The organism is Solitalea longa (assembly GCF_002920915.1).
GTDB lineage: Bacteria > Bacteroidota > Bacteroidia > Sphingobacteriales > Sphingobacteriaceae > Solitalea > Solitalea longa.
The window spans coordinates 1-57,671 of the sequence record NZ_PQVF01000018.1 but is presented as its reverse complement, the minus strand read 5'-3'; the positions used below and the strand labels follow the sequence as shown (position 1 = coordinate 57,671).

Sequence of the window (57,671 nt, the reverse complement as noted above, 5' to 3'; positions counted from 1 at the left end):
CACACTTCGTTTTTGCCATCGCCATTAGGGGTAAACACATTGGAAACCTGAACCGCATCAGATGTTAAACTTACTTTTACCTCAGTTCGTTCGCTTTCACATGAACCTTTGCTAAAGGAAACAAAGTAAGTCTGGTCATGCTCAACTTTGCCTATTGTAAGAATACCGTTAGCACTTTGAGCAATTGGCGCTGAAGAAATAGGTGATTCATAAACTTTGTAAGTACCACCGTTTTCTGTATTTCTAACAACAAAAACAGCGGTTCCTGGGCTGCAAAGGGTAACGTTGTTGACAAGTGGGCTCGTTAATTGAATTGAACTTGGAGCAATATTTATTGTGTTTGAAAATGCTTCACAACCGGTATCGTCTTTAACTGTCAGCGTATAGTTTCCGGAGACAACATTTACAAGGTCAAGTTTATCTGAAATAGTTTCTCCTTTATCATTTTTCCAGGTATAAGCATAAGGAGGAGTTCCTCCTGAAACTTTAATGTTTTTGATAGAGCCATTACTAAAGTCGCAGAAGTCGGCAGTTACGCGTAATGAATTTTGAGAGATTAGAACAGGTGGGGTTGATTCAATTGAGAATGTTCCTAAATCAGTTTCACAGGTTTCGGGACTATAAACATAATAGTGATAAGTTCCTGAGGTTACATTCGTCAAATTTTGATCTTGAGATATCAAATTGCCTTGGGCATCTGTCCATTTAAATGCAGCAGGAATATCAGAAACAAAACCTTTTATGGTAATGGAGCCATTTGCACGGCCACACGTGGTTTTATGTTGTTCAAAAACGCTTACCTGGTAGGTTTTACCTTTTTCTTTAATGATTTCGAAAAAGGGAGTCTCATCAAAACATCCATAAGTGCTGTTGTAAACTTTTAATTTGTATCTGCCTTCAGGGGCTGCATCTAATTCTAATTGACTTGATACTACAGTTCCTGATTCTGTCAACCATTCATATCTGCTTACTCCCGAAGCTGAAATGTTTTTTATGGAGCCTGTTGCACTCTTACATGAGGTGTTGGTGATTTTAACCGATGAGTAATCGATTTTAATTTCTCCTTTGTTTTCGATGATGAAGACTTCGGATTTAACAGGTGTACACCCTCTTATATCCTGAATCGTTAATTGATATTTCCCGGACGGAGCATTTTCAAGGTAAATGCCATGACTTACAACTTCTCCCGCTTCATTTCTCCATTCACATGTAAGTAATCCTTGTTGCATGTTTTCAAAAATTAATCCCTTAATATATCCTTGTTTATATCCGCAAACAGTATTTTGGATTCGAACATGGTCAGAATTTATGGAAAGGCTGGGTACTTCATTAGGGACTATAAGTTTTTCTGTTTCAATTGAACAATTGTTTCTTGTAATTATAATACTGTATTCCCCAGGGTCAACATTGCTAAATCCGCCATATTTTTCGGTGGATTGAATAATGTCACCTTTTGAATTTTTTAAATAGAAATAGCAGATATTAGGATCATAATGAATAAAATCGAAGCCAAGAATTATTCTACCTTTTTGACCACAAGTTGGTGGAAGAATTTCGTTTTCTGACGAATAATATTGATTGGCAGGTGTGTTGCTTTTAATTTCATAAGTGTTCGATTGAACACATGGGTCACCTGTAACTATTGTGTATTTACCTTCATTTAAATTAGTAGCATTCAGATCAGTACTAATAAGTTCTCCTTTCGAATTATACCATTTAATAGGCATTGGCTTTGAAAGATGTAGGGTTTGGATAGCTACTGGAGATGGGTTGCAGTTATCGATTTCAGCAGAAAAACTAAAATCTTTTTCTAATAATGGGGGCGTATTAAATTCAGAAGTTGAGCTATTAAAGGTTGCAGACCCTGTTACTCCTAAGCTGATTATAATTCCATTATATACCCAATTTCCTTGATTGTCAGCTACAGTGGATGCAAAGTATGTTTCAGGCTGATATCGGCAGCATTTATCAGTATAATACAAATCTATTTTGGCATTAGGAGTGGCTGTTCCTTTTACTTCATTAGTTGTAATGGTCTCAATCTTAATAAAAGGAAGCTCATACGATAGATCATCATAAATAGGATAAAATCTTCCGTTGCAATAAATTTTATTGTTTAAGATTTTAGCATGGCCAAGGCCCAAAGTGCTAATATTAAGTGCTTTATATTTGGTAAATGCTATAATATTTCCATCTTCAATGTTGTCTCCTCCAATTTGAATGTTTGCGGAGTTGCAATAGCTTACGGTTATCCCATCGTATAAATTTCCTAAATCAATGCTTTGAGAAATGTCTGTTCCTACATAATTTCCTTTAATAATAATATCGCCATTTATGTTGAAAACACTTATTCCTATGGAGCCATTTGCTACTACGTTATTTTTTATTAGAACATTTACGGTTTTTGACGGTTGGAAAGAGTTGACGGAAATACATGCTGGGTATGCTTCTGTACTACTTTTGTTTTTACCAGAGTAATCGGTGCCAATGAAATTGCCGATTATTTGTATAGTTCCTTTAATTACGTCGCCATAAGAATATGGATTCGCAGTAACTTGAGAAGCAATTATATTTCTTTCTTGAGGTAACTCTCCCCCAATTAATACATCGAAAGAGTCACCAACAGAAATTCCATTAGTAAGGAACTCTTCTGCATAAGAATTTCCATTTTGAGTTAAATCAATAATATTACTCTGGATTTTAATATTTCTACATGAATCACTTAAACCTTGTGATTCGGTATTGCTGCCTCCGATTGATATACTTGTGGAAGCTTTACTCATTAAATTTCCTTTGAAGGGGCCTCCGATTATAATATTCTTTGAAAAATGCACATCAATGAAATTGGTGCCGCTTAATGCATTCGTGAATCTAGTGAAACTAACTTCCCTTGGAGAAGAAGTGTTGCCCGCATATTCAAAAAACAAACTGTAAAATGCAATGTTTTCACAATGGAATGCTCTAAAGACAAAGGTTTCTTCGTAAACTTTGGGCTCCCTAACAAGCTTTACTTTTGCATCAGATACTCCAAACTTACTTCCGGGTTGAGTACTTGCATCAATCGTTAAATTTGATGACAATCTCGGAAATTCCATTTCGACAATTATCGTCCTTCCTGTCTCACTCACATCCGGTAAATTAAAATGAATGTAATCCATCTCTTCGGTACCATTTGCGGTAGCCTTTTCAATGGCTTCGCGTAAGGTGCCAGGGCCTGCATCGGCGTTGGAGGTTACGATAAAGGTGTCAGCGTAAGCTGATAAACAAGAAAGGAGCGTAAGAATGGCTGCTAAGTAAAGTTTTTTCAAAGTAAAAGGTAAAATCAACAGGGCGTAAAAATAGCAATATGAATGCTATTTAGTTTTATAAAATTATAATCTGCATAATGTCTATTTGCCAGAATTAAATTACGCAGGCAAGAATAGCTTGTTTGGTTGATTTTGCCAAGTAGAAAGATTGTGGAATTTAATAATTAAGAGTCTATTCAGGATGTTTGCATAGTCGCAAAACCGTTGTTTATGGCTTGTTAATTAATTAATTTTGCGGCTCCAAATTTAACCTCATGAAGTTAGATATCAATTACAAAGAGGCTTTTGAAGGCCGCCATATTGCTCCGGGTTCGGAAGATACCCAGAAGATGTTAAAAGTGATAGGTGTTGATTCAGTTGATCAGTTGATCAACGAAACCGTTCCTGAAAAGATCCGCCTGAAAAAACCTCTTAATTTACCTCCTGCCAAAACCGAGTTTGAATACCTTGCCAGCTTAAAGCAAACTGCTTCTAAAAACAAAGTATTCAAATCGTACATCGGTCGTGGTTATTACGATAACTTCACTCCAAATGTAGTTTTGCGTAACATCCTTGAAAATCCGGGATGGTACACCCAATATACTCCTTACCAGGCTGAAATTGCCCAAGGTCGCTTGCAGGCATTGTTGAATTACCAGACAATGATCATCGATCTTACGGGTATGGAGATCGCAAATGCTTCTTTATTAGATGAAGGTACAGCAGCCGCTGAAGCTATGTTTATGCAATACTCATTGCGTAAAAACAATGGCGCTAATGTATTCTTCGTTTCTCAGGAAGTATTGCCTCAAACCATCGACATTTTAATGACTCGCTCTAAGCCGCTTGGCATCGAGTTATTAATCGGCGATCATCAAACTGTTGAATTATCAGAAAACATGTTTGGTGCTATTGTTCAGTACCCTGCTGCTAATGGTGAGGTTTATGACTATAAGGATTTCGCTAATAAATGTCATTCGAAAAACATCAAGATCACCGTTGCTGCTGATATTTTAAGTTTGGCCTTGTTAACTCCACCATCGGAGTTCGGTGCCGATATCGTTGTGGGTTCTTCTCAGCGTTTCGGTGTACCAATGGGTTACGGAGGTCCTCACGCTGCTTTCTTTGCAACTAAAGAAGAATATAAACGCTCAATGCCAGGCCGTATCATTGGTGTAACTATTGATGCGCAGGGCAACCAGGCATTGCGTATGGCGCTTCAAACTCGAGAGCAACACATCCGCAGAGATAAAGCTACTTCTAATATTTGTACCGCTCAGGCATTGTTAGCTATCATGGCTTCGATGTATGCAGTTTACCACGGTCCGGATGGTGTTAAGAAAATTGCTAACCGTACCCATGGAATGGCAGTTCTTCTTAAAAAGGCGCTTACTGCTTTAGGTTATAATGTTTTAACAAACGCATTTTTCGATACCATTAAGATCGATGCTGGAAGCAACGTAGGTTCTATTAATAAAGAAGCCGTTGATGCCGAATTGAACTTTTATTATAAAGGTTCAAAAGTGGGTATTGCCGTTGATGAAACTACTTCGATTGAAGACATTAAAGCCATTGTAAAGGTATTTGCCAAAGTAGTTGGTAAAAAACTTAGTGATGTTGACGTTGATGGATTGGCAACCAGCTTAAATTCGCCAATTGCCGAGAATCTACAGCGTAAATCAGCATTTTTCACTCACCCTGTGTTCAATACACACCGCTCTGAGCATGAAATGTTGCGTTACATTAAAAGTTTGGAGAACAAAGATCTTTCATTGAACCATTCAATGATCTCTTTAGGTTCTTGTACCATGAAATTGAATGCAACTGCTGAAATGATTCCGGTTACCTGGGCTGAGTTTGGCAAATTGCATCCATTTGCTCCTGCTGATCAGGTGGGGGGGTATGCCCAAATGATCTCTGAATTAGAGCAATGGTTATGTGAAATTACCGGTTTTGCCGGTGCAAGCTTGCAGCCTAACTCAGGTGCACAAGGTGAATACGCAGGTTTAATGGTAATTCGTGCTTATCACGAAAGCCGCGGAAATGGTCATCGCAATGTGATCCTGATTCCTTCTTCTGCCCACGGAACCAACCCAGCTTCTGCAGCTATCGCAGGATTCAAAATTGTAATTACCAAATGTGATGACAATGGTAACATCGATGTTGAAGACTTACGTGCTAAAGCAATTGAAAATAAAGATAATCTGGCCGGATTAATGGTTACTTACCCATCTACACACGGTGTATTTGAAGAGGCGATCATTGAAATTTGTCAGATCATTCATGATAATGGCGGACAAGTGTATATGGATGGTGCTAATATGAATGCTCAGGTTGGTTTAACCAGTCCTGCTAACATTGGTGCCGACGTTTGTCACTTAAATCTTCACAAAACTTTCTGTATTCCTCATGGTGGAGGAGGTCCTGGTATGGGTCCAATTTGTGTTGCTAAACACCTGGCTCCATTCTTACCTGGTCACGCAGTAGTTCAAACCGGTGGTGACAATGCAATTCATGCAGTTTCTTCAGCTCCATGGGGTAGTGCAAGTATTTTGGTTATTTCTCACGCTTACATCGCAATGATGGGTGGTGAAGGCTTAACCAATGCTACCAAATACGCTATCTTAAATGCTAACTATATCAAATCGCGTTTAGAAAACGATTATAAAGTACTTTATTCAGGTGCTAACGGTCGTTGTGCTCACGAGATGATTTTGGATTGCCGTTCATTCAAAAACTTTGGTATTGAAGTTACTGATATCGCTAAACGTTTGATGGACTATGGGTTCCATGCACCAACAGTATCGTTCCCGGTTCCTGGAACGGTAATGATCGAACCAACTGAATCAGAGCCTAAATCAGAATTAGATCGCTTCTGCGAAGCAATGATTTCTATAAAAAATGAGATCAATGAAGTGGAAGAAGGCAAGGCTGATAAAAATGACAATGTGTTGAAAAACGCTCCTCACACTGCAGCGGTAATCACTGCCAATGAGTGGGAACATTCATACAGCCGTCAGAAAGCAGCTTTCCCATTACACTGGGTTGCAGCTAATAAATTCTGGCCTTCAGTTGCACGTGTAAACGACACGTATGGCGACCGTACCTTGGTTTGTTCATGCCCTCCAATTGAAAGTTACATGGAGGAATCGGTAGAAGCCAATTAATTTTAGCTTATTTCTTTTAAATATAGAAGCCCAACCATTTAATGGTTGGGCTTTATTTTTCTGTTAATTTTTTTAATTATAACAGGCCAAGTTTTTTATTACGCCAGTACATAAACATGCCCCATGAAGCGGCTCCCTCGTAAGTTAATGTGCCATCGGGGTCGATCTTTATAAAATAGGCACCGGTCCAGGTAAATGGAGAAACTTCTGGGAATGTCTGGAAAATCATTTCGTTGCCGGCATGATGGGTAACCACTAAAGTGAGGGTGTTGTCAACAGGTTGTTCTCCAAGCACATTTCTAATTCCTCCAAAAATACTACCGCCCGAAACATTGTAACTTCCATGGTTAAGCCGATTGTCAATTTGAATTGTGGGCCCGGCGTCAATTAATTCAGCGGTCGTACGAGCTCTGCAAAACTCACTGCTGAACACCCTGTTGATATTATATTGCAAATCTTTGAATACTTTACCCAGTTCTGTGGATCTGGATTTTCCTTGTTGGTTCAGTTGGCGAGCTTCGGTTGGGTCACAAGATTTCCACCAGTTTGCTGGGCCGGTGGTTTTGCTGAAATCCACACCGTCGTCGGCATCTGCATGGCGTAAAATAATGGCATAAGTGGTATTGGTTACCGGGAGTTTTTGTAAAGTTTCCCAACCTAGAAGATAGGCGTTATAAGGATCAGAAGCATGATTTCCATGAAAAGCGGCATACGGAGGGTCGAATGAATCGTCGGTAGCCCCTAAAGCATATAGCCGGATGGGTGTTAGTGAACGATCTTTCCAGGTTACATCAATTGCTATTACCTCTGATGAAGTGATCCTATGGATTAAGCCATCGGAGGTCATCTGTATTTTTGGATCGCTGGATGAGAATTCGGCAGGCACACTGGTTTCGATTTGAAAATCGGCCTTGTTTACAAATAATAAATCATTTTTGAATTCTAAGGAAGTTACCCTGGGTTGCTCCGGATCCGAATCGTTTTTTTTACACCCCAATAAAAGAATTATCAGTAGGTAGAAAATGGTTTGGGAGTAGTTTTTCATTTCCTTAAAAATTTAAAATTGTTGAGAAAATAAGGCTGGTTAAAACAAAACTTACCTTGAATGGAAACCATTATTGCAATAACTAAGCCTTCGGACGTGCTGCTATGGTTGGTTTTTTGACTAGGGTTTTATTGAAGTTTAAGGCCTAATTTTGCCCACTCTGAGTAAGTTGGGGAAAATAATTGAACGCTTTTCTTCAACAGGCCAAGCTTTCTCTAATTGGTTGATTATTAAGTCGACAGGGTTCTTTTTGTTGTGGTCTTTATAATGCTGTACCGCCGACCATGTAGTTAAATATCCAATAAATTGTTCCCGATTCCAGGAATAAAAACTAAAGAATGTTGGTGTTTTAATTTCAACAAAAGGGAATGGAATAGTATGGTACTTTTCGTCAATATAACTTCGTTCTTTATCCCAGTAGGAGCCAATTATATCAGTATAAAAATAACGAATTATTGCATCTGTTTCAGGATCAATGCTTAACAATCCATAACCGATAACCGCCAAAATGCCATTGGGTTTTAGCGTTCTGTTTACTTCAGCATAAAACTTTTCAAAATTAAACCAATGAATAGCTTGAGCTACAGTGATTAAATTAAACTGGTTTTCACTAAAGGGTGTTTCTTCTGCCGCTGATAAGAGGTAATGAATATTTTCTTTTTGAATAGCATTATCGAGCTGTTGTTGGCTGATATCAGTAGCATAAACAGTTTTAAAATGAGTAGCCAATGCTGCAGCAACTTGGCCATTTCCGCTTCCGCAATCCCAGGCATATTCTTTTTCAGCAACCAGGTTTATTACAAAATCAATTAATTCATTTGAATAACCGGGTCTGAACTGAGCGTACAAGTGTGCTTGTTTAGAAAAGTTGTCCTTCAAAATATAACTGTTTGTTTAATTGATAGATCTATAAATATAGTTGAATATCAGGTAATTATACTTAGTCGGATGTGAGATCCAAGGGTTAGATTTACTATCGTTTTCTTATTTCTTTACTCATCTAAATTTTTGAAAAATGAAACATGCTTTAAAAGTTATAATCTTAGCCGGAATGGCGATGGTTATGGGAACAATGAATTTCTGTACGAAATCAGAAACCCCCTCTCTTCAAAATGCTCAGGTTGTTTCAACTTCCGATGATCAAACTAAGGTAGAAGAAGGTATAAAGGAACGATGTGGTTCAAGTGATATGCAGTTAATATCTAAGGCTATAGGATGTGCTGACTACCTTTGCGACTACTTAATTTATGAAGACTACGGGAAATGTGAGATCTATAATACCAGTTCCAATATCTATTTCTACTTTACAATATTTCCGGAAACAGGCTATAAAATAAAAAAAGCAAGTGTGCGTGTTAGTAATGATATTGACGTACATACAACAACTCCTGTAACTGCCAGCAATTCCGGTTGCTATGCTACAACTTTACTTGTTACAATTCCGTTGAGTAGTCATCCGTTTGCAGGTAGGGCATTTTATGAATATAAGGTTGATTTAGTAAGAGTTGGAGGAACGGGTCCGGTTTGCAGTGTTGTGGGTACTAATTATGCTGGAAATCGAAGTTCAAATGTGGATAGAACACCTTGGAGGATTTATTCGATTCAGAGCTGCGGCATCACAAAGCAATAGATTAAATCAAATGATTTTCTTTGGCAAAAAATATTAAACCAGCAGCGTTTTTAATATCTAATTTTCTGAAAATATTGCGCCGGTGAGTTGTTATAGTAAATTCACTCAAAAAAAGCTTTTGGGCAATTTGCCTGGATGTGAGTCCTTGAGAAATGCAAACAATGATTTCAATTTCGCGTTCTGAAAGTTTGTACCGATCATTGTCAAATGAAGAAAACGGTTTAGATGAATGGGTTGTCGAATTATCGTTTTGCAACAAAGGAAAAAACTTTTCACCGGCTTTTATCTTTTTTATGGCAGTTATAAAGTCATTGATATCAAATGACTTCGGCAAATAGCCATCAATTCCCATTGCCTGAAACTGTTTTACAAACTCAATGTTATCGTATTGGCTGATAACCAGGATCTTCGAATGATTTTTTTTCGATTTTAATATTTCTGAAGCTTTAAGGCCATCAAGCTGAGGCATTCTTATATCCATTATAATCAGATGGACGGATGTTTGTTCCAGCAAAATAAACAGTTCATTGCCGTTGGCCACTTTGCCCATCACACTTCCTAGGTTATTCTCTCGAATAATCAACTCAATACTGTCGCTGATCAGTTTATGATCATCAGCAATAATTATTTTATATTCTTCCTGGTTCATTTTGCCGGAATTTCAATAATTATAGTCGTCCCATTTTCATTGCTGTCTATTTCGAATATACCGTTCAAATAATCTACTCGCGATTGGATACTATTAATTCCCAGTCCTTTTTGCTGGTTTGCATTGTTGTTAAAGCCTCTGCCATTGTCTTCCATAATTATCTGTAAGCTATTGTCGAACAAAAGACATTGCATCGTGGCTTTTGTTGCTTCCGAATGCTTAACCGTATTTTGTAAGAGCTCATTTATTATCCGATAGACTATTAATTTAACTTTATCTGGTAGTGCTTCTATATTGCCTTCATGAATAAAAGTAATGTATATGCCGGTGTTATTTACATTGTATAAGTTGAGCCGATTCTTAATACTTGATATCAGGCCTGTAAGTGCAAGGTTTTCCGGTAAAAGGTTATGGCTGATGTTTCTTAAATCGATATTCACCTTTTTGATACCGTCTAACAACTGCTGGCGATATTCAGCTTCTTCATTATTTGCTGCAGGCGTTTTGGCGAAATAATTTTGAGTCATTAGTCTAAGTCCATTTAGTGTATTTCCCACATCGTCATGTAAGTCATTAGCTATCCGGGTCCTTTCATTTTCCTGCATTTCTAATAAGGCTGCCGAATGTTCTTCTTTTAATTTAATACTTTCTAATGTCTTTTCCTGCAACTCATCTTTTTCTTTTTTGTACTTATAAACGAAGAAAAAAGTTAAAATGGTTATTTCCAGCGCCAATCCGTTTATAATATTACCCGGGCGGATGTTTAATAACCGTCCTAGTTTGAAAGAACCAGCTATATAGCTTACAAATCCTGCCAATAATAAAGCTGATGAGATGAAATAGAGCAGTGCGTAATACTGTTTTTTTACAACTCCATATAGCAAAACGTAAATCAGCAAGAAGAAACCGAATGCGGTATAGTAATAAGTTATGGTTCCGGCTATTTTGTAAACCTTTGGAGAGTAATTAAATGTTAAAGAGCTTAGCAGCACAATAACCGAAAGAAGTAATAAAATAAGATTATAACGGCTTAACCAGTAATATAATCGCGGGTTTTCATTTTGTTGATCAGTAAATAAAATAAATACTCTGCTACAGAAATAGAGTGCCATACCTACAAAAAACACTTCGTGTACATAGCTCCAATGCCTGAAAAAACGACCGCCAAATTCCATTGAATCAAAATGAAAATCATCGAGAATGAAGCCTAAAATGATCAGAATATAACAGGCCAGAAAAAAATGAAGCTTGTTTTTTAAAACCGCCCACAGCAATAAGTTAGCAATCAAGGCAAGCAGAAAGTATCCGATATATTTACCAATAAGATAACTGTATCCGATTTCAAAAAAGAGCAACTCGTTGGTAGAAGAAATATCAATGGGTGTGTAAATACTACTAGCCGTAGTTCCTTTTATTCTAATCAATAAAATTTTAGTTTCATGAGGTTTAAGCAGCAGTTGAAAAGATACACCACGTACCGGGAAATTTCTTTCCAGCAACGGTTTATGCATTGAATTGCTGTCGATCAGTTTTGCCGAGTTGTTTTTTAATTCATATAAATTGAAAAGTAAACCATTGTTATAGAACGTATACGCTATGGACTTTTCATCTGCCGAACTGTTTTTTAACGCAATGGCTAACCAATAACTACATGCACTAATGCCCATATTAAACGCTTGCTTAGGAATGGGACTTTTAAACTGACCGGAATTTAAAAAAGCGGCAACTTCATTTTGACTATAACCTTTGCAATCCTCAAGGTATTTATAATAATGGGTAAGATGAGCGGATCGTTTTATGGCAATATCGAGCGTGTCGAGCGGAAACTGTGCAAATGTTCTTATACTGAAGCCTAAAAGCAAGCATATAGTAAGTAAACGTGAGGCCATATGTGCAAATATATAGCATTTATTGTTTTGATAATCAGTAAAATACATCCGGAGTTTGTGTTTTGAAGCTCTGGAAATCGAACAATAAACTCAATTTTTAAGTAATCAGGATCAATAAAGCAGAAAACAGTTTTTTAATGGGAGAGGAGCCTTGCTAAATAACACCTGTTTCAGAAGCAAACAAATAGCTTTCAAGGAGGTGATGTGTATTTATTTGCCTGTTGGTCAATATATTATGAAATATTGTTTTAAGGAGTTAACTTAGTTTATCCTCTTCATCAAGGCGTGACTCTACCTTCTTTTCGAAAAAATCTATCTATTAACTCTTAAATCTATTTAAACATGAGAAACTTATTAAAAATTACTGCCAGAGCGTCAGTTGTTCTGGCTATTTTCTTTTTCAATGGATGTTCTAAAAGCGATTCAGCTTTGTCTGAAGAGCAAGATGCAGTTGTTAATTATAATGATGATGAAGCAAAAGCAATTGAATGTTTACGACAAAAATGTGGGTCATCACAGTTTGCGCCAATTTCAATAGATCGGGGCTGTGGTGATGATCCCTTGTGTGATCATATACTTTGGGAACGTGTTGGTACTTGTGAGTTTTTTAATACGGCAACCCATGTTTATTTTTACATAAAATTAGATCCCGCATCTGGATATAGAATTAGCTTTGCACGGGTGAATGCAGCCCCTGATCCAGTTCTTCTTTCTGGATCTTCCGTGGGAAAATCAAGCTCCGGATGCTATACCACCTCCATGCTTTTTAGTTTTCCAATTAGCAGCTTTTCAGCTGGGAATGTTTTTTTTGAGAGTTATGTAAGTTTGGTCAAAGTGCAAAAAGTAGGCAATAGGTGTACTGTTCTTTCTTCTGATTATGCCCTTAATGAGCCTATACCAGTATATCCTACGGTTCCATGGGATCTATTTCTTTTGCAACCATGTACCTCAACTAATTAGTATAAATTGTTAAATGAAGCTGGCTTTCATAACTGGAAGCCAGCTTCATTTGTTTTTACTATAGTTCCTCTGCTGCTTTTTAAATGAGATAGTAAGATTTTAATTGTTTTTATACTGATTAAACTATTTCCTTATTGGTAACGTTTATTAACTTGCACAATCAAAAAAATCTTTAATAAACGGTATGAAAAAGATTCTGCTTTTATCGCTCTCTGTCATCGCATTCATTTCTTTTGCTTTTATTTCGGCTAAAAAAGATGAGGTAACCTATAAGGTTGATGCTACACAAACCAATATTGTTTGGTTTGGCAAAAAAATAACCGGAATGCATTCGGGTTCTTTACAACTTTCGGAAGGATATGTAACCATGAAAAATGGAAAACTCGCAGGTGGAACCTTTGAGTTCGACATGAAATCTATCACCGATAATGATCTAAAAGATCCTAATTATAACGCAAAACTGGTTAATGATTTAAAATCTGATAATTTTTTTGCTGTTGACAAGTTCCCCACTGCAAAATTTGTAATAACAAAGGCAAAAAGTTTGGGTAAAAACCAATATGCAGTTACAGGTAATCTAACCCTGAAAGGAATAACGAAGGAAATTCAGTTCCCTGCATTTGTATCTCCCTCTGATAATGGAGGTGCAGTTGCTATTATCACTAATAAGTTTAAGGTAAATAGAATTCAGTTTGATATTAAATATCGATCGGCAAGTATTTTTAGTGACATAGGCGATAAAGCAATTGACGACGATTTTGAATTGGAGATAACTCAGATGATAGCAAGACGTCAATAATTTGAAATTTACTTAAGTTTATATAGAGCAGCTTTAGGCTGCTTTTCTTTTTAGTATCAATAAAGTTTCATGCTTAATGAAACAATTTTTATACTTGAACTGTACTATTACTTCATCATCGAAGGAATTACAACAAAAAAACGTAACGCAAATAATACAATATGTTTGTTGAAACAAATGATGTTTAAACATATATTTGTATTATCAAATTAGAAATAATAATAACCCAATATGAAAAAGTTAACTTCAGTATTAGCAATAGTAGCAGCAACTGTTTTATTTGCATTTAAAGCCCCAGAGAAAAAAGCAGAAACTTATAATGTTGATGCATCAAAAAGCACAATTGTTTGGAACGGTAAAAAAGTAACTGGTGAGCATACCGGTAACATTAAATTTGCTAATGGTAATATTCAGTTCGATGGTAAATCAGTAACTGGTGGATCTTTCGTAGTTGATATGAATTCAATCACTTGTACCGATATTACTAATGCTGATTACAATGCTAAATTAGTTGGTCACTTAAAAGCAGATGATTTCTTTGGTACAGATAAATTCGCTACTGCGAAAATTGATATCCTAGGTTCTAAATCTTTAGGTGGTGATAAATATGAAATTAACGGTAACCTTACCATTAAAGGTATTACTAAACCTATCACATTCCAGGCTACTGTAAAACAAGTGAAAAGTAGTGTGGTAGCAGCAGCTGATGTAACTATTAACCGTACTGATTTTGATATTAAATTTGGTTCGGCTAGCTTCTTTAACTTAGGCGATAAAGCAATCAGCGATAACTTTAACTTAAAGATCTCTTTGGTTGCGGCTAAATAAGGTATTAATCAATTAAACAAAGCGCAAAAGCGTCCCGTTTCGGGACGCTTTTTTTGCTTATATCATAAAATATTTGTTCATCTAAATAATCAGCATAATCTTATTAACTTAAGGTTGTCTAATATTTTATCATATGAAAAGAATGTTTTTACTAGCCATGGTTGTATTGTTGGTTAACGGTATGGCCAAAGCACAGGATTTTGTGGGAAGTTTTAAGATGCTCATCAGTGGAGATGAAGTGATGCAACCTGTTGAAATGCTGTGTTATTATAAAGATCAGGCTTGGGCAATGACTATGGCCCCGGAGCAAATGAAAGGCGGAAAAGTGCGGATTATTTTTGATGCCAAAACAAAAGAGACATATACGCTTATGGATATGAATGGCAATAAAATGGGCTTTAAAGGGAAAGCAAAGGATCTGGAAGAAATGATGAAGGATAAGGCAGAGCCCAAAATAACCGAAACCAAAGAAACTAAAGCGATTGATGGTCATCCATGTAAGAAGGTAATCGTTGAAACAGAGGACTCATTGATTGATATGTGGGTAGCTCAGGATATGGCTTTTAACCTACAATCGATGTTTGCCAATATGGGAGGCCCGAAAGGAGGAGGGCCAACACGCAACTTTAGCAAGTATGCTAAATATTTCAAAGGACCTTCTTTAGAAACCTTAGTTACAGATAAGAAAAAAGGCACTAAAACTACCATGTTGATCAAAGACATAAAAAAAGGAGATGTGCCGGCTGATATATTTAGCACTGAGGGTTATCAACTAATGGATAGTGGAATGATGGGAGGCGCTGGAAAGAACTAACTGTTAATAGTTTATAGACTATAGTCCATAGTAATAGTCAGGTTTAAAAGTATTGACTATGGACTATGGTCTAATTATATCACTGAAAATGCTCCGTCTTCATATTTAACTTTGCCTGTAGCTTTGCTTTTTGCATGATAGAACAAACAGGTCCAATCATTTTCAGCGGCTAGTTTGCCATAATACTCGCGCAGTTCCATTGCTTTTCGTCCGTCAAAATCATATTTAGCAATGAACTTACGGAGTAATTGTTCTGGTTCCGGTAAAATATCTCCTCCAAAGAAAACTTTTTCACCTTCTGATTCGATCAGGTAAACCTGGTGAAACTCACAATGTCCTCCGGTTATCTCAAAACTTATTTCATCATTTATTTTTCCGGTTCCTTCAATCAAATGAAGGTTCGGCGTCCGCCATAAGTGTTCTAAAACAGGGGCTTTATATGATTTAGATTGCTTAACCAAACCGGTTTCCATCTCACCTCTTTGTACAAAATAATCGGCATGTGGAAAGCTCAGCTTCCAGTTGCCATCTTCTTCATACATCATGCCTCCAGAGTGATCGTAATGCAAATGGCTCATTAAAACCTTCGTAATATCATCGGGTTCGAATCCTGCCTTACGAATGTTATTGTACAATTGCAGTTCTCCATTGGCCTCCCGAACTCCTAATCCGGCATCTATTAATAACAATTCATTTTTGGTTTGTACCAGAAAAGGCTGAACGTAAATAAATAGTGATCCCGGACGATCCTTAGGATTATCAGTTTCTGGATTAAAAGGAATAAATTTTTTGCTGGAGTCAACAGAGAAGGAACCTTCGTAAAGGGGGAATATTTTCATGTATTAATGTTAATGAGAGAATGAATGACTGATAGAATGAGAGAATAAACGATGTCAAAAATAAACATTCTTTCATTCTCTCATTCCAACCTTCTGTCATTATTTAATCACTTCCAGCTCTTTACCCACTTTGGTAAATGCAGCAATTGCTTTGTCTAAGTGTTCAATATCATGGCCTGCCGAAATTTGAACGCGGATACGAGCCTTGCCTTGTGGAACTACCGGATAATAGAAACCAATTACATAAATACCTTCTTCCAGCATCTTTTCAGCAAATTTTTGAGCTAAAGGAGCATCATATAGCATTACCGGAACAATTGGATGTACACCTGGTTTGATATCAAATCCGGCAGCAGTCATCTTCTCACGGAAGTATTTAGTGTTGAATTCTAATTTATCACGCAGTTCTGTGGTTTCGCTCAACATATCTAAAACTGCAATTGAAGCTCCAACAATACTTGGTGCAACTGTATTAGAGAATAAATAAGGGCGAGAACGTTGACGCAACATGTCGATGATCTCTTTACGGCCCGATGTAAAACCTCCTGATGCGCCACCTAAAGCTTTTCCTAAGGTACCGGTGATAATATCGATACGGCCCATTACACCGCAATGCTCGTGTGTGCCACGACCGGTTTTGCCTAAAAAGCCTGATGAGTGACATTCATCAACCATGATTAAGGCTTTATATTTGTCAGCCAAATCAGCGATTTTATCTAATTGGGCAATTGTTCCATCCATTGAGAAAGAACCATCGGTAACAATTATACGGTGGCGTTTATCCTGTGAAGCCTTTAATTGTTCTTCAAGATCAACCATGTCATTGTGTTTATAACGGAAACGAGCGGCTTTACACAAGCGAACACCGTCAATGATCGAAGCATGGTTCAGCTCGTCTGAAATAATAGCATCTTGCTCATTAAATAAAGGCTCAAAAACACCTCCGTTTGCATCAAAAGCTGCTGCATATAAAATGGTGTCTTCAGTGCCTAAAAATTCAGAGATCTTTTTTTCCAGTTCTTTGTGGATGTCCTGTGTTCCGCAAATAAAACGCACACTTGACATGCCATAACCATGTGTATCAATTGCTTCTTTTGCGGCAGCAATAACTTTAGGGTGTGATGATAATCCGAGGTAATTATTAGCGCAGAAATTAATTACTTCTTTTCCTCCGGCAACAGCAATGTCGGCACCTTGTGGAGTGGTAATAATGCGCTCTCTTTTATATAATCCGGCTGCTTCAATGCCTTGTAGTTCAGCCTCTAATACTGGTTTAAGTGTTTCGTACATAAATCGTAAGCGTTTATTGTTTTGTGGTGGCGCAAAAGTAAGAAATAAACACTGCAAACGAGCGTTCTTTTATGATTACACGCCTACAGGAAAATTTGTATTTTGCGCGCATTCTAAAAAGATATGTTAAGATCTCTAGTCTCACTTTTGCTGATTGTTCTTTCTAAAACACTTTTAGCAGCTACCATTTCAGGAAAAGTTACAGATGTAAACGGAAAGCCGGTTTCGTTTGCCAATGTTTACCTCGAAAACACTACAATTGGCACAACGGCTAATGCAGAGGGTTTTTATTCCTTAAAAGTAGAAGCCGGATCCTATAAAATCTTATTTAAATCTATTGGTTTTAAGCAAATTGTCAGGCAGGTTACAATAAGCTCTGCATCAATTGAGCTTAATGTGCAGCTGGAACAAGAAGTTTTTTCTTTAAATGAAGTTAAAGTAAGTGCTAATGCTGAAGATCCTGCCTACGAAGTGATCAGAAATGCAATTAAGAAGCGTAAAGCTCATTTGAATGAGGTAAACGGCTATTCTTGCGATGTTTATATTAAGGGATTGCAACGCCTGAATGGTGCACCTAAAAAGTTTTTGGGGGTGGATGTGGATCAAATTGGCAAAGAAATGGGTCTGGATTCGAACCGAAGAGGAATTCTCTACCTGTCGGAGTCCGAATCTAAATTTAATTTCCAGTCTCCCGACAAGATCCGCGAAGAAATGATCTCTTCCAAAGTCAGCGGACGGAGTAACGGGTTCAGTTTTAATCAATCATCAGATCTGATGATTAATCTTTACGAAAACCTGGTGAATCTTGATCAATTGAGCCCACGCGGGTTGGTTTCGCCAATATCAGAGAATGCCTTGTTTTATTATCGTTATCGTTTAACGGGTACTACTACTGTAGGTGATCTATTGATAAATAAAATCGAATTGATTCCCCGCCGGAAGAATGATCCCGTTTTCAGGGGCTTTATTTATATTATTGAAAACTCGTGGCGATTGTATAGTGCGGATGTTTTGCTGACACAAGATGCGCAGATAAGGGTATTGGATAGCCTGACCATTAGTCAGCAGTATTACCCAGCCAACAATAAAGTGTGGATGCTGGCTTCGCAAAAGTTTAGTTTTAATGGAAGTTTTCTGGGCTTTAAGTTTGCCGGCGATTATATAGGGGTTTATAAGAACTATGATATTAATCCTAAGTTTCCAAAGAATTTCTTTACTGGAGAAGTATTAAAGGTGACTAAGGAATCGAATAAAAAGGATTCACTGTACTGGGCACAAGCCCGGCCGGTGCCTTTAACTTCCGAAGAAAAAACAGATTATATACGTAAAGACAGCATCGAAACCCTACGGAAGTCGCCCGTTTACCTTGATTCAATTGATCGCAAAAGCAATAAGCTTAAACCGTTATCCTTGGTTTTAGGCGGCTATACATACCGGCAACGGTATAAAAAACAAACCTGGCAGTTTTCGCCAATTCTTCTCGATAACCTTCAATTTAACACGGTTGAAGGGGTTAATCTTACGTTACGTGGTTCGTTCAGGAAGAATTATGAAAGTCGTCAAAACTATAGCATTATTCCTGAGATTCGTTATGGATTTAGCAATCAGCATTTCAATGGAAATGTTCAGGCTTATTATCACTTTGATCCGGTGAAGTCGGGTTCGGTTTCATTAAAGATAGGTACCGAAGTGGTTGATTTCAACAACCAGGGTTCTATGACCCCATTGTTCAATACCTATAATACCTTGGTTTATGCCTCAAACTACATGAAGCTATACGAACGTCAGTTTGTAACCGCTTCGTTTAGCCGCGAACTGGCCAACGGCGTTCAGTTTAATGCTATTGTGGATTATGCCAAGCGCTTACCTTTGGTCAATTCAAACTTTTATTCATTTAAGCCCGAGCCTGAGCACGAGTTTACGGCTAATAACCCTTACTATGGCTTGAACAATGATCCGGCTTTTGTTAAAAATCAGGCGCTGACAGTAACTCTGGGAACCATTATTACATTTGGTTCCGAATATGTCACTCGTCCCGACGGTAAATTCTATGTCGGCAGCAAGTGGCCTAAACTTGCTTTGAACTACCGCGGGGGGTTGCCGGTTTTAAATTCGGATGTTGATTATCATATGGTGAGCGCCCGATTGTATGATTCTGGAATACGACTTGGATTGTTAGGAAATGTGGCCTATAGTGTTGGAGCAGGTAAGTTTTTAAGTAGCACTTCTGCCTGGTTTATGGACTATATGCAATTTAAAGGTAACAGGGTGACTTTTTATGAAGGCAGCAGCAGTAGTGTGTTCCGGTTTTTGGATTACTATGGATATTCAACACAGGACTATTACCTGGAAGGACATGCTGAGCATAATTTCTCCGGATTTTTCATGAACAAAATACCATTGCTTCGAAAGCTTCGCCTGGAAGAAATAGTTGGAGCCAACTATCTTCAAACCGAAAAACTCAATAGCCATACTGAGCTATATCTTGGACTGCAACGGTTATTGTTCAGGGCGGAATTTGGCTTTTCGTGGATGGATGGCAAAAGCTATCAATCGGCATTTCGTTTATCAACCTCATTTTAACATTATTGCATGAAGGAATTACAAACAGTAGGACTGCTTACTATTTCAAATATATTTATGACGTTTGCATGGTATGGGCATTTGAAGTTTAAAGAGATGGAGTGGAGTAAAAACCTCGGTTTGGTAGCCATTATTCTCATTAGCTGGGGAATTGCCTTGTTTGAATACATGTTTCAGGTACCGGCAAATAAAATTGGGTTTAAAGAAAACGGAGGCCCTTTTAACCTTTTGCAGTTAAAAGTAATTCAGGAAGCAGTATCAATAACCGTGTTTTTGTTGTTTACCACCTTATTGTTTAAAACCGAAAAAATTGCCTGGAATCACTTTGTAGCCTTTGTTCTTATCATTTTGGCAGTGTTTTTTGCGTTTAAGAAATGGTAGAAGTTTAATCGATGTTTTTAATTCGATTAATTTAGGATTGGTAAATTAGAGTGGGGTTTGAAGACTATGCTGAGGAAATTAGTAATTAATATTTATCGGTTAATGGCGCAGGTAATCTCGGAGTTTCTGCAAGATAAGATCATGAAACTAAGTGCCTCACTTGCCTACTACACCATTTTTTCATTGCCACCCATGTTGCTGGTAATAATATCGCTGTGTGATCTGTTTTACGGGAAGCAAGCCATGGAAGGGATTGTTTTTGAACAATTACAGGGTGTTATTGGAGATAAACCGGCAATGCTTATCGAGTCAACATTAAAAGGTGTAACCGTTACTCAAAGTGCTTCAATTGCAACTATGATAGGCTTGGTAACATTGTTTTTTGGGGCTACCGGTGTTTTTAATGAAATTCAAGATTCGATCAACCAGATATGGGGATTAAAATTAAAGCCCAATAAAGGTCAAAGAGGTTGGTTGAAAGTGGTTATAAACCGATTGCTGTCGTTTTCAATGGTGGTTAGCTTAGGTTTCATTCTGATGGTCTCGCTTGTGCTGAATGGAATTATTGAAACGTTTATTCATCGGTTAACCCAACTGCTTCCATTAGAAGAAGTGTACATGATCTATGGTACAAATCTCTTCATCACCTTTATAATTACCACCGGTTTATTTGCCATCATTTTTAAAGTATTACCTGATGCCCGTATACATTGGAAAGACATTTGGATCGGAGCTCTGGTCACTGCCTTTTTATTTATGGTTGGTAAGTTTTTAATAGGAGTTTATCTGGCTAATAATACAATTTCTAATGCTTACGGAGCTGCCGGCTCGCTAATTTTAACATTACTATGGGTTTATTATTCGGCTGTAATCCTGTATTTCGGCGCCGAATTTACCCAGGTTTATGCCCAAATGTTTGGTAAAAGCCTTGAGCCAAATGATTATGCAATGTGGATAGAACAGCAGGAAGTGGTTTTAACTACTGAACAGAAAGAAGCTAAAGTTGTTAAAGCTGAGTAAAGGGTACCCGTGAAGCGCTTGCAAAAACAAATAGGCGGCAAATGCGAAATATAGCATGGCAAATAGTATGATAAGTACAGTGCCGAATTTCTTGAGCATAGCAACATTCGACTCACTTATCAGCCAACCTGTGATGGGCACAATTTGCAAAGCATGCATCCCAATAAAATGAGCCACCCTTAAATCACCATATTGTTTACTCCAGTTGAGATATGCTACACCTTTGGTCCCATCAGATCCACCAACAGTATGCGACAGTTGTTGAGCCATTATAAAGCCTTCGAACGAAAACACAACAAAAAGAAGCATCCCTAGTCGTATTCCCCATAAATAGGGTTTCGGTAAATCGGTTTTCTTAATAAAGAATAAAAAGCAAATGATCAAAACAAACAAGGTGTTAATGGTTATCGCCAAACCCATTGTTTGAAAGATCATCGCATCAGTTGTGGTGCTAATGTTAAAATGCGATTTTACTCCTCGTGCCGCCTGTCCGAAAACGGCCAATATTTCAACAAGAAAAACAATTATAGCAACCTTGGTATAGAGGTTAAGCGTTTTGCCTGGTGGTAAATAATGGTTATACCAGGCCATTGTGAACAAGAAGATGGCAATAGACAAGGCAAATTTGCTGGGTTTGATCCAAATGTTAATGCCCATCAGTTGGCGATGGTCAAAAAAGGTAAGGCCCAGTGCTAATACAAAAAGCAGTAGGTACAATAAGCCCCATTTAAAAAAGGTTCTATTGCGATGCTGTATTTCACCAAAAAGTTTAACAATTATCATTCTTTAACCTCTATAATTTGTGGAGCAGCTGTTTTTTGTTTTATGATCGCAGAGATATAGTATAGTAAAAACCCAATTGGTCCTAGTAGAAAGGTAAGCAATTGGCAAAGAACTAAAAGCTGTGAGTTTCCATTGTTTTTTAACGAATGCTCGGTTATCAACAAACCGATGATCAAATCGAACGCTAAATAATGGATCCAGCCGGCTAACAGTAGACTCCTGTTTTCAAATAACGTTGAAATGCTGTCTAACGAGGAGAAATCAGTTAATGGGTTAAAATGCCCAAAGTTGGCCATAATCAAACCTAAATAGGCCATTGCAAACAATACTACAATAAAATTGAAAACCAAAATAGAGGTTTGTTTCCATCTTGGAACTGTAATAAGCATACACCAGCCAACTAATGCAAGCGGACCTGTTATTGAAAATATAGAAGTTAAACTCATTTGATGGATTATTATTTAGGTTGATGGGTTGATTTTTTTTCTAAAAAGAGGCTTATAGCCGCCACCGGATTGTGATGTTTCTGCAGGATTATTTTGTGTTTCAGTTGTTGGGTTGGATACAGCCGGAGCACTTTTAGGTTCTTCCTTTAGAGGGAAATCGAGACGTAATTTATTGAACCAAAACTTTTTAGAATGGTCAAAGCTTTTTTCGCTCATCTGTTCATAATGATTTTTGAATTCATCATAAAGCGAGGGCATGCCTGCTTTTAATGCTAGCAGATCTATTTTCTTTTTTGCAAAAAACTCTTCAAAAGTCATTATCGATGAAAGGATAAAATGTTAGTGCCAAAATAACAAAAACATATTCTAATACTAAATAAGGATTATTAGAGAAGGGAGACAAAAAGAAAGGCCGGTTTTCAGGAGAAAACCGGCCGGTTATAAAGGTTATTGATAAGCTAATGAATGTTGAAGAAGCTGCCGTTGCAATTATTTCACTAATTCGGAGTGATTCTTCAGGTTGGTGATCATATCGGTGGTCATAGCTGCCAGGTCGAACTGATGGCTCCAGCCCCAATCTTTACGTGCATATGAATCATCAATGCTTTTCGGCCATGAATCGGCGATTAATTGGCGCGGATCATTTTCGCTGTAGCTGATCTTAAAGTCAGGAATATGCTTTTTGATCTCTTCTGCCAATTGAGTAGGAGTAAAGCTGGTTGCTGCCACGTTATAGCTTGAGCGGATCGCAACTTTATCACTTTCAGCTTCCATTAATGAGATGGTGGCTCTAATTGCATCATCCATATACATCATTGGCAGCTCAGTGTTTTCAGAAAGGAAACACTCATATGAACCATTCTTTAACGCTTCGTGGAAAATATGTACTGCGTAATCAGTAGTTCCGCCACCTGGTTGAGATTTCCAGCTGATCAGACCCGGATAACGCAAACTGCGAACGTCCAAACCGAATTTCTGGTGATAGTATTCACACCAGCGCTCACCGGCTAATTTACTTATGCCATAAACCGTATTAGGGTCCATAGCGCAATATTGAGGGGTGTTTGTTTTTGGTGAATTAGGGCCAAATACAGCAATTGAGCTTGGCCAATAAACTTTAGAGATCTTATATTCTAATGCATAGTCGAGAATATTGATCAAACCATCCATGTTAAGCTCCCAAGCGCGTTTAGGGCGTTGTTCTCCCGTTGCCGAAAGCAAAGCTGCTAAAAGGTAAACCTGCGTAGGCTTATACTTAGTTAAAATGCTTTGAAGATTATCCTTATCAAGCACATTTGAGATCTCGAAAGGACCCGCATTTTTAAAATCGTAATCAGGTTCTTTGATGTCGGTAGCCACTACATTTGAAGCTCCGTGAATGCTGCGTAAATTGGTAACTAACTCCGTGCCTATCTGTCCGTTAGATCCTATAACTACAATTGTCTCTTTCTTCATAAATGGTTATTGGTAATTGCAAATGTAGCTTTTCAGTTTAAACGTGAGAAGTAAATGAAAATCATTTTGTAAAGTGGTGTTTTGGCAAAATATCCTAAGGCAATAGCGCTTGAAGGTGGTTTTTTTGTATTGAAAAAATAAGATTTTCGAACAGGGGTTGCCATGAATACTCGTTCATTTTGAATTTCAAAGGAGGGAAAAACCCGTCTTTTCTTCTTATTTTATTAAAGCCGTTGATTTTTTTATTAGCGTTCAGTTTTTTTGAGTTTAACTTCTTCTTTTAAAGGGTATTAAGGGTGTTTGGTGAATGAACAGCTTGCAGCTGCTGCCGACGCCCATGCTAAAGATATGTACAGTCGTAATTATTTCGATCATATTTCACCAGACCAAACTTCTCCTGTACAAAGAGCCCCAAAAGCCGGATTTACAGGCAAGTATGTAGGTGAAAATATTGCCAAAGGATACAATACCACATCCGCCGTAATGCTGCCCTGGAGGAAAAGTGAAAGCCATTGCAAATTACTGATGGGTACTTTATACGCAAATGGGCGCCTACTCTTACAATGGCTATTGGGTTCAGGAGTTTGGCCGATAACCAATAATCGTTTTAAAGGTTAATTAAACTTTTGGGCTACCACCACTGATTTTTTGTACACCTTCACCTTCCCTGATGTATTATAGGTTTCAATTATGATCATATACGGTCCGGTTATGACGGGTTGAAGGTGTTGGTCCAAACCATCCCAGGTAATTGAACCTTCTGTTCCTAAAAGTTCATTATTACTTAACTTTCTTACTAAATCACCATAGCGGTTAAATATTGAAATGTTTGCCATTAACCCACTTTCATTAAAACGGTAGCTGATGCTAAGCAAATCATCCATTCCGTCATTGTCTGGTGAGATAATGGTTGAAGAAAGATTTATCTCGTCATTATTTTCGGTTGACATAGAGCTTTGTGAATTTTCATATCCTGGAGTGGCAAAGCCTGACATTGAGGCCGCGGAATGAAAATTTCCGGGTTGATTAGTTGCTGAGTTAACGTCAATTCGCTCCAAAGAAACGCCCTCCGGATTATTGATCAGTGCAAAATGCATTTTCTCCGTATAATCAAATCTGTCGATAATAGTGTTTCCGCTTCGTAAAACTACCGATCCTTTGTCATTGTTATAGGCCGGCATCGACTTTAATTCAATCAATGCATCTTCGTTTTTGCAGAAATATTGCTGTTTTAGTGTTGAAGTGTTTACCGTAAACGCCTTGATTTCTCCTGGATGGATGAATAAAGTTGAATTGGAAACAGGACTAAAAATTAAAGTATCTTTTGAGTTGATGGTCCCAAGCTCAAGTTCCCTTAGGTCTAGTATCTTTTCAGACCTGTTAATGATTTCAACGAAGTCAACTCCATCAGGTTTGGGATTGAATAATACTTCATTGATTAAAATATCGCCCGGTAAAATGATATGTGGCCGCAACAATTGTTTTTTTGTGGGGTCGATCGAATTTCCAAAACAATCTTTAATGTCCTGGAGAAAAAGGGAATAGGTTAATCCTGAGATTAAAGCTTTGTTCAAACTAATATTGATCTGATCAAAATAAGGTGCAACTAGTTCAATATGTTTTATCGCAACTCCTGGTTCAATTGCAATATTCGTCAATGCAAAACTTGCGCTATCCGCAAAGTCAGACAAACGTATGGCGATGCTCACGCTATCAATTAATTCAGCTGTTAAAGCCTTAAGTTTAGCATTTTGATTGGCAACTGAAGTTGAATTCGCTTTTCCGGGCGTTCCTCCATCGGCGGCCACACTGGCTTTCCATTGTTGTGCCGCGGTACAAAATTGCATCAACTGATTTCTTTCGAGGGTAAAGCCTCCCCATTTTTTTTCCGCATCCCGATACCATTCGTCATTGTATTCCACTTGATCTATAACTGTTCCCTCTGCATTTTTTAAGGTTAAAAGGTCGCCGGAGTTATTGAGCGAAGGCCAGGGTGATAGGCCTAAGGATTTTCCCCATTGGTTATAGTTTGCTGTATCGGCAACGGGGCAAATAATTAAATAGGTTTTAGGTTGAATAATTCCTGACTTGAAAGTAAATGTGGTTGTAGCGTCACTATAAGTCCAATTTTTTAAGTTGATCAGGCTATCACTCATATTATAAATTTCCACGAATTCAGAAGTTGGCAAGTCAACTTGTGGAGATGGATCCGGAAAAAGTTCAGTAAACAGCATGTCGCCGGCCTTTCCCGCATAAACGGGTTTAGGTTTGATTAATTCACTGATTTCAACATTATCGAAATAAAACTGATCGCTGCGGGTTGAGGTGTATTTGGACACAAAGCCAAAATAAAGGCCTGTTTTATGAGTCAGATCGGTTGCTGAACCTTCTGTGGTAAATACGACGTCATCATCAATTTTGGTCTTCAATTCAAAAAATCCCGATTCATTTCTGCTTATTTCAATTTCAGCCTCTACCATATTGTCATCTTTACGAGGCCTTGTGGGGCCATCGATAATTTTAATCACAGTAGTGCCTGTTTGCCTGAACAGGTCGTAAGAATCTGTCGAGCCATTTTCTCCAATTTGAATAAAATAGCCATTGAGAGGTTTGGTTAGATCGGACTGATCAGAAATTATATAAACCCTGGCTTGATTAGACCCGGAAGGATTGAAGCTGAGCTTGACCGAAAATGTCCATTTACTGTTAAGGGCAAGATTGCTTTCTGAGCTGAGGTAAACTGTGGCGGATGCAGAATTTCTTTTTGTTTGAAGATTTTTATCAGAATTTATGAACCATGCATCAAGGTTGCCATTCCATTGCGGATTTGATGATAAATCGTTGTCAGAAAAAGAATCTTTTAATTGGGAATAGCCATTCATGTATAAAAATGACAATAAAATGCATAAAATGTTTTTCATAATTGGTAATATTGCGGGCGATGTTGTATTGAAAATATCGAATTAAAAAACTTTAAACAATAGTTAAATGAAAGTCGCAGTAGTAGGTGCCACCGGCTTGGTAGGTACAAAAATGTTACAAGTGTTAGCGGAAAGAAATTTTCCTGTTTCTGAATTGGTTCCGGTTGCTTCTGAAAAGAGTGTAGGTAAGGAAATTGAATTCAAGGGCAAGAAGTTCAAGGTTGTTTCAATGGAAACCGCTATTGCGATGAAGCCTGAGATTGCAATTTTCTCAGCAGGAGGAGGCACTTCAACGGAGTTTGCTCCTAAGTTTGCCGAAGCAGGAACTACAGTTATTGATAACTCATCAGCTTGGCGTATGGATCCAACTAAAAAATTGGTGGTTCCTGAAGTTAATGCCAATGTGTTAACCCAAGAAGATAAAATTATTGCCAACCCTAACTGTTCAACCATTCAAATGGTGGTGGCGTTGAAACCTTTACACGATAAATATCAGATCAAACGTGTGGTGGTTTCTACTTATCAGTCAGTTACAGGTACCGGTGTTAAAGCCGTTACCCAGTTAATGGAAGAGCGCCAGGGTATTAAAGATGGGGTAAAAGCATATCCATACGAAATTGATTTGAACGTTATTCCTCAAATTGATGTGTTCCTTGAAAATGGTTATACTAAAGAGGAAATGAAAATGATCTTGGAAACGAACAAAATTATGGGTGATGACAGTATTAAAGTTACTGCCACTACTGTTCGTATTCCGGTAATGGGCGGCCACTCTGAGTCGGTGAACATTGAGTTCGCTAATGACTTTGATTTAGATGAAGTGAAGGACTTGTTAGCTTCAGCTCCTGGAATTATTTTGGTTGATGACATTGCTAACCTTCAGTATCCAATGCCTAAAGATGCTCATGATAAAGATGAAGTGTTTGTAGGCCGTTTACGCAGAGATGAGTCTCAGCCAAAAACCTTAAATATGTGGATCGTTTCTGATAACCTGCGTAAAGGTGCTGCGACAAATGCAGTTCAAATTGCGGAGTACTTATTAAAAAGTGAATTAGTGAAATCAGCTGCTGTTGTAGCTTAAGTTTCAAACTAAATACTAAAGGCGTTACGGCAAAAGCTGTAGCGCCTTTTTTTGTTAGCTAAGTTTACTATCTACTTGTATCCATAATAAAGGATAAATTTGCACCATCACCTTTGCCATCTAACTTTGTTAAAAATAACATGATCGACTTCTTTAGCATCAATCATACATGGTTTACCGTAATGGATTATCCCATGAGCCATATCGAATTTTGGGGAACTATTGCAGGAGCCATTGCCGTATGGCTTTCATCGCGAGCCCATGTATGGAGTTGGCCTTTGGGTTTAATTAATGTGATCCTGTTCTTTTTCATTTTCTTTCAGGTACAATTATATCCCGATATGTTTTTGCAGATCTTTTTTCTGGTAACTAACATCCTTGGCTGGTGGCATTGGACGCACCCAAAACCTGAGCAGGCAGATAAAAAGCATGAATTAAAGGTGAGTTTTACATCAACAAAATGGCTGTTGATCTTAACAGCTGTTGGTCTGGCTGGAACATTTGTGATAGGTCAGTTGGCTCAAAACCTGCATTATTGGTTGCCAACCATCTTTAGTAAGCCGAGCGCCTTCCCTTATCTTGATTCTTTTGTATTGTCGTTTAGTGTAATTGGAACATTTATGATGATTGAAAAGAAAATTGAAAGTTGGTTGCTTTGGATAGCTGTTGATATGCTGTGCACTTACATATACTTTATAAAAGGTGTGAAGTTTATCGCGGTTGAATACTTCGTGTTCTGCATTATTGCTGCTTATGGTTATTGGTACTGGGTTAAAGAATACAGGTCATATAACAACCGGCCCGAAGTAATTACTAATTAATTACATATGGAGCCAAGGCAAACTGACAGTGTAAAAAAGATCTGTATTTACGGTCCCGAAAGCACCGGCAAAACTACATTAGCAGCCCGACTGGCCGAAAAATTTCAAACGGTTTATGTTCATGAAGTGGCGCGGGATCTAATAAGCTCGAATGATTTTTCAGTGGATGATATTCTGAAGATCGGCTATGCACAAACAGCTGCGGTGCTCGAAAATGCTCAGTTGGCAAATCGCTTTTTGTTTTGTGATACCGATTTGATCACTACACAGATTTATTCAGATTATTACCTCGGGTTTATTCCGGAAGAACTTTATGAATTGGAAAAACTGGTGCATTACGAAGCCTATTTTCTAACCTCTGTTGAAGTGCCTTGGGTTGCAGACGGCTTGAGAGATTTAGGAAACAGCCGACAGGAAATGTTTGAACGGTTTAAGGCTGAACTGGTAAAAAGAAATATTCCCTATTTCCTGATTAGCGGAAGCGATTTTAATGCCCGCCAGCAACTAGTGATCGATAAGCTGAACGAACTTTTTGGAACTACTAAATAGTTGTTAGGTTTAAGTGGATCGCCTAAACCTAACAGCTAATTCTTATAAATAGTTCTCTTTAATAACTTTAATGTGGTGCTTGGTATGGCCTGCGATAATAAAACCCATAGCTAAGGCCGTGCAAGTTTGGCTACTGCCAATTCCTTTGCGCGTCAACTCATCATTATCCAACGAATTAAATAAACTTAAAGTAGCGCTTCTTACGGTTTTAAATTCATCAATTACACTTTGTAAGCTTCTCTTGCCTGAATTGGCAAATTCAATAAACTCATTTTCATCAAAGCTTGGTAAAGGAGTGGTGTCGTTTCTCGAAAAACGTAAAGCCCTGTAAGCAAAAATGCGCTCAGCGTCAGTAATGTGTAATAGCACCTCTTTCAGTGTCCATTTATCTTTGGCATAGGCAAATTCAGCCTTTTCTGCTGGCAACGAATCGAGGAATTTCAGAAACTCGTCTGTGTTATTCTTTAATGCCGATTGTACTTCGTTTTCTTCAACCAATGCAATATAATGGTCGAAATACTGGGGGTATGTTCCTGTTTCTGGTCTCATAACGGTTCATTGTTCAAGTTTCAAATATAGAACTTGATAAATGGATAACAATTAATTAGAATAGATTTTGATGAGATTTCAATGGATATTATTAGCTATTTTGCAGTTTGATGCATTAAAAAGGTTTTAAGTTGATTTCGCATGGTCTCAATCATTACAGCGGTTACCGTTTTCCTGGTACTTCGTTTTTGTGTTACGCTTTTTAATTTTATATCGAAGCCGGTTTTGTCAAAGAATGCGCGTAATTACACTGATTTTGTCTCTATTTTAATTCCAGCCCGTAATGAAGGCGACAATATTCTAAATGTACTTTCTTCAATAAAGGATCAGGATTATCAACATTATGAAGTGTTGATTTACGATGATAATTCTACTGATAATACAGCTGCGCTGGCTGAAACTTTTGCCCAAACTGATCCTCGTTTCAAGGTTTTATACGGCGACACATTGCCCAATAATTGGTTGGGTAAAAACTATGCCTGCCACCAATTGGCCACACAAGCCAAAGGCGATTTTTTTTTATTTATTGATGCCGATGTGGTATTGCATAATCGCTTAATTGATAATGCTATTCATCGTATTAAGGTCTTTAAACTCTCACTTATATCACTGTTCGTAAACCAAAAAATGTACACCTTGGGAGAGCGCCTTGTGGTACCGTTGGTTAATTATGTTTTGCTCACTTTATTGCCGCTAAGGCTAATTTCGTTAAGCAAATGGGTGGTTTTTTCAGCAGCCAGCGGACAGTTTATGCTTTTTGATGCAAAAAATTACAGACGAAACTGGTGGCATGAGCAGGTTCAACGTGTGCCGGTAGGCGAAGTGGAAATCATGAAACTGATGAAGACTTCCAGTTACAAAGCCGAAGCATTACTGGCCAACGGCTTTGCTGATAGTCGCGCATACGCCTCTTATTCACAGGGCGTTTTAGGCTTCAGCAATAAGTTGTTAGCCGGATTTAATTACAGCGTAATTGGCTTGTTGATCTTTCTTTTTTTGGCATTTTTCGGCTACAGTATTTTACTGTTGATGCCAAGGTACGAACTATTAGGGGTCATTATATTCATGATCATCGGTATGCGCTACATGGTATCGCTGCTTAGCCGTCAAAATGTGATGCTCAATTTCATATTACATCCATTACAAATTATTACCTTGGTTATTGTAAGTATTTTATCGATCCATCGATACCTCACAAAAACCGTGATCTGGAAGGGACGTAATATTTTACGTTAAGGGTTTGTGAATAGTTTATAACTTTGCAGCATTAGACAAGTAGTATGCTCAATTTAAAGGTTGATATAGATAAAGAATCGGGTTTTTGCTTTGGAGTGGTTTATGCCATTGATATGGCTGAAGAAATACTGGATGAGCAAGGGTATTTGTACTGCCTGGGTGATATTGTGCATAATGATGAAGAGGTTGCCAGGTTAAAGGCCAAAGGTTTGCGAATCATTAATCATGAAGCATTAGAAGATCTGCATGACGAAAAGGTGTTAATTCGTGCCCACGGTGAAGCTCCTGAGACCTATCGCTTAGCTGTTGAGAATAATATTCAACTCATAGATGCTTCTTGTCCGGTGGTGTTAAAGCTTCAAAACCGAATTAAAAACACCCACGATGCCAATGAGCCTATTTTGATTTATGGTAAGCACGGCCATGCTGAGGTAATTGGTTTACACGGCCAAACCGAAAATAAAGCCTTAGTATTTCAGGATATTGCCGAATTGGACGGTGTTGAGCTTCCAAAGAAATTTTCGCTTTACAGTCAAACCACCAAAAGCACCGCAAACTTCTACAAAATTAAAGAAGAGCTATTGTCAAGAGGTTATGAGGTGAAAGCCAATGATACAATTTGCCGCCAGGTTTCAAACCGGGATAAGGATTTGCCTGCTTTTGCTTCTAACTACGACAAAATAATATTTGTTTCTGGTAAAAAATCATCAAACGGCAAAGTTTTGTTTGAAGTTTGCAGAAAAACTAATGCAAATACCTATTTTATTTCGTCGGTTGAAGAGATTGATCCTGAAATATTTAAGGAAAACGATACCGTTGGAATCGCCGGAGCTACTTCAACGCCAATGTGGCTGATGGAGGATGTTAAAAAAGCATTGGAAATTTTGTAAAAATGAATGTAAGCTTAATTTTACCTCAGTAGCTGAATATTAGCCGGATACAATTTTGCTTTAGTATACAATAGTTCGCACTTTTGCGTGAACTATGAACTATTTTAAACATTTCTATTTTTTGCTCCTGTTTCTGATACTATCTTCAGGAGTTTTTGCCCAAAATGGGACCATTAAAGGAACCGTAAATGATGAATACACCAATGAGCCGCTAGCTGGTGTTACGGTTAGTATTCAAAAATTAAATAAAGCTGCAGTTACCGACAGCTTAGGTCGCTTTTCAATCTCAAATTTAGCTCCGGGGCTTTACAATCTTTCTTTTTCTTTCTTAGGATATAAACCTAAAACCGAGATGGAAGTGCAGGTTACAAATGCACGCGTTGCCTTGGTAAACATTGTACTCGAATCTGACGCCAAAAATTTAGTAGAAGTTGAAGTGCGATCTAACTCTTATAAACCCGAGGAAACACCACTTTCATTGCGTGCTATCGGTGTTGCCGAAATTAAACGAAATCCGGGAGGAAACCGTGATATTTCAAAAGTGTTGCAATCGTTGCCAGGAGTAGGTCAGCCGGTAAGCTTTAGAAATGATATTATTATAAGAGGTGGAGCACCTAATGAAAACCGATATTATTTAGATGATATTGAGATCCCTAACCTCAACCATTTTACCACCCAGGGCTCATCCGGTGGTCCGGTGGGGTTGATCAATGTTGATTTTATCAATCAGGTAGATTTCTATTCAGGAGCCTTTCCGGCAAGCAGAGGCAATGCCTTAAGTTCTGTATTTCAGTTTAAACAAAAAGACGGACGTTCTGACCGAAATGCTGGTTCATTTACTGTTGGAGCCACCGATTTAGCAATTTCTGCCGAAGGCCCAATTTCTAAGAACACAACTTATCTGGCCTCCATTCGTCGTTCTTATTTGCAGCTTTTATTTAAAGCGCTCGATCTTCCTTTTCTGCCTACCTATAACGATATGCAGTTTAAGATTAAAACGAAGATTGATGCAAAAAATGAGATTTCATTTATTGGTCTTGGGGCAATTGATCGCCTTAACCTAAATGAGAAAGCGAATAATTCTGAAAGCAAGCAATATCTATTGCAAAACATGGCCACCAATCATCAGGATAATTACACAATTGGAACGGCTTATAAGCACTTTAGAGCAAAAGGCTTTACAACCATAGCTTTAAGCAGAAACTATCTGAAAAATGTGGCTATTAAACATTTTGATAATAACGAGGATCTGCCCAAGAAAATCGATTATACATCAAAAGAAATGGAGAATAAGTTAAGGGTTGAAAACTCTGATAAATATGGGCTGTGGAAAGTTTCGTACGGAGCCAATGTTGAAACTGGCGGTTATTCAACTGATACTTATTACCTGACTCCTTATAGCGAAACGGTAAACTATACTTCTGAACTAAATATTCTAAAATATGGCTTTTATGGACAACTTAGTAAAGGGTTTTTTGATGAAAACCTGATGCTTTCAGTAGGCGTAAGGTCTGATGGAAGCGATTATTCCTCATTAATGAGTAATCCCCTTAAACAGCTTTCTCCACGCTTTTCAGCTTCTTATAATTTAACTTCGGGCTTGAGTATCAACTTTAACACCGGTTTGTATTACCAATTGCCCACCTATACCATGATGGGTTATCGTAATGCAGAAGGGGAGTTTTCGAATAAAAAAGAGATTAAATATATTTCCAATTTCCACACTGTTTTAGGGCTTGATTATAATACCAGTTCCAATCTTAAATTCTCTCTCGAAGGATTTTATAAGAAGTATTATGACTATCCTACAATTGAATATCAGGGCGATACACTTAATATTGCTAACCAAGGTGGAGATTTTGGTGTAGTTGGAAATGAGCAGGTGGTTAGGCTAAAAGGCGGCCGCTCATATGGTTTGGAGTTTATGGCTCAACAGCGCTTAAATAAAGGATTTTACGGAATTGTAGCCCTGACCTTAGTGCGAAGTGAGTTTAAAGATAAACATGATAACTATGTGCCATCGGCTTGGGACAGCCGTTATATTCTTTCATTAACCGCTGGAAAAATGTTTAAGCGTAATTGGGAACTGGGTGCGAAATTCAGATTTTCCGGAGGAGCGCCATACACACCTTTTGATGTGGCCTTTTCAGCAGAAAAATCAAACTGGTTTATTCACCCTTCCGGAACCTATGATTATGATCAGTTGAATACACTTCGCTTAGGTAATTTCTATCAACTAGACCTGAGGCTTGATAAGAAGTATCCGTTTAAAAAATGGAACCTCAATTTTTACATGGATATTCAGAATATTACCAACTTCGTGTACAATGGAGCTCCTTACCTTGATGTTGCTAAAGATGCTAACGGTTTGCCAATTACCGATCCAAATGATCCTACTCGCTGGCAAATGAAAACGATGAACAGTGAATCGGGAAGCATCGTTCCAACTTTCGGTGTGATTATTGAACTTTAAAAAGCTGAAATATTAATTACTTTTGGCCCTTGTAAAAGCAAGGGCCATTTTTTTTAGAGCTGATGAAAAGTAAAAAAGGGATACTGTTAATAAACCTGGGAACACCTGATAGTCCATCAACGGCTGACGTACGAAAATATTTAGATGAATTTTTATCTGATCCCAGAGTGATCGATTTAAATCCGCTAGGCCGGTTCTTTCTTGTTAAAGGAATTATTTTACCTACGCGTTCACCTAAATCGGCGGCAACTTATCAGAAAATATGGACCGAAAACGGTTCTCCTTTGATGCATTATACAGTAAGACAGAAAGAGCTGTTGGCAGAACGTTTGGGCGATGACTATATGGTGGAATACGCAATGCGTTATCAAAACCCCAATATTGAAAAGGTGCTTGAACGATTCAGAAAAGCAAAGATCTTTGACATTAAAGTGATCCCCTTGTTTCCTCAGTATGCTTCAGCTACCACAGGTTCAGTTCATGACATGGTAATGGCATTGGTTAAAAACTGGCAAATTATACCCAACATTCAATTTGTGAACAGTTTTCCTGATCATCCAATCATGATCGACGCCTTTGCTCAGTTAGGCAACAAATATGACCTTGCTGCTTATGATCATGTGTTGTTTAGTTTCCATGGCCTGCCAAAGCGCCAATTAATGAAAGCCGATCCGAGTGGCTGTCATTGCCAGCAGGTCGAAAACTGTTGTGCTAAAATTAATATCAATAATCAATATTGTTATAGTGCCCAATCGCATTTAACGGCACGTTCCATCGCTCAAAAATTAAATATCCCTCAAGAAAAATATTCAATCTGCTTTCAATCCCGACTTGGAAAAGATCCTTGGGTTGAGCCTTATACGAGTGAAGTAATTGCCCGGTTAGCCAAAGAAGGTAAAAAGAAATTGCTGGTATTTTGTCCGGCATTTGTGGCCGACTGTTTAGAAACCACCTTTGAAATAGGTGTAGAGTATGATGAAGAATTCAAACATTTAGGAGGCGAGAAAGTTCAACTGGTTGAAGGGTTGAATGAGCATCCAAGGTGGATTGATGCATTGGAAGATATTGCCCGAAATTAGCCGGATTTTTCATCCAATAAAAAAGTGCAAGCCTTTAAAATAAGGCTTACACTTCTGCTGTATCTTCGGTACTGGCGTTTATCTGTTTGTTCAGATCAATCAAGCGATTTTTCATCTCAGCGATAACCAGGGCGCCAAACTCTTTCATCTTTTTTATAAGAGATTCAATTTGCTGCTGATCACGATTATCAGCCATTAGCATTGCTTTTGCTTCTTCAAATCCACGTTTAAATGGAGAAAGATTCATCATTTCCATTAGTGGAGTGTGTTTATGGTTTGTTTCACGGATGCCAGACAAATCATTCCTTCGTAAAAACGTTTCATAATTACCTGTTAGTTCGTTAACTGAATCAATGGCAATTTCAAGGAATTCTCTTAAGAAGTCAGGATTGTCTTCAGTTATCTCTAAAATCTTCGAAAAGTCTACCACTTCTTTATTCATGGTTTCCGGTTGAATTTGGATATCTGTAAACGTATGACTGTGATTTAAGCATTTCACAATGGTTAAATACAAATCATGCGGATCAAAAGGTTTAGTAAGATACGCATTCATTCCAACATTATAAACCCTATCTCGCACTTCTACTAAGGCTGCTGCTGAAAGTGCAATGATTGGCAATGATTTATATTTTTCTCCATCAAAAGAACGAATCTTTTGGGTTGCCTGGTAACCATCCATCTCAGGCATTAAAAGGTCCATTAAAACAATATCAAAGTTTACAACCTGAACCATTTCTATTGCCTTACGGCCATTGTTAGCAAAATATACCTCGGCATTCCATTTCAATAAAAACTTCTCTATTACAATTCGATTGGTCGAGTTGTCTTCAACCACCAAAATTTTCATTCCTGCCAATGAAGGCTTACCAACCGACTCTGAGTTGCCGATATTGGAAATCGATTTTCCTTTATATTTTTTCTGACGAAGGGTGAAATGGAATGTGGAACCTTTGTCCTTTTCACTTTTAACATAGATCTCGCTGTTCATTAATTTTAGCAAACGCTTGGTGATGGCCAAACCTAAGCCGGTACCGCCAAACTTACGGGTAGTTTCTGAACTGGCCTGTGTAAAATGCTCAAAAATGATATCAAGTTTATCAGGTGCTATTCCAATACCCGTGTCTGAAATTTCAAAGTACAGGTCAGCACAATCGTCTTCACACTGCAATTGCTTTACTTTAATAGTTACGCCCCCTGCTTCAGTAAATTTTATAGCATTGCCGATAAGGTTACTTAAAATCTGGGACAGTCGCGAAGGGTCGCCAATCACCAATTTGTGGAAAGTGTCAACTATTTCCATTTCAAGGTTAATACCTTTCAAATCCGACTGGTAAAGGAAAGAGTTGTATATATGATCGAGCAGGTCTTCCAGGTTATATGGAATGTTCTCAAAATCGATAACGCTTGATTCTATTTTATTATAATCGAGGATATCATTGATGATAGCAAGGAGATTTTCGGAAGAGAAACGAAGTGTTTCCAGTTTTTCAAGCTGTGCATCTTGCGTGTTTTCTTCTAACAACAAGTGCGTCATGCCAATTACAGCATTCAAAGGTGTTCGTATCTCATGACTCATTGTTGAAAGAAACTGTGATTTTATTGCCGCAGCGTGTTCTGCTTTAACTTTAGCTTCGATAAGTTCTTTCTCGAACTTTTTAATGTGCGTAATGTTTTTACCAAACATTGCCGCTCCAATTACTTCATGATGTTCGTTATAAATGGGGTTGAAAGAGGTTTCATAAAAAACTTTTTTACTCTCTCCATCAAATTCGTTTTGTTGTGTAAAACGCTCTCCGTTAAAGGCTCGCTGATAAAGTGTTCCCCAGAACTCATAATCCTGTACGCTAAAGTCGGCACGCACAGAGCGATCCTGGCTCATGTCAACACCATAGATTTCTTTCAGTCGTTTTCTAAACGCATTATTGGCAGTAATCAGTTTGTGTGAGGTATTGATTGACCAGATAGGTTCATCAATATTCTCAATTAAAGCCATCAGGTTCGACTCATTCTGCTTAATGGTTTGAGCAATTCTTCGTTGTTCGGTAATGTCATTGGCAAAGCAAATGTAACCGATCAGCTCTCCGAAGTTATCGTGAATGGCACTAATGTTTAACGTAACTGGCAGTAATTGGCCGTTTTTATGCATGAAATTACACTCCAGTTCACAAGGCATATCCAGTTTTGCCTTAATAGTAAAGGCATCCTCCAACGGAACCTCAAAGCCGAGTTCTTTAGAAAAACGCTCCGCGAAATCAATCCGTTCCATCGGAAGGGTGAGTATATTATTGCAGGTTTTTTGGTCCAACATCTCCTCAGCCCGGTAACCTAAGATCCGTTCTGCCGATTTATTAAAGATTTTAACATTGTGCCGTTCGTCTGTTACAATTACAGCGTATCCGGTATTATCTAAAATGGCTTTTTGGAGTTGTGCCATTTCATCAATGCGTTGCTCGTTTATTTTTTGTTGTGTAGTCTCAATTCCGTAGATGGTTACACCTTCAACCTCATTGTTCGAAATAATGGGCGTAAAAGCATATTGGAAATATTGCTTTTGGCCATTAAATTCCATGGCTAATTCTTCCGAAAAATAAACTCCGCTGAGTGCCTTGTCATACAGATCTTTCCATTTGTGATAATAAATGCTTCGCGATAAATGGGTGAGTAAGTTATAACCTTTTAAAGGTGTGAAATGATGTGTTTTCTGGAAATGCTTAAGGTACTTAAGATTGGAAGTAATGAATCGATAATCTCTGTCAATAGACCATACCAGCGCATCTGTATTCTCAAGCAAAGCGGTAAGATCAGCCTCTTTTTGTTGTAATTTCGATTCTAACCGTTTTTTCTCAGTAATGTCTTGAATAATGCCCGACAGCTTATATACTCTTCCGTTTTTATATTCGGGCTGACCTGAAATACGTGTGGTTATTTTGTGGTTTTGGGCGGTATAAAACTCCAGTTCAATGTCAAACGGCAAACCGGTATTTATCGACTCTACTGATGCATTGATCAGCTGTTCGTTGCTTTCACCGGTATTTCTCTTAATCGGAAAATAACTGTCGATATCGGAAGTAGGCAGAAGTTCAAATATCTTATATGTTTCCTCCGACCAAAGGATCTTATTTTGTTCAAGATCGTATTCCCAGCTTCCCAGGTGAGCAATGCTTTGCGAAATACGCAAAAACTCCTCACTCTTTTTAAGGCCTGTTTCCTGGTCGTTTCGGATCGAATCAATTTGGTTTAGCCGGTTCGCCGCCATAATAATTGCCGCCACCGACAGGATAATTACCGAAATAGTAATGATAATGATACTGATACCATATGGCAGAAAATTGTAAAAGTTACTTGCAAAGCGTAGTAAAAGCAAAAAGATAGGAATAAGAACAGCATTGGGAACCAATCGACGGGCAATTTTGCCGCCTTGAAGTTCGGATGATAATATCCTTACAAATCCTTTATCGGGATGAACAAATAAATAACCAAATCCTAATAAAGTATACAATACAGACGTGTTTAACGCCATTGGAGCGAAAAAAAACAGTTTTAAAAAACTGTTAAACTGAAAAACAAATCCAAGTAAACGGGTGCTCCCAAGAATTATTATAATTGAAAGCAGTGTTTGAACAGCTGCCGAAAACTTTCGTGTGAACATTAATGGAACGGCACATAGGAAGAGCATCAGGCAGGTAAGCCCAGCAGGAGACATCAATTTTATTGCTGAACCGGATAATGTTGTGCTGGTGCTTAGCAAATAATCAGCAATATAAAGCTTGCTGTTATAATACATTACCAGCGTGTAAGATACAATTACCCCAACGGTAATCAGTCCTAGGCCTATTATAATATATTGCCATAGTGAATATGGCTGACTTGATGATAAAATTAATAGAATAACACCTAAAATAGTCAAAGAAACAGCTGTTGCAGGTTTCATGGCAGCGTAATCTGCAAATACAGATGTTAAAACTGGAATATTAGTATACCATCCAATTAAGGCTAATACTGATATGATGATAGAGGCTATTGCTGCCAGCCTTGCAAAATTGATAAACTGGACTTTTGAATTCGTAGAGTTTTGTTCCATCCGCCGCGCTTGCAAAAAAGTTAATTAAATTTCCCAGAAGTATTGTAAGATGGCTAATATATAGAAAAATAAAAGTTTTCAAAGACCTAAAGCTTTGAAAATAATGCCAGTGGCAATGATTTCTCTTTTACTAAGCTTGTTGATTTAATCTTCAGAATAAGGAATTCAAAGAGGCCGTGTGGCTATTCTGAAGGGAAGACTTTAATACATTGTCGTAGTGTTTGATTCGATTAATGCCGCTTATTTGGGGCAATAAATAATTTTGTTTCCAAATTAAACGTTGAATAGTATAAACAAAACCCATTCAGAAACCTGAATAGTAAGTTTAATTTAATCCCTAGTAAAGGCCTTAAAGCAAGGTATAAAAGATATTTAAGTATATTCGCAACCAATTTTAACCGCAGCAAAAACCTCAATTGAATGAAGATCGCAGTTATAGGAACCGGCTATGTAGGTTTAGTAACCGGAACCTGCCTCGCAGAGACCGGTAATAATGTAATTTGTGTGGATATTGATGCCGCCAAGGTGGCAAAAATGCAGCAAAGCATTGTTCCATTTTATGAGCCTGACCTTGAAAGTTTGTTTAAACGTAATATCAATAACGGGACATTATCATTTACAACAAATCTTACTGAAGCGGTTAATGAATCACTGATCATTATATTGGCACTTCCAACGCCGCCAAGTGAAGATGGCTCCGCAGATCTTTCTTATGTGTTAAATACTGCCGAATCTATTGGCAAGGTGATGAACGATTATAAAATCATCGTTAATAAAAGTACCGTTCCTGTTGGAACAGCCGATAAGGTTCGTGAGATGGTAGCCGCTCATTCGAAGCATGAATTTGATGTGGTATCAAACCCTGAGTTCTTGCGGGAAGGTGTTGCGGTAAACGATTTCATGAAGCCTAACCGCATCATTGTAGGAACGCGATCTGAAAAGGTGAAAAAAATATTTGCTGAACTCTATGACCCATACATGCGTCAAGGCGAGCGCTTGATTTTTATGGATGAGCGCAGTGCCGAATTAACAAAGTATGCTGCCAACGCATTTTTAGCTACTAAAATTTCGTTTATGAATGAAATGGCTGGCTTATGCGAGATCCTGGGAGCAAATGTTGAGCAAATTCGCCGAGGAATAGGCATGGATGATCGGATCGGTAAACAGTTTTTGTATGCAGGTATTGGATATGGTGGGAGTTGTTTCCCTAAAGATGTTCAGGCTTTGGCAAAAACAGCAACTGAAATTGGTGGCGATTTTCGCATTGTTGATGCTGTAATGAAAACGAATTATGCTCAACGCGAAAAGTTTTTAGATAAAATCATTAACTACTTTGGCGCTAATCTAAAAGGTAAAAAAATGGCCTTTTGGGGTTTGGCCTTTAAACCGGAAACGGATGATTTGCGTGAAGCTCCGGCATTATACCTTATTGAAGAATTGCTGAAAGAGGGTGTGGAGATCGTAGCATATGATCCTGTGGCAATGGAAAATACGCAAAAGCAGCTAGGTGATAAAATCGGCTATGCTAAAAATCAGTATGAATGCCTGGAAAATGCCGATGCATTGGTAATCGTTACTGAATGGAAAAATTTCCGTAATCCTGATTTTGAGCAGATGGCCGCAAAGCTGAGCAACAAAGCAATTTTTGACGGCCGCAATCTTTATAATTTAGATCGAATGCAGGAACTGGGCTTTTACTATAACAGCATTGGCCGACAAGTTATCCAACCAGAATATTCAGTTATTAAGTAAAAATACCTCCATGAATAAAGTTCTTGTTACCGGTGGTACCGGGTATATTGGTTCGCATACCGTAGTAGAGTTGATCAAAGCTGGCTACGAAACTGTAATTGTCGATAATTTAAGTAACTCCGAGTTGTTTATTGTCGATCGTATTGAACAAATAACGGGTGTACGACCAAAGTTTTATCAGATCGATCTTTGTGAAAAAGAGATGGTAGAAGAGCTTTTTAAGATTGAAAGCGGCATTAATGCTGTTATCCACTTTGCTGCTTTTAAAGCGGTGGGTGAATCAGTAAGAGAACCTTTAAAATATTTCAGAAATAACAACCTTTCACTTATTAATCTGCTTGAAGTAATGGATGAAAGGGGTGTTAAAAATATAGTCTTCTCTTCATCAGCTACCGTATATGGCCAACCCGAAATATTGCCGGCTACTGAAGTAACTCCTCTTCAAAAAGCGCTTTCTGCTTATGGTAGCACAAAACAGATGGGCGAAGAAATGCTGGAGAAAGTATCGGCTGCAACCGAGATCAAATCAATAGCATTGCGTTACTTTAATCCGGTTGGCGCTCATGAAAGTGCCTTGATTGGAGAACTTCCGGTTGGAATTCCTAACAACTTAATGCCTTTTGTAACTCAAACAGGTATTGGTAAAAGAGAAGTGTTAACAATTTTCGGAAACAATTATGCCACATCAGATGGGACTTGTATCCGGGATTATATTCATGTGGTGGATCTAGCAAAAGCCCATGTTAAAGCTTGCGAACGTTTGCTGCAAGCTAAAACGGAAGAAAATTACGAAGTGTATAATCTTGGAACTGGCAAAGGAACTACCGTTTTAGAAATTGTGAATGCCTTTGAACGGGTTACTGGTCAGAAACTGAATTATATAATTGGAGAAAGACGTGAAGGTGATGTGGAATCTTTGTACGCTGAAACGAAATTGGCTAATCTTAAACTCGGATGGAAAGCGGAATTGGGCCTGGATGATATGTTAAGCTCCGCATGGGCTTGGGAAGTAAAATTACACGAAGGAACAGTAAACGCTTAACAATCATTTGCACATCAACATAAACAATAAATGAATAAAATATTAATTACAGGTGGAGCAGGATTTATAGGTTCGCACGTGGTGCGTTTGTTTGTAAACAAGTACCCAAATATCAATATATATAACCTTGATAAGCTTACTTATGCGGGTAACTTAATGAACCTTACTGATATTGAGCAAAAGGAAAACTATCACTTCGTTAAGGGCGATATTGTTGATGCAGCTTTTGTCAATGAATTGTTTGAAAAGGAACAGTTTGACGCGGTAATCCATTTGGCTGCCGAATCACATGTCGATCGTTCAATAGAAAATCCTTTGGATTTTGTGATGACCAATATTATTGGAACAGTTAATTTGTTAAATGCGGCAAAAAAGATATGGAAGCCTGTTTTGGGTGCAACTATGACTGATAAGCGTTTCTATCATGTTTCAACCGATGAAGTGTATGGCTCCTTAGGAGAAACCGGCATGTTTACAGAAACAACTGCTTATGATCCGCATAGTCCATACTCAGCTTCAAAAGCCAGTTCTGATCATTTTGTTCGTGCTTATGGCGATACATATGGACTTCCGGTGGTTATCTCAAATTGTTCAAACAATTATGGGCCTTACCATTTTCCAGAGAAATTAATTCCACTTTGTATCAATAACATTAAAAACAATAAACCATTACCGATTTATGGTAAAGGCGAAAATGTACGTGATTGGTTATTTGTTGAAGACCATGCCCGTGCTATTGATGTGGTATTTCATTCGGCTAAAAACAACAGTACTTATAATATTGGCGGACATAATGAATGGAAAAACATTGACGTAATTCGTTTGCTTTGCAAAATTATGGACAAAAAGTTGGGTCATGCTGACGGGACTTCTGAACAGCTGATCACTTTTGTGAAAGACCGTGCCGGCCATGATTTACGTTATGCCATTGACTCTACAAAGCTTCAGAATGAGTTAGGTTGGAAGCCTTCCTTACAATTTGAAGAAGGATTGGAGAAAACGGTTGATTGGTATTTGACAAATGAAGAGTGGTTGGAGCGGGTAACTTCAGGAGCATATCAGGATTATTATAATAAGCAATACGCTCATTAAAAAATAAGAAACCCACAAAGATCCATTTCTCTGTGGGTTTTTTGTTTTTAAACTATGCTTAGTAAAGTGATTTAAGTTCGAATCACTTAGTTGAAATGTTTTAATTGAAATTATTCGTAGCGTAAAGCCTCCACCGGATCTAAACGGGAAGCTTTAACTGCAGGATAGATGCCTGAAATAAGTCCCACTGCTACGCAAAGAGAAATACCTGCAAAAATCCAGAGCCAAGGAATTATAAAGCCTCCACCGATCAGTACAGATAAGCCATTTCCTGCCAGAATTCCAAGTGCAATACCACCGGCTCCGCCAATCAAACAAATTACAATAGCCTCGTATAAAAACTGTGAGCGAATTACTTTTGGTGTGGCTCCTAATGATTTTCTGATTCCAATTTCCCTTGTTCGTTCGGTTACTGAAACAAGCATTATGTTCATCAAACCAACAGATGCTCCCACAAGGGTTACACTACCAATAATAATAGCAGCAATTGTTAGATAGCTAACAATATCCAAAAACGTATTTGCTAAGGCGTCACTTTTTGTAATCTCGAAATTGTTTTCCTGGGCAATATTCAGGTGTCGGATGTTTCGCATTTTGGCGGTCGACTCACCAATGGCTGCTTCCATTTGCTGAGGTGTTTGAACACTCACCGTTATAGTATAGCTTTTATTCTGGCTTCCGGAGGTCATTTTTGCTCTTAACACTGGAATCAAGCAAAAGCGATCGCCGGGGCCTACGGCTGCGGTTCCTTTTTCGGCTAAAACACCTACTACTTTGTATTTATCGTTCCCAATGCTTAGTATTTTATTTATAGGATCGGTGTTCTCGAACAGGTTCTTTTTGATTTCGGCCCCAATAATTACAACGTTCCATCCGTTTTGAATCTCAGCATTCGAGAAATTTCGGCCCTCTCCTAATTTATAACCTGAGGTTAACAAGTAATTTTCATCTCCTCCGGTTACATTAATATTTGGATTGGTTTTTTTACCTCCGTATTTAATAATGGCATTCCAGGAGCTAACTGATGAAACAGAAACCATGCCGCCGTGATTGTAACTCTGTTTGAAAACTTGAGCTTCATCATATTTAATAGCTGGGAAACGCTTGGGGGCAGCGCCGCCTCCGCCAATCCGAATACCCATTCCACGATTACGTATGGTAAATGAATTAGAACCCATGCTTGCAAAGGTGTTATTGGCGAAGCTTTTTACTCCGTCTATGGCTGTAAGAATACCAACCAAGGCCATAATGCCTATAGAGATAATTAATGCCGTTAGGGTTGTACGAAGCTTATTGGCTTTGATCGACTGTATGCCTACTTTCAGATTTTCGCGTTGGTCCATCTTGTAAATTTCTAAATTAGAAATGATAAATGCGAATTATATAGTTGATGTTAATCTACCGAAATTAAACAAGTAAGTGATAAAGCGAAGCTTCTCACGAGAATTTTACAGGAAAAGAATTGGAATTAATAGGAGGGAAAAGATTGAGCAGGAAATAAAATAGAAAGGAGTTCAAAAATGAACTCCTTGTAAAGATATCTTAAGCAGAAAAAGAAGTTCCGCAACCACAAGTGCTGGTGGCATTTGGGTTATTAAAGGTAAACCCTCTTGAGTTTAATCCGTCTTGCCAATCCACTTGCATACCAACAAGGTATAAATTGTGGGCCTTGTTCAGAAAAACACGGATATCCTCGACATAAAATATCTCGTCTCCTTCTTTTTTCTTATCGAAACCAAGCACGTAATTCATGCCTGCACAACCGCCTCCTTCAACGCCTACGCGTAAGCCAAACTCTTCGGTAAGTTCCTTTTGCTCTATTAACTTCTTTAATTCCTTAATTGCTCCCTCAGTAAAAGTTACAGGGGCAAAAGTATTAGTAGTTGACTGAACTGTAGCTTCCATATAAATACTCTAAATTTTTTTACAAATATACATTGTAATTGTCATTTTTGTTTTTCGAATTAAAAGATGATGTTACTAGAAATTACAACCAACCAAATGTTATCTATTGGAGTTCCAATAGTTGGATTATTGATCCTATCGATTTTTACACTTAAAGAGTACTTTGGAAAGAAAAATAAAGATATTGGTGATCATGTGATGGAAATGCGTAAAAATGCACAAAATCAAACCTTGCCTTTACGTTTAGCCGCTTACGAACGATTAACCTTATTGATTGAGCGTATTACTCCAGCTAGTTTGTTTATTCGTATCTCTACTCACGGCTTAACAGCTGCCGATATGCAAGCCATCTGTTTGAACGAAATCAGAAATGAATTTGAACATAACCTTACACAACAGGTTTATGTTAGTGAAAAAGCATGGCAAGCTGTTAAAAAAACAAAAGACGAAACCATTCTGCTTATCAACACAATTGCGTCGGCAATGCCGATGGGCGCATCTGCTTTTGACTTGAGCAGAGCCGTTTTAGAACACGTTAGTCATTCAAACAGCGATCCGTATTCTCAAACCAATTCTTTACTGAGATCGGAAGTAAGCAAGTTGTATTAATTGTGCATTAGTAAGAACATTTGAAGAAGCGGAATGAAATGTTGGTTGGCAGAATATCGGGGGATATGATTAAATTTTGTTAACCAATAATTGCGTTCATTCAGTTATAACACCACAATCACCGTTATGAAGAAAATTACAACCACTTCAGGTATCGAAATAAAAGAACTTTATTCTGAAGCTAAGCCAATTACCGAAAAGCCAGGTGAGTTTCCGTTTACTAGAGGGATTCAACCTGATATGTATCGCGGAAAACTTTGGACAATGAGACAATATGCTGGATTTTCAACAGCTGAAGAATCCAACAAACGTTATCATTACCTGTTGCAAAACGGTACAATGGGTCTTTCCGTAGCCTTTGATTTGCCTACGCAGATAGGCTATGATTCTGATCATGAACTAGCTGAAGGAGAAGTTGGCAAAGTAGGTGTAGCTATTGATTCATTAAAGGATATTGAGATACTGTTTAATGGTATTGAACTGCAAAAGATCACCACTTCAATGACCATTAATGCTACGGCTTCTATTTTGCTGGCAATGTATATTGCATTAGCTAAAAAGCAGGGAGCCGATTTAAAGCAGATATCAGGGACTATTCAGAATGACATATTAAAGGAATACGCGGCTAGAGGAACTTATATCTATCCTCCAAAGCCATCAATGCGCATTATTACCGATATTTTTGAATACTGTAGCAAAGAATTACCTAAATGGAATACCATTTCTATTTCAGGGTACCATATTCGAGAAGCCGGTTCTACGGCAGTTCAGGAGTTGGCATTTACCCTGGCCAATGGCAAAGCGTATTTGAAAGCTGCCCTTGATGCAGGTTTAGAGATCAATGTATTTGCAAAGCGTCTCTCATTTTTCTTCAATTGTCACAATAACTTTTTTGAAGAGGTTGCCAAATTCAGGGCGGCTCGTCGTATGTGGGCACGTATTACCAAAGAGCTTGGAGCAACTGATGCAAGAGCGCAGCAATTACGTTTTCACACGCAAACCGGTGGTTCAACATTAACAGCCCAGCAACCACAAAATAATATTGTAAGGGTGGCAGTTCAGGCAATGGCGGCAGTGGTTGGGGGAACACAGTCATTACATACCAACGGATTTGATGAAGCTTTATCATTGCCTACTGAAGAGGCAGCCCGTATAGCGCTTAGAACACAACAACTGATTGCCTTTGAAAGCGGGGTTCCTGAAACGGTGGATCCGCTTGCCGGTTCTTACTTTGTTGAGTCACTGACTGATGAAGTGGAAACCGCTGCCTGGAAATACATTGAAGCTATTGATGCAATGGGAGGAGCAGTAACGGCTATTGAAGAAGGATATATTCAGCAACAGATTGCTGATGCTGCTTATCAATATCAAAAAGATGTAGAAACCGGTGATCGTATTATTGTTGGTGTAAACAAATTCCAGGTAGAAGAAGCTCCATTGGGAGAGGTGTTTAGAGTGGATGATTCGATCAGAACGGTGCAAATGGATAAGCTTAAGCAATTAAAAGCCGAGCGTAACAATGAAGCTGTTGCACAGTCGCTGATGGCTTTAGAACAAGCGGCAAAAGATGGGTCAAATTTAATGCCATTCATTTTGCAATCCGTTGAGCATTACGCTACTTTGGGTGAAATTGCCAATGTGTTGAGAGGCGTTTTTGGGGAGTTTTAGGTATAATATTATGTTAACTTTAGAGAATGTAATTTAACTTTACATTAACTTCTAGCCATAATTAACAAATAAAAAATATCAACATTCAATTATGTGAATAAGGCCTGATTGAGGCTGAAAAACCGCGTTTTTAATATCAATAATGCGGTTTTTTGTTATTTTCAAAAAAACTTTTTTATCCACATTTTTTGTTCTATACTTGAAAAACGAACGGGGAAGCTTGCTCTCATTTCCCACTCATTCAAAATCAATATTTTATACTGTTTTACCTAATGAATATGGATAGAACTTGTCATTCTGTGTGGGAGAACTGTCTCAAAATTATCAAGGATAATGTCCCGACCCAAAGTTTTAAAACTTGGTTCGAGCCAATTAAGGCCTTGAAGTTAGATACCAATGTTCTCACTATACAAGTGCCTAGCGTTTTCTTCTATGAATGGTTAGAGGAGCACTATGTTTCCTTGCTTCGCAAAACCATTAAGCATCAGCTTGGGGCGGAAGGTCGTTTGGAGTATAATATAGTGATGGACAAATCTTCAGGTTCAAAAAATCCGTACACGGTTAACTATCCAACTAATAACAATGGAGAGTTAAAGAATCAGCCTGTACCTATGCCTGTAAACATTAACGAGTCGATAAAAAATCCATTCGTTATCCCGGGATTAAAAAAGCTGAATATCGATCCTCAGTTAAATGCCAAATACTCTTTTGATAATTTTGTAGAAGGAGAATGCAATCGTTTGGCACGATCAGCTGGCTTTGCGGTTGCGCAAAAACCAGGAGGAACTTCATTTAATCCATTGTTCATTTATGGGGGAGCCGGTTTAGGCAAAACCCACCTTGCACAAGCTATTGGATCATCAGTAAAAACAATGTATCCTGATAAGCTTGTTCTATATGTTCAAGCTGAAAAATTCGGACAACAATTTGTCGACTCGCTTAAGAATAATACCATTAACGACTTTGTTAACTTTTATCAGTTAATAGATGTTTTAGTGGTTGACGATGTGCAGTTTTTCTCCGGAAAAGAAAAAATGCAGGATATTTTCTTTACCATTTTTAATCATTTGCATACCAGCGGTAAGCAAATTATTATGACTTGTGATAAAGCTCCAAAGGACCTGGTAGGATTGGAAGAGCGTTTATTATCTCGTTTTAAATGGGGATTATCGGCCGATTTACAAGTGCCGGATATTGAAACACGTGTTTCTATTTTACAGATGAAGATGAAAGCCGATGGTATTCAACTTCCTCAGGATGTAATTGAATACGTAGCTCATAACATTGATAATAACATCCGTGAGCTGGAAGGTGCTTTAATTTCGTTGCTTGCACATTCAACTTTAAATAGAAAAGAAATTGATTTGCCTTTGGCTAAGCAAATGCTTAAAAACTTTATTAAGCATTCAACCAAAGAAATTTCAATGGAATCTATTCAGAAATTGGTTTGTGAGTATTTTGAGATTCCGTTGGAAATGGTAAAATCAAAAACCCGCAAGCGCGAGATTGTTCAGGCCCGTCAAATCTCTATGTATTTGGCTAAAAGCCACACTAAAGCATCACTTAAATCAATCGGACAGTTTTACGGGGGCCGTGATCACTCTACTGTGATCTATGCATGTCAAACTGTTGAAGACTTGATTGAAACCGATAAGAAATTTAAAAACTGGGTACAAGACATTCAAAAGAAGCTCAAAATGAGCTAATGCAAGAATATACTTAATGAGTTTTATATGTAAAGCCTTTCTGGATTATCAGAAAGGCTTTTGTTTTTTATTGGATCAAAAAAAAGTCTGTTAAATCTGTTTAATTTTAAACTGATCACTAATACTATTAACGATCACTTTTTATTAAATCTTGATCTAACAGACTAAATCACCAAGAATAAATAACAATGTTATTCCTGATTTTAAAACCTAACCTGTACCTCGGTTTGGCAGAAACATCCAGAATATTAACTTCTGTGGTACTGTTTATTACACCTGATTCCCATCAGGGAGAATAAAGTTAGTAAATTACTGATAATGAATCAATTATATTTTAAAATTTCTAAAACACTTTACCAGCTATCTCCAGCTCCACCGCCGCCAAAATCACCACCTCCAAAGCCTCCGAAATCACCACCTCCACCACTAAAATCACCCCAGTCACCGCCTCCACTGTTTCTGCCACTGTTGCCCATCATGCTCATTAATAACCAAAACGGTAAACTTGAGCCGGAGCCACGGTTACCAATTTGCTGGTAACTTCTTTTTCTAAATAGTGAAAAGATGATGATAAAACCCAAAACAACAAAAAACACCCAACTGCCCGATCCTTTGCCCTTTTTCTTAGAAACCACATCATCCTTATCAACCTTATATTCTCCTGAAGCAAACTTCATGATAGCATCGGTTCCGTCATCAATTCCCTTAAAATAATTGCCGGCTTTAAACTCGGGTTTAATAATGGTTGAGGTTATCCGTTTGGCGTAGGCGTCAGGCAGCGCACCCTCTAATCCGTAACCAACAGCAATGAATACCTTACGGTCACCTATTGAAACTAGCAGTACAACACCATTTCGCTTATCTTTTTGGCCTACACCCCATTCATGGCCCAATCTGGTAGCATAATCAGCAATTTCATAGCCGTTTAATGATGGAATGATAACCACTGCAATTTGATTGGATGTTGAATCATTATAAGCTACTAGTTTTCGTTCCAGCTGATCCTTCTGTTCGATCGTTAAAGTTTGCGTATAGTCGTTTACCAAACGCATAGGGTTGGGGACTTTCGGAATATCCTGGCCGAATAGTATTGTTGCAAGTAAAAGGAATAAAGAGCTTAGAAATAATTTAAGTTTATTCATTGCCAAAAAATATATCGTCAGAAAGTTCATTAATATTGTCAGTTACCGGAGGAAAGAATTTAGCCAGTGCTTTTCCGGCTTTTTCAATTCCCTGAACCAGCCCTTCAACCAGTAAGCCTTGTTTAAAAGAATTCAGCATCACTTCCTTGGTTTCATGCCAAAAACCAAAATCTATTTTCATATTAATGCCTACATCCCCAATAATGGCAAACTTACGGTCTTCGGTGGCTAGGTAAATAAGTACACCATTACGCTGGCTGGTTTTATGCATTTCCAATTGCTTAAAATAATAAGCCGCACGATCCAACACATCAATATTGCAATGTTTTTCAATGCAAACCCGTATCTCTCCCGAAGTTATTGATTCCGCTTTTTTGATAGCTTCTTTAACAGTTTTCCGGTTTTGTTCTTCTAGTAAAGGCATGTTGAAATAATTAAATTGAGCTAAAACACATTGCCCCTTTCAATTCGAAAGGGGCAATGTTTATTTTCTTAATTAAAACTGAACGGTTGGAGCTTTTTCACTGCCTGCCTGAGCCTGGAAGTAAGGTTTTTCGGCAAATCCAAACATGCCTGCAAATAAATTACTCGGAAAGCTTTTAACCTTTTTATTATAGCTTCCTGTTAATTCGTTGAACCTGTTGCGTTCTGTAGCAATTCGGTTTTCGGTGCCTTCAAGCTGTGCCTGTAATTCCAAAAAGTTTTGGTTCGCTTTTAAATCCGGATATTTTTCAACTACCACCATTAATCGGCTTAAAGCTGATCCTAAGCCATCCTGTGCTTGTTGGAACTTCTGAAAAGTTTCTGGTGTTAATTTGCTGGCATCAACGTTTACAGCTGTCGCTTTTGAACGAGCCTCAATTACTTGAGTCAGTGTTTCTTTTTCAAAATTGGCATAACCTTTTACCGTATTCACTAAGTTAGGAATCAGGTCGGCCCTACGTTGATAAACGTTCTGAACCTGTCCCCATTGTTGTTGAACATCCTGGTCAAGAGTAACCATTTTATTATATCCGTTGCATGCACTTACTCCAAAGATAAGTGCTAAGATGGCGATTACGCCAAGTACAATTTTATTCATAGAATTAGTATAATTTCCAATCAAATCTACAAAATTTATGCAAGGGCATTAATACGCTTTAATTCTTTTAATTTTGCTGCGATTTCAGAATAACTATCTGACAAAAATTATGATTAAAGACCTTGAACTGACAATTCTGCCTGATTCTATTAATGATCAGCAGAATATCCTAAAACAAATCTCTAACGAGCTTAAGCTTTCTATAAAACGCATTTTGGGGTTTACCATCGATAAACGCTCTATTGATGCCCGTTCAAAAATTACCGTTTACCGGATTAAGGTAAAGGTTTATATAGATGAAGCTGCACCTGCTGCTCAAACATTTCATTCTGAGTATAAAAATGTAAAGGATAAACCTGTTGTATTGGTAATTGGTGCTGGTCCGGCGGGCATATTTGCTGCCTTACGTTTAATAGAACTCGGATTGAAGCCAATTGTATTGGAAAGAGGGAAAGACGTTAAAACTCGTCGTCGCGATTTGGCTGCTATCAATAAAGAAGGAGTTGTTAATCCGGAAAGCAATTATTGTTATGGTGAAGGTGGTGCCGGGACTTATTCGGATGGTAAATTGTACACTCGTTCAACCAAGAGAGGTGATGTAAATAAAGTGCTCGAAACATTTGTAGCCTATGGAGCTACCGATGATATCTTAATAGACGCCCGCCCCCACATAGGCACCAACAAGCTGCCGCAAATTATTGTGGCTATGCGCGAAAGCATTCTGAATGCAGGTGGTGAAGTTCATTTTGATACTAAAGTAATTGATTTTGATGTTGAGTTTGGTGCAATAAAGCAAGTGAAAACCAATAATGGTAGTTTTAAAGCCGATCATGTTATTTTGGCCACAGGGCATTCGGCACGCGATATTTTCTATCTCCTTCATCAAAAAAATATCTTAATAGAAGCTAAGGCTTTCGCATTGGGTGTGCGTATTGAGCACCCTCAGACCTTAATTGATAAGGCGCAGTACCGTTGTGAGGTTCGTCATGATAATCTTCCTCCGGCCTATTATAGTTTAGTAGAACAAGTGAACGGTCGGGGCGCTTTTTCTTTTTGCATGTGTCCGGGTGGAATAATCGCCCCTTGTGCCACCGATCATAATGAAATTGTGGTAAACGGCTGGTCGCCTTCAAAAAGAAATAACCCGTATGCTAATTCCGGGACGGTTGTGCAGGTAAATCTTGAAGATATAAAAAATGGTTTTGACGATCCTTTAGCGGCGTTAAAGTTTCAACAACAGATAGAACAAACTGCTTTTAATGTAGCAGGAGGTAGTTTAAAGGCTCCCGCGCAACGCATGGTCGACTTTGTAAATAAAAAAGTTTCAACCAATCTGCCTGATTGTTCTTACCTGCCTGGAATTGTCAGCGCCGACCTTTATACAGTTTTGCCAGCTTTTGTTACCGAGAGTTTAAAACAAGCATTGCCTTTGTTCGATAAAAAGATGAGAGGTTATTTTACTAACGAAGCTGTTTTGGTAGGTGTTGAATCGAGGACCTCTTCACCAGTAAGAATTCCACGCGATAAAGAGACACTGCAGCATCCTCAGGTTAAAGGACTTTATCCATGCGCCGAAGGAGCCGGTTACGCTGGAGGAATTGTGTCGGCTGCAATTGATGGAATTAAATGTGCCGAAGCCGCTTTTACTGCCATCAATGGATAATTTCTTGGACTAAAAAAGAATTGCCTTAAACTTCTTTGATAATAAAGCGTTAATTTTATTGAAAAGGAGGCATATATGGAAAAGCAATTGAATTTTATTAAAGCATTGCGCGAAGTTGCTGATGATATAGCAACTAGTCCTAAATACCAATGGGGGCATATGGGAAAGTGTAATTGTGGTTTTTTAGCTCAAAAGCTAACAGGTCTTACTTCCGCCCAAATCCATCGAAATGCCATGGCTCGAAGAGGAGATTGGTCGGACCAACTGAATGATTACTGTCCAAATTCCGGTTATCCTATTGATCATATAATTTTCAATTTGCTTCAGGCAGGCTTAAAAGTCGAAGATCTTGCTCATCTCGAACGTTTATCTGATCAGAAAATTTTAAATAGAATTTCTGAAAATCATAAGCCGCTATATTTTAACCAAGCCGCAGATGTTTCTTTATATATGAAAGCTTGGGCCGATAAGTTGGAAGATGAGGTTCTTTCAACGGTTAAAGTCCAATCCTTAACTAATCTTTTGCTAACTAATAATTCGTCATCAAAACCCATCTACCTGCAACATTAGTATGTCTCAAAAACAACAGTTAATTAAAGAACTCGATGCGGCGATAAAGGGCGAGCCATGGCATGGGCCTTCGCTAAAGCAAATTTTGAAGGATATTTCTCCTATTGATGCAATCAAGCGGCCAATTGCTAATGCCCATTCAATAGCGGAGCTTGTTTTACATATTCTTGCATGGACGGAAGAGGTTTCGGAACGGTTGGAAGGTAAGTCTCCTTCAGATCCTAACAGAGGTGATTGGCCCGTTTTGGATAATACCAATGCTGAAAATTGGAGCAGGATTCTTTCTGAATTGATGAATGCACATCAGATTCTGATAAATAATATCATTGATTTCCCTGATGGTGATTTTGATAAAGTTGTTGGCAATGACAGGGATGCTCCTTTGGGAACGGGAATTTCCTTTGCCGAAATGCTGCATGGCCTTGCTCAGCATCATGCCTATCATGCAGGGCAAATAAGTTTACTCTCAAAATTCAATCAATAGCTTGTTCAATAACAATATATTTTATGTCGGAAAAGAAAACCCTCGTACTAGGCGCCTCAACAAATCCCGAACGATATGCATTTAAAGCCGTAAACAGATTAGTACAGCACCATCATCCGGTAGTGGCCGTCGGGTTAAAGGAAGGAGCGATAGCTGGTGTGGAGATTGAAAAACCTGGAACTATTCATTCTGACATTAATACTATTTCCCTTTATGTAGGCCCCGCTCATCAAGCGGTTTATTATGATTATATTCTGAAAACAAATCCCCAACGAGTGATCTTTAATCCAGGAACTGAAAATGCTGAACTACAGCAAATGCTCACTGAAAAAGGCATCGGCTATGAGCATGCCTGTACACTAGTTTTGCTTTCTATCGGCGATTATTAATTGGTTAAGAACGCTAATACGGTTAATTAAAAGATGATAACCAGCAAATAGGCCTCAACATAAGCCTTTAGGATAAGAAGTTGTACTAATACAACATTTCCTTATTTTTGGCCATGATGAAAAAGGAGCAATTTGAAATAGATTTGGTGTATTTGTGGGTAGATGGAAACGATCCTCAATGGCAGGCAAAAAAGGCTGCATTAACAAATCAACCCTATGATAATTCCGAAGCAAACAGTAAAGCCCGATACATTAATAACGATGAATTAAAGTATGCGCTGCGTTCGGCTGAAAAATATGTGCCTTGGATCCGACAGATCTTTATAGTTACTGATAATCAAAAACCAGATTGGCTAAATACTGATAATCCAAAGATTAAGGTAATTGACCACAAAGAAATTATACCTGCTGAAGCATTACCTTGCTTTAACTCCAGCGTAATTGAATATTTCATACATAAAATACCAGGTCTGTCTGAGCATTTCCTGTTTGCCAATGATGACATGTTTTTTAATGACTTCCTTCAGCCCGATTTCTTTTTTACTGAAGAGGGCTTGCCGATTGTACGTTTGAAAAGGAAATTCTTTGGAAAATGGCACAATCGTTTGGAACTGCTGTTTAAAGACTTGGGACAATACGCCAAAATGTTAATGGATTCTTCAATTTTGGTGGAGCAAAAGTTCGGGAAACATTATTCAAGCGTTCCTCATCATAATATTGATGCTTACCGTAAATCCGATTATAAGAATGCAGTGGAAGATGTATTTAATGAGCAGGTGAAAAAGTCACAGGTGAATCATATACGCACTTACGGTGATTTGCATCGTTCTGCTTTTACTTATTACTCACTTGCAATTAACCATGCTGTATTAAAACATGTAACGCGCAGCGAGTCGAGCAGAATATTAGTTAGCCGTCATGACTTTCAGAAATACCTGGATCAAAATAAACCAAAGCTCTTTTGCTTAAATGATGATCAGCGGGTTAAAGATGAAAGAAGGGAAAAGATTAAACCATTTCTGGAACATCTTTTCCCTTTAAAATCTGCTTTTGAAAAATAACTAAGCAGGTATTCTATAATTCAAAGCTCGATTTCTTCGGTAAAATGCTTTCAAAAGCTGAATTTACGCTCTCCATGGTTTCTTCAAAATTGGTAATGTGTTCATTATCGTTAATACACACCAATTTATAAGATTGCTCGCGGATAGCTTTAACTGCTTTCTTGGTTTTAAATAAGAGCGGGAACATTTTGGTATCCTGGTACGTATTGTAAGCATTAAAGTTCGACTTGCAAATTTGCCAGGTTCTAAAAAGCTCTTGCGTAAAATCTTCTGGGCTTCTGAACTTGTGAACCGACATTGCTGTTAATTCTTTTCCTACTTTTCCCCAAACCTCTTCATAAGTGCTTTTTAAATAAGGCTGAGCATTATGCGGCGTACGTAAAGTGATAAATTTGTTATAAAAAGACATTAAACGAGTTATCCTTGCCCTGCTGCCATATGATGGGTGAAACCACTTATCGTGATCTCTTTTCATTACCTCTTTTTTATTAAAGAACTTATTGATGATGGCAATATTGTTTTTAAGGCACTTGCTCCATAATGATAAACCTAGGTTAGTACGGAATGCCGCAATATCATTAGGTAAGCCATTTTTGAAGAATCGTTCTTTCGTTATATTATTAATAATGAAGAAATCATCGTTGAAATACACAAAGTGCTCAGCTATGTTCGGGATCTTGTGAAAGTAAATCTCAATTAAACTCGAATTGAAACAAGGTAAAAACTGCTTTGGAATATAATCCTCATGATTTACCATTTGAATTTTCGGATGATTAATATCTAACCACTCCGGGTGTTGGCCACATGTTACGAAATGAATCTTTCTCACCCACGGCGCAAACTCTTCTACTCCTCTGAACCAATATTTAAGAAAACCATAATCCCTAAATCGTGCTACCGATACTTCATTTTTTGTGTTATCAATTTTACCCGAGTAGGTCGCAAAATCCTTTTGCCATTTCGGATCATTCATATCTACCCAGGTAATTACAAAGTCTATATCCATAAAGTTGTATTCTTTTATAATGGTACTTAATTATAACAGGGCCAAATGTACAGGTATTGCAACGAATAAGCAATCAGCCTGCTGTTATAGCATTAGTGTATTACTATTATATAAAACCAATGCGCTTTATTTATATAGTATAGATAGGTAAGTAAGCGCTCGTTTCATTTCTGTTTACATCATGTGGTCCTACTTTCTCGTAGCAAGCTTTTCTTTTAACCAGTGCACTTTATTTATATAGTATATTATATAGATAAGTAAACGCCAGTTCTATTTCTGTCAACTTTTTACGGTCCTTCTTTCCGTTGCAAGCCTTTTACCCTTGCTGGGGGGCTTCGCACAAGGGCTTTCCACTGCAATCAGGTTTAATTTTGGGGCAAACGGAGCCATTTAGAGCCGTCACAAGGGGTGTGCTATAACTTTTTCTCTCACACGATCAGCTCTTTAGGGAATGTATTGGCTAAAAAGGGAAAAAGAGTTTGGTGGGGGGGATAAAGTTTCTACCTTTGCACTCCGCAATCGGAAGGAGGGCGGAAAGGTTTGAAAGGGTGGTTGACTGGCAGGAGAGGGGAAAGCGATAAGGGAAGCAGGTCAGAAAAAAGGGTTCAAAATTATTTTAAAATAAATTTGGCAGAGACGATAAAAAGTTTCACCTTTGCACTCCCGAAACGGGGAAGAAACTTCGGTCAACGGACAGAAGGAATGAATTGAAAAACGGGCATAGCGATGAAGAGGAAGCAGAAAGGCGGGAAAAAAAATAAAAAATAATTCTTGCGAAAATAAAAAAGAAGCTTACCTTTGCAGCCCCGCTGAGACGGAAGGTCGGAAGCGAAAAAAAATGAAAAGAAGGATAAAGGGAAGCTGATCGAAAGAAAGGCAAACAGGTTCGACTCCTGAAGTATCCACGAAGAACTAACAATGGTTAGTTCAAAGTTCTTTGAAGAGATGAGAATAGC

General features: G+C 38.1%; 48 protein-coding genes (1 of these 48 running past the window's edge). 28 read left to right on the top strand and 20 right to left on the bottom strand.

Annotated features, from left to right (window positions below):
* Nucleotides 1–3,308, bottom strand: partial view of a gliding motility-associated C-terminal domain-containing protein gene (locus C3K47_RS18495; protein ID WP_133159418.1) — the 5' portion only. It extends 208 nt beyond the left edge of the window; 3,308 of the gene's 3,516 nt are visible here — the first part of the coding sequence; its start codon is at nt 3,306–3,308; the stop codon falls past the left edge of the window.
* 254 nt (nt 3,309–3,562) lie between these two features.
* Here C3K47_RS18495 and gcvP point away from each other — a divergent pair, with 254 nt between their 5' ends.
* Nucleotides 3,563–6,454, top strand: a complete 2,892-nt coding sequence (gene gcvP, locus C3K47_RS18490) for an aminomethyl-transferring glycine dehydrogenase (protein WP_103790650.1) — start codon at nt 3,563–3,565, stop codon at nt 6,452–6,454.
* 76 nt (nt 6,455–6,530) lie between these two features.
* Here gcvP and C3K47_RS18485 read toward each other — a convergent pair whose 3' ends face one another.
* On the bottom strand, nt 6,531–7,499 hold the full coding sequence (locus C3K47_RS18485) for a SixA phosphatase family protein (RefSeq protein ID WP_103790649.1): 969 nt from the start codon (nt 7,497–7,499) through the stop codon (nt 6,531–6,533).
* 138 nt (nt 7,500–7,637) lie between these two features.
* A complete protein-coding gene (locus C3K47_RS18480; RefSeq protein WP_103790648.1) occupies nt 7,638–8,378 on the bottom strand; it encodes a class I SAM-dependent methyltransferase in 741 nt (246 codons plus the stop codon).
* Between the two features lie 172 nt (nt 8,379–8,550).
* Here C3K47_RS18480 and C3K47_RS18475 point away from each other — a divergent pair, with 172 nt between their 5' ends.
* A complete protein-coding gene (locus C3K47_RS18475; protein ID WP_133159417.1) occupies nt 8,551–9,129 on the top strand; it encodes a hypothetical protein in 579 nt (192 codons plus the stop codon).
* A gap of 1 nt (nt 9,130) precedes the next feature.
* On the opposite strand, the gene C3K47_RS18470 is transcribed toward C3K47_RS18475, so the two are convergent.
* The gene (locus tag C3K47_RS18470) at nt 9,131–9,778 is read right to left on the bottom strand and encodes a response regulator transcription factor (protein WP_103790646.1); all 648 of its coding nucleotides are present in this window, start codon (nt 9,776–9,778) and stop codon (nt 9,131–9,133) included.
* Nucleotides 9,775–11,667: a sensor histidine kinase gene (locus C3K47_RS18465; RefSeq protein WP_165784738.1), complete on the bottom strand. Its 1,893-nt coding sequence runs from the start codon at nt 11,665–11,667 to the stop codon at nt 9,775–9,777. Before C3K47_RS18465 ends, C3K47_RS18470 begins: the two co-directional genes overlap by 4 nt.
* Nucleotides 11,668–12,009: 342 nt before the next feature.
* On the opposite strand from C3K47_RS18465, the gene C3K47_RS18460 reads away from it, so the two are divergent.
* The 4 genes from C3K47_RS18460 (at nt 12,010) to C3K47_RS18445 (ending at nt 15,068) form a co-directional block, all read left to right on the top strand.
* Nucleotides 12,010–12,627, top strand: a complete 618-nt coding sequence (locus C3K47_RS18460; protein ID WP_103790644.1) for a hypothetical protein — start codon at nt 12,010–12,012, stop codon at nt 12,625–12,627.
* Between the two features lie 184 nt (nt 12,628–12,811).
* Nucleotides 12,812–13,426: a YceI family protein gene (locus C3K47_RS18455; protein WP_103790643.1), complete on the top strand. Its 615-nt coding sequence runs from the start codon at nt 12,812–12,814 to the stop codon at nt 13,424–13,426.
* A gap of 231 nt (nt 13,427–13,657) precedes the next feature.
* Entirely contained in the window at nt 13,658–14,254 is a 597-nt protein-coding gene (locus C3K47_RS18450) for a YceI family protein (RefSeq protein ID WP_103790642.1), read from the top strand.
* Nucleotides 14,255–14,387: 133 nt separating this feature from the next.
* Nucleotides 14,388–15,068, top strand: coding sequence for a DUF4412 domain-containing protein (locus tag C3K47_RS18445; protein ID WP_103790641.1), 681 nt, complete (start codon nt 14,388–14,390; stop codon nt 15,066–15,068).
* 74 nt (nt 15,069–15,142) lie between these two features.
* Here the strand turns inward: C3K47_RS18445 and C3K47_RS18440 are convergent, their stop codons facing one another.
* The gene (locus tag C3K47_RS18440; RefSeq protein ID WP_103790640.1) at nt 15,143–15,907 is read right to left on the bottom strand and encodes an MBL fold metallo-hydrolase; all 765 of its coding nucleotides are present in this window, start codon (nt 15,905–15,907) and stop codon (nt 15,143–15,145) included.
* A gap of 99 nt (nt 15,908–16,006) precedes the next feature.
* Nucleotides 16,007–17,197, bottom strand: coding sequence for a glycine C-acetyltransferase (gene kbl, locus C3K47_RS18435; RefSeq protein WP_103790639.1), 1,191 nt, complete (start codon nt 17,195–17,197; stop codon nt 16,007–16,009).
* Between the two features lie 123 nt (nt 17,198–17,320).
* Between kbl and C3K47_RS18430 the strand changes: the two genes are divergently transcribed.
* From C3K47_RS18430 to C3K47_RS18420, 3 genes are all read left to right on the top strand, one after another.
* The gene (locus tag C3K47_RS18430) at nt 17,321–19,780 is read left to right on the top strand and encodes a DUF5686 and carboxypeptidase regulatory-like domain-containing protein (RefSeq protein WP_103790638.1); all 2,460 of its coding nucleotides are present in this window, start codon (nt 17,321–17,323) and stop codon (nt 19,778–19,780) included.
* Between the two features lie 9 nt (nt 19,781–19,789).
* A complete protein-coding gene (locus C3K47_RS18425; protein ID WP_103790637.1) occupies nt 19,790–20,161 on the top strand; it encodes a DMT family protein in 372 nt (123 codons plus the stop codon).
* A gap of 66 nt (nt 20,162–20,227) precedes the next feature.
* Nucleotides 20,228–21,181, top strand: coding sequence for a YihY/virulence factor BrkB family protein (locus tag C3K47_RS18420; protein WP_103790636.1), 954 nt, complete (start codon nt 20,228–20,230; stop codon nt 21,179–21,181).
* On the opposite strand, the gene C3K47_RS18415 is transcribed toward C3K47_RS18420, so the two are convergent.
* The 4 genes from C3K47_RS18415 to C3K47_RS18400 all read right to left on the bottom strand — a co-directional run bounded on the left by C3K47_RS18415 (nt 21,137) and on the right by C3K47_RS18400 (nt 23,865).
* Nucleotides 21,137–21,964, bottom strand: coding sequence for a hypothetical protein (locus C3K47_RS18415; RefSeq protein ID WP_103790635.1), 828 nt, complete (start codon nt 21,962–21,964; stop codon nt 21,137–21,139). The two genes, C3K47_RS18420 and C3K47_RS18415, sit on opposite strands and share 45 nt — an antisense overlap.
* Entirely contained in the window at nt 21,961–22,410 is a 450-nt protein-coding gene (locus C3K47_RS18410; RefSeq protein ID WP_103790634.1) for an ABA4-like family protein, read from the bottom strand. The genes C3K47_RS18415 and C3K47_RS18410 overlap by 4 nt, the downstream gene beginning before the upstream one ends.
* Before the next feature lie 15 nt (nt 22,411–22,425).
* Nucleotides 22,426–22,728 (bottom strand): hypothetical protein, encoded by a 303-nt coding sequence (locus C3K47_RS18405; protein WP_103790633.1) that lies wholly within the window; start codon nt 22,726–22,728, stop codon nt 22,426–22,428.
* Nucleotides 22,729–22,899: 171 nt separating this feature from the next.
* A complete protein-coding gene (locus C3K47_RS18400; protein WP_103790632.1) occupies nt 22,900–23,865 on the bottom strand; it encodes an NAD-dependent epimerase/dehydratase family protein in 966 nt (321 codons plus the stop codon).
* A gap of 303 nt (nt 23,866–24,168) precedes the next feature.
* Between C3K47_RS18400 and C3K47_RS18395 the strand changes: the two genes are divergently transcribed.
* Nucleotides 24,169–24,483, top strand: a complete 315-nt coding sequence (locus tag C3K47_RS18395) for a CAP domain-containing protein (RefSeq protein ID WP_103790631.1) — start codon at nt 24,169–24,171, stop codon at nt 24,481–24,483.
* Here the strand turns inward: C3K47_RS18395 and C3K47_RS18390 are convergent.
* The gene (locus C3K47_RS18390) at nt 24,480–26,786 is read right to left on the bottom strand and encodes a lamin tail domain-containing protein (protein WP_103790630.1); all 2,307 of its coding nucleotides are present in this window, start codon (nt 26,784–26,786) and stop codon (nt 24,480–24,482) included. The two genes, C3K47_RS18395 and C3K47_RS18390, sit on opposite strands and share 4 nt — an antisense overlap.
* Nucleotides 26,787–26,853: 67 nt before the next feature.
* Here C3K47_RS18390 and C3K47_RS18385 point away from each other — a divergent pair, with 67 nt between their 5' ends.
* The 3 genes from C3K47_RS18385 (at nt 26,854) to C3K47_RS18375 (ending at nt 29,237) form a co-directional block, all read left to right on the top strand.
* The gene (locus C3K47_RS18385) at nt 26,854–27,867 is read left to right on the top strand and encodes an aspartate-semialdehyde dehydrogenase (protein WP_103790629.1); all 1,014 of its coding nucleotides are present in this window, start codon (nt 26,854–26,856) and stop codon (nt 27,865–27,867) included.
* 140 nt (nt 27,868–28,007) lie between these two features.
* Nucleotides 28,008–28,688, top strand: a complete 681-nt coding sequence (pnuC, locus tag C3K47_RS18380) for a nicotinamide riboside transporter PnuC (RefSeq protein ID WP_103790628.1) — start codon at nt 28,008–28,010, stop codon at nt 28,686–28,688.
* A gap of 6 nt (nt 28,689–28,694) precedes the next feature.
* Nucleotides 28,695–29,237, top strand: coding sequence for an AAA family ATPase (locus tag C3K47_RS18375; RefSeq protein ID WP_103790627.1), 543 nt, complete (start codon nt 28,695–28,697; stop codon nt 29,235–29,237).
* A gap of 42 nt (nt 29,238–29,279) precedes the next feature.
* Here C3K47_RS18375 and C3K47_RS18370 read toward each other — a convergent pair whose 3' ends face one another.
* Complete coding sequence (locus C3K47_RS18370) at nt 29,280–29,786, bottom strand: DinB family protein (RefSeq protein WP_103790626.1); 507 nt, start codon at nt 29,784–29,786, stop codon at nt 29,280–29,282.
* A gap of 141 nt (nt 29,787–29,927) precedes the next feature.
* Here C3K47_RS18370 and C3K47_RS18365 point away from each other — a divergent pair, with 141 nt between their 5' ends.
* The 4 genes from C3K47_RS18365 (at nt 29,928) to hemH (ending at nt 35,464) form a co-directional block, all read left to right on the top strand.
* Nucleotides 29,928–31,022, top strand: a complete 1,095-nt coding sequence (locus C3K47_RS18365) for a glycosyltransferase family 2 protein (RefSeq protein WP_103790625.1) — start codon at nt 29,928–29,930, stop codon at nt 31,020–31,022.
* Nucleotides 31,023–31,066: 44 nt separating this feature from the next.
* Nucleotides 31,067–31,912: a 4-hydroxy-3-methylbut-2-enyl diphosphate reductase gene (locus C3K47_RS18360; RefSeq protein WP_103790624.1), complete on the top strand. Its 846-nt coding sequence runs from the start codon at nt 31,067–31,069 to the stop codon at nt 31,910–31,912.
* 94 nt (nt 31,913–32,006) lie between these two features.
* Complete coding sequence (locus tag C3K47_RS18355; protein WP_103790623.1) at nt 32,007–34,385, top strand: TonB-dependent receptor; 2,379 nt, start codon at nt 32,007–32,009, stop codon at nt 34,383–34,385.
* A 62-nt stretch (nt 34,386–34,447) separates the two neighbouring features.
* Nucleotides 34,448–35,464 carry a ferrochelatase gene (gene hemH, locus C3K47_RS18350; protein WP_165784737.1) on the top strand — a complete coding sequence of 339 codons (1,017 nt, stop codon included), beginning with the start codon at nt 34,448–34,450 and terminating at the stop codon, nt 35,462–35,464.
* A 46-nt stretch (nt 35,465–35,510) separates the two neighbouring features.
* Here hemH and C3K47_RS18345 read toward each other — a convergent pair whose 3' ends face one another.
* The gene (locus tag C3K47_RS18345; protein ID WP_103790621.1) at nt 35,511–39,545 is read right to left on the bottom strand and encodes an ATP-binding protein; all 4,035 of its coding nucleotides are present in this window, start codon (nt 39,543–39,545) and stop codon (nt 35,511–35,513) included.
* Nucleotides 39,546–39,965: 420 nt separating this feature from the next.
* Here C3K47_RS18345 and C3K47_RS18340 point away from each other — a divergent pair, with 420 nt between their 5' ends.
* From C3K47_RS18340 to rfbB, 3 genes are read left to right on the top strand one after another with little or no spacing between them, the layout of a single operon-like run.
* Nucleotides 39,966–41,297, top strand: a complete 1,332-nt coding sequence (locus C3K47_RS18340) for a UDP-glucose dehydrogenase family protein (RefSeq protein WP_103790620.1) — start codon at nt 39,966–39,968, stop codon at nt 41,295–41,297.
* A gap of 10 nt (nt 41,298–41,307) precedes the next feature.
* Nucleotides 41,308–42,339: a UDP-glucose 4-epimerase GalE gene (gene galE / locus C3K47_RS18335; RefSeq protein WP_103790654.1), complete on the top strand. Its 1,032-nt coding sequence runs from the start codon at nt 41,308–41,310 to the stop codon at nt 42,337–42,339.
* 30 nt (nt 42,340–42,369) lie between these two features.
* Nucleotides 42,370–43,431, top strand: coding sequence for a dTDP-glucose 4,6-dehydratase (gene rfbB, locus C3K47_RS18330; protein ID WP_103790619.1), 1,062 nt, complete (start codon nt 42,370–42,372; stop codon nt 43,429–43,431).
* A gap of 110 nt (nt 43,432–43,541) precedes the next feature.
* Here rfbB and C3K47_RS18325 read toward each other — a convergent pair whose 3' ends face one another.
* A complete protein-coding gene (locus C3K47_RS18325; protein ID WP_103790618.1) occupies nt 43,542–44,774 on the bottom strand; it encodes an ABC transporter permease in 1,233 nt (410 codons plus the stop codon).
* Between the two features lie 199 nt (nt 44,775–44,973).
* Nucleotides 44,974–45,336 (bottom strand): HesB/IscA family protein, encoded by a 363-nt coding sequence (locus C3K47_RS18320; protein WP_103790617.1) that lies wholly within the window; start codon nt 45,334–45,336, stop codon nt 44,974–44,976.
* 66 nt (nt 45,337–45,402) lie between these two features.
* Between C3K47_RS18320 and C3K47_RS18315 the strand changes: the two genes are divergently transcribed.
* The 3 genes from C3K47_RS18315 (at nt 45,403) to dnaA (ending at nt 49,319) form a co-directional block, all read left to right on the top strand.
* Complete coding sequence (locus tag C3K47_RS18315; RefSeq protein ID WP_165784736.1) at nt 45,403–45,945, top strand: DUF7935 family protein; 543 nt, start codon at nt 45,403–45,405, stop codon at nt 45,943–45,945.
* Nucleotides 45,946–46,071: 126 nt separating this feature from the next.
* A complete protein-coding gene (locus tag C3K47_RS18310) occupies nt 46,072–47,613 on the top strand; it encodes an acyl-CoA mutase large subunit family protein (RefSeq protein WP_103790615.1) in 1,542 nt (513 codons plus the stop codon).
* A gap of 278 nt (nt 47,614–47,891) precedes the next feature.
* Nucleotides 47,892–49,319 carry a chromosomal replication initiator protein DnaA gene (gene dnaA / locus C3K47_RS18305; RefSeq protein WP_103790653.1) on the top strand — a complete coding sequence of 476 codons (1,428 nt, stop codon included), beginning with the start codon at nt 47,892–47,894 and terminating at the stop codon, nt 49,317–49,319.
* A gap of 353 nt (nt 49,320–49,672) precedes the next feature.
* Here the strand turns inward: dnaA and C3K47_RS18300 are convergent, their stop codons facing one another.
* The 3 genes from C3K47_RS18300 to C3K47_RS18290 all read right to left on the bottom strand — a co-directional run bounded on the left by C3K47_RS18300 (nt 49,673) and on the right by C3K47_RS18290 (nt 51,542).
* The gene (locus C3K47_RS18300; RefSeq protein ID WP_103790614.1) at nt 49,673–50,461 is read right to left on the bottom strand and encodes a TPM domain-containing protein; all 789 of its coding nucleotides are present in this window, start codon (nt 50,459–50,461) and stop codon (nt 49,673–49,675) included.
* On the bottom strand, nt 50,454–50,885 hold the full coding sequence (locus tag C3K47_RS18295; RefSeq protein WP_103790613.1) for a TPM domain-containing protein: 432 nt from the start codon (nt 50,883–50,885) through the stop codon (nt 50,454–50,456). The genes C3K47_RS18300 and C3K47_RS18295 overlap by 8 nt, the downstream gene beginning before the upstream one ends.
* A 72-nt stretch (nt 50,886–50,957) precedes the next feature.
* Nucleotides 50,958–51,542 (bottom strand): LemA family protein, encoded by a 585-nt coding sequence (locus tag C3K47_RS18290; RefSeq protein ID WP_103790612.1) that lies wholly within the window; start codon nt 51,540–51,542, stop codon nt 50,958–50,960.
* 109 nt (nt 51,543–51,651) lie between these two features.
* Here C3K47_RS18290 and C3K47_RS18285 point away from each other — a divergent pair, with 109 nt between their 5' ends.
* From C3K47_RS18285 to C3K47_RS18265, 5 genes are all read left to right on the top strand, one after another.
* Entirely contained in the window at nt 51,652–53,205 is a 1,554-nt protein-coding gene (locus C3K47_RS18285) for an NAD(P)/FAD-dependent oxidoreductase (RefSeq protein ID WP_103790611.1), read from the top strand.
* A gap of 75 nt (nt 53,206–53,280) precedes the next feature.
* Entirely contained in the window at nt 53,281–53,775 is a 495-nt protein-coding gene (locus tag C3K47_RS18280) for a hypothetical protein (protein ID WP_103790610.1), read from the top strand.
* A gap of 1 nt (nt 53,776) precedes the next feature.
* The gene (locus C3K47_RS18275) at nt 53,777–54,259 is read left to right on the top strand and encodes a DinB family protein (protein ID WP_103790609.1); all 483 of its coding nucleotides are present in this window, start codon (nt 53,777–53,779) and stop codon (nt 54,257–54,259) included.
* 23 nt (nt 54,260–54,282) lie between these two features.
* On the top strand, nt 54,283–54,648 hold the full coding sequence (locus C3K47_RS18270; RefSeq protein ID WP_103790608.1) for a CoA-binding protein: 366 nt from the start codon (nt 54,283–54,285) through the stop codon (nt 54,646–54,648).
* Between the two features lie 113 nt (nt 54,649–54,761).
* Nucleotides 54,762–55,709 (top strand): Stealth CR1 domain-containing protein, encoded by a 948-nt coding sequence (locus tag C3K47_RS18265; RefSeq protein ID WP_103790607.1) that lies wholly within the window; start codon nt 54,762–54,764, stop codon nt 55,707–55,709.
* A gap of 13 nt (nt 55,710–55,722) precedes the next feature.
* On the opposite strand, the gene C3K47_RS18260 is transcribed toward C3K47_RS18265, so the two are convergent.
* A complete protein-coding gene (locus C3K47_RS18260) occupies nt 55,723–56,715 on the bottom strand; it encodes a stealth family protein (protein ID WP_103790606.1) in 993 nt (330 codons plus the stop codon).
* Nucleotides 56,716–57,671 lie beyond the last annotated feature (956 nt).

Excerpts from the sequence above, each read along its gene's own strand:
- gcvP (WP_103790650.1), top strand. The coding sequence starts at position 3,563 with ATGAAGTTAGATATCAATTACAAAGAGGCTTTTGAAGGCCGCCATATT.
- C3K47_RS18485 (WP_103790649.1), bottom strand. The coding sequence starts at position 7,499 with ATGAAAAACTACTCCCAAACCATTTTCTACCTACTGATAATTCTTTTA.
- C3K47_RS18475 (WP_133159417.1), top strand. The coding sequence starts at position 8,551 with ATGGCGATGGTTATGGGAACAATGAATTTCTGTACGAAATCAGAAACC.
- C3K47_RS18470 (WP_103790646.1), bottom strand. The coding sequence starts at position 9,778 with ATGAACCAGGAAGAATATAAAATAATTATTGCTGATGATCATAAACTG.
- C3K47_RS18465 (WP_165784738.1), bottom strand. The coding sequence starts at position 11,667 with ATGGCCTCACGTTTACTTACTATATGCTTGCTTTTAGGCTTCAGTATA.
- C3K47_RS18460 (WP_103790644.1), top strand. The coding sequence starts at position 12,010 with ATGAGAAACTTATTAAAAATTACTGCCAGAGCGTCAGTTGTTCTGGCT.
- C3K47_RS18455 (WP_103790643.1), top strand. The coding sequence starts at position 12,812 with ATGAAAAAGATTCTGCTTTTATCGCTCTCTGTCATCGCATTCATTTCT.
- C3K47_RS18450 (WP_103790642.1), top strand. The coding sequence starts at position 13,658 with ATGAAAAAGTTAACTTCAGTATTAGCAATAGTAGCAGCAACTGTTTTA.
- C3K47_RS18445 (WP_103790641.1), top strand. The coding sequence starts at position 14,388 with ATGAAAAGAATGTTTTTACTAGCCATGGTTGTATTGTTGGTTAACGGT.
- C3K47_RS18440 (WP_103790640.1), bottom strand. The coding sequence starts at position 15,907 with ATGAAAATATTCCCCCTTTACGAAGGTTCCTTCTCTGTTGACTCCAGC.
- kbl (WP_103790639.1), bottom strand. The coding sequence starts at position 17,197 with ATGTACGAAACACTTAAACCAGTATTAGAGGCTGAACTACAAGGCATT.
- C3K47_RS18430 (WP_103790638.1), top strand. The coding sequence starts at position 17,321 with ATGTTAAGATCTCTAGTCTCACTTTTGCTGATTGTTCTTTCTAAAACA.
- C3K47_RS18425 (WP_103790637.1), top strand. The coding sequence starts at position 19,790 with ATGAAGGAATTACAAACAGTAGGACTGCTTACTATTTCAAATATATTT.
- C3K47_RS18420 (WP_103790636.1), top strand. The coding sequence starts at position 20,228 with ATGCTGAGGAAATTAGTAATTAATATTTATCGGTTAATGGCGCAGGTA.
- C3K47_RS18415 (WP_103790635.1), bottom strand. The coding sequence starts at position 21,964 with ATGATAATTGTTAAACTTTTTGGTGAAATACAGCATCGCAATAGAACC.
- C3K47_RS18410 (WP_103790634.1), bottom strand. The coding sequence starts at position 22,410 with ATGAGTTTAACTTCTATATTTTCAATAACAGGTCCGCTTGCATTAGTT.
- C3K47_RS18405 (WP_103790633.1), bottom strand. The coding sequence starts at position 22,728 with ATGACTTTTGAAGAGTTTTTTGCAAAAAAGAAAATAGATCTGCTAGCA.
- C3K47_RS18400 (WP_103790632.1), bottom strand. The coding sequence starts at position 23,865 with ATGAAGAAAGAGACAATTGTAGTTATAGGATCTAACGGACAGATAGGC.
- C3K47_RS18390 (WP_103790630.1), bottom strand. The coding sequence starts at position 26,786 with ATGAAAAACATTTTATGCATTTTATTGTCATTTTTATACATGAATGGC.
- C3K47_RS18385 (WP_103790629.1), top strand. The coding sequence starts at position 26,854 with ATGAAAGTCGCAGTAGTAGGTGCCACCGGCTTGGTAGGTACAAAAATG.
- pnuC (WP_103790628.1), top strand. The coding sequence starts at position 28,008 with ATGATCGACTTCTTTAGCATCAATCATACATGGTTTACCGTAATGGAT.
- C3K47_RS18375 (WP_103790627.1), top strand. The coding sequence starts at position 28,695 with ATGGAGCCAAGGCAAACTGACAGTGTAAAAAAGATCTGTATTTACGGT.
- C3K47_RS18370 (WP_103790626.1), bottom strand. The coding sequence starts at position 29,786 with ATGAGACCAGAAACAGGAACATACCCCCAGTATTTCGACCATTATATT.
- C3K47_RS18365 (WP_103790625.1), top strand. The coding sequence starts at position 29,928 with ATGGTCTCAATCATTACAGCGGTTACCGTTTTCCTGGTACTTCGTTTT.
- C3K47_RS18360 (WP_103790624.1), top strand. The coding sequence starts at position 31,067 with ATGCTCAATTTAAAGGTTGATATAGATAAAGAATCGGGTTTTTGCTTT.
- C3K47_RS18355 (WP_103790623.1), top strand. The coding sequence starts at position 32,007 with ATGAACTATTTTAAACATTTCTATTTTTTGCTCCTGTTTCTGATACTA.
- hemH (WP_165784737.1), top strand. The coding sequence starts at position 34,448 with ATGAAAAGTAAAAAAGGGATACTGTTAATAAACCTGGGAACACCTGAT.
- C3K47_RS18345 (WP_103790621.1), bottom strand. The coding sequence starts at position 39,545 with ATGGAACAAAACTCTACGAATTCAAAAGTCCAGTTTATCAATTTTGCA.
- C3K47_RS18340 (WP_103790620.1), top strand. The coding sequence starts at position 39,966 with ATGAAGATCGCAGTTATAGGAACCGGCTATGTAGGTTTAGTAACCGGA.
- galE (WP_103790654.1), top strand. The coding sequence starts at position 41,308 with ATGAATAAAGTTCTTGTTACCGGTGGTACCGGGTATATTGGTTCGCAT.
- rfbB (WP_103790619.1), top strand. The coding sequence starts at position 42,370 with ATGAATAAAATATTAATTACAGGTGGAGCAGGATTTATAGGTTCGCAC.
- C3K47_RS18325 (WP_103790618.1), bottom strand. The coding sequence starts at position 44,774 with ATGGACCAACGCGAAAATCTGAAAGTAGGCATACAGTCGATCAAAGCC.
- C3K47_RS18320 (WP_103790617.1), bottom strand. The coding sequence starts at position 45,336 with ATGGAAGCTACAGTTCAGTCAACTACTAATACTTTTGCCCCTGTAACT.
- C3K47_RS18315 (WP_165784736.1), top strand. The coding sequence starts at position 45,403 with ATGATGTTACTAGAAATTACAACCAACCAAATGTTATCTATTGGAGTT.
- C3K47_RS18310 (WP_103790615.1), top strand. The coding sequence starts at position 46,072 with ATGAAGAAAATTACAACCACTTCAGGTATCGAAATAAAAGAACTTTAT.
- dnaA (WP_103790653.1), top strand. The coding sequence starts at position 47,892 with ATGGATAGAACTTGTCATTCTGTGTGGGAGAACTGTCTCAAAATTATC.
- C3K47_RS18300 (WP_103790614.1), bottom strand. The coding sequence starts at position 50,461 with ATGAATAAACTTAAATTATTTCTAAGCTCTTTATTCCTTTTACTTGCA.
- C3K47_RS18295 (WP_103790613.1), bottom strand. The coding sequence starts at position 50,885 with ATGCCTTTACTAGAAGAACAAAACCGGAAAACTGTTAAAGAAGCTATC.
- C3K47_RS18290 (WP_103790612.1), bottom strand. The coding sequence starts at position 51,542 with ATGAATAAAATTGTACTTGGCGTAATCGCCATCTTAGCACTTATCTTT.
- C3K47_RS18285 (WP_103790611.1), top strand. The coding sequence starts at position 51,652 with ATGATTAAAGACCTTGAACTGACAATTCTGCCTGATTCTATTAATGAT.
- C3K47_RS18280 (WP_103790610.1), top strand. The coding sequence starts at position 53,281 with ATGGAAAAGCAATTGAATTTTATTAAAGCATTGCGCGAAGTTGCTGAT.
- C3K47_RS18275 (WP_103790609.1), top strand. The coding sequence starts at position 53,777 with ATGTCTCAAAAACAACAGTTAATTAAAGAACTCGATGCGGCGATAAAG.
- C3K47_RS18270 (WP_103790608.1), top strand. The coding sequence starts at position 54,283 with ATGTCGGAAAAGAAAACCCTCGTACTAGGCGCCTCAACAAATCCCGAA.
- C3K47_RS18265 (WP_103790607.1), top strand. The coding sequence starts at position 54,762 with ATGATGAAAAAGGAGCAATTTGAAATAGATTTGGTGTATTTGTGGGTA.
- C3K47_RS18260 (WP_103790606.1), bottom strand. The coding sequence starts at position 56,715 with ATGGATATAGACTTTGTAATTACCTGGGTAGATATGAATGATCCGAAA.